Source organism: Shewanella sp. POL2, assembly GCF_000282755.1.
GTDB classification, from domain to species: domain Bacteria; phylum Pseudomonadota; class Gammaproteobacteria; order Enterobacterales; family Shewanellaceae; genus Shewanella; species Shewanella xiamenensis.
This window is the reverse complement of sequence record NZ_AKZL01000031.1, coordinates 1-56,076: the sequence shown is the minus strand read 5'-3', so window position 1 is coordinate 56,076 and position 56,076 is coordinate 1. Positions and strand designations below refer to the sequence as shown.

Annotated in this window: 47 protein-coding genes and 1 tRNA gene; 25 read left to right on the top strand and 23 right to left on the bottom strand. The window is 45.4% G+C overall.

The features are described from left to right. Window positions 1-39: 39 nt before the first annotated feature. The gene (ansA, locus tag SHEWPOL2_RS10445) at window positions 40-1,053 is read right to left on the bottom strand and encodes an asparaginase (RefSeq protein ID WP_037418865.1); all 1,014 of its coding nucleotides are present in this window, start codon (window positions 1,051-1,053) and stop codon (window positions 40-42) included. A gap of 110 nt (window positions 1,054-1,163) precedes the next feature. Beyond that, complete coding sequence (gene sppA / locus SHEWPOL2_RS10440; RefSeq protein ID WP_037418868.1) at window positions 1,164-3,008, bottom strand: signal peptide peptidase SppA; 1,845 nt, start codon at window positions 3,006-3,008, stop codon at window positions 1,164-1,166. Window positions 3,009-3,173: 165 nt separating this feature from the next. On the opposite strand from sppA, the gene SHEWPOL2_RS10435 reads away from it, so the two are divergent. Further along, on the top strand, window positions 3,174-5,192 hold the full coding sequence (locus SHEWPOL2_RS10435) for an NADPH-dependent 2,4-dienoyl-CoA reductase (protein ID WP_037428099.1): 2,019 nt from the start codon (window positions 3,174-3,176) through the stop codon (window positions 5,190-5,192). Window positions 5,193-5,587: 395 nt separating this feature from the next. On the opposite strand, the gene yfaE is transcribed toward SHEWPOL2_RS10435, so the two are convergent. The 5 genes from yfaE to ubiG form a co-directional block, all read right to left on the bottom strand. After that, complete coding sequence (gene yfaE / locus SHEWPOL2_RS10430; protein ID WP_037428098.1) at window positions 5,588-6,007, bottom strand: class I ribonucleotide reductase maintenance protein YfaE; 420 nt, start codon at window positions 6,005-6,007, stop codon at window positions 5,588-5,590. Window positions 6,008-6,040: 33 nt separating this feature from the next. Next, a complete protein-coding gene (gene nrdB / locus SHEWPOL2_RS10425; protein ID WP_037418877.1) occupies window positions 6,041-7,171 on the bottom strand; it encodes a class Ia ribonucleoside-diphosphate reductase subunit beta in 1,131 nt (376 codons plus the stop codon). Window positions 7,172-7,232: 61 nt separating this feature from the next. Further along, window positions 7,233-9,521 (bottom strand): class 1a ribonucleoside-diphosphate reductase subunit alpha, encoded by a 2,289-nt coding sequence (nrdA, locus tag SHEWPOL2_RS10420; RefSeq protein ID WP_037418879.1) that lies wholly within the window; start codon window positions 9,519-9,521, stop codon window positions 7,233-7,235. A gap of 445 nt (window positions 9,522-9,966) precedes the next feature. After that, entirely contained in the window at window positions 9,967-10,641 is a 675-nt protein-coding gene (locus SHEWPOL2_RS10415) for an HAD-IA family hydrolase (protein ID WP_037428096.1), read from the bottom strand. Between the two features lies 1 nt (window position 10,642). Beyond that, window positions 10,643-11,353, bottom strand: a complete 711-nt coding sequence (gene ubiG / locus SHEWPOL2_RS10410) for a bifunctional 2-polyprenyl-6-hydroxyphenol methylase/3-demethylubiquinol 3-O-methyltransferase UbiG (protein ID WP_037418885.1) — start codon at window positions 11,351-11,353, stop codon at window positions 10,643-10,645. 384 nt (window positions 11,354-11,737) lie between these two features. Here ubiG and gyrA point away from each other — a divergent pair, with 384 nt between their 5' ends. The 3 genes from gyrA (at window position 11,738) to SHEWPOL2_RS10395 (ending at window position 16,897) form a co-directional block, all read left to right on the top strand. Next, complete coding sequence (gene gyrA, locus SHEWPOL2_RS10405) at window positions 11,738-14,500, top strand: DNA gyrase subunit A (protein ID WP_037428108.1); 2,763 nt, start codon at window positions 11,738-11,740, stop codon at window positions 14,498-14,500. Between the two features lie 105 nt (window positions 14,501-14,605). Beyond that, window positions 14,606-15,703: a 3-phosphoserine/phosphohydroxythreonine transaminase gene (gene serC / locus SHEWPOL2_RS10400; RefSeq protein WP_037418887.1), complete on the top strand. Its 1,098-nt coding sequence runs from the start codon at window positions 14,606-14,608 to the stop codon at window positions 15,701-15,703. Window positions 15,704-15,976: 273 nt separating this feature from the next. After that, window positions 15,977-16,897 carry a LysR family transcriptional regulator gene (locus SHEWPOL2_RS10395; protein ID WP_037428095.1) on the top strand — a complete coding sequence of 307 codons (921 nt, stop codon included), beginning with the start codon at window positions 15,977-15,979 and terminating at the stop codon, window positions 16,895-16,897. Here the strand turns inward: SHEWPOL2_RS10395 and SHEWPOL2_RS10390 are convergent. The 3 genes from SHEWPOL2_RS10390 to SHEWPOL2_RS10380 all read right to left on the bottom strand — a co-directional run bounded on the left by SHEWPOL2_RS10390 (window position 16,894) and on the right by SHEWPOL2_RS10380 (window position 20,930). Further along, window positions 16,894-17,805, bottom strand: a complete 912-nt coding sequence (locus SHEWPOL2_RS10390) for a YjjW family glycine radical enzyme activase (RefSeq protein WP_050991347.1) — start codon at window positions 17,803-17,805, stop codon at window positions 16,894-16,896. The two genes, SHEWPOL2_RS10395 and SHEWPOL2_RS10390, sit on opposite strands and share 4 nt — an antisense overlap. Then, complete coding sequence (locus tag SHEWPOL2_RS10385) at window positions 17,777-19,336, bottom strand: YjjI family glycine radical enzyme (RefSeq protein WP_037428093.1); 1,560 nt, start codon at window positions 19,334-19,336, stop codon at window positions 17,777-17,779. The genes SHEWPOL2_RS10390 and SHEWPOL2_RS10385 overlap by 29 nt, the downstream gene beginning before the upstream one ends. Window positions 19,337-19,739: 403 nt before the next feature. Further along, window positions 19,740-20,930, bottom strand: a complete 1,191-nt coding sequence (locus SHEWPOL2_RS10380) for an amino acid aminotransferase (RefSeq protein ID WP_037428091.1) — start codon at window positions 20,928-20,930, stop codon at window positions 19,740-19,742. Between the two features lie 433 nt (window positions 20,931-21,363). Between SHEWPOL2_RS10380 and aroA the strand changes: the two genes are divergently transcribed. The 10 genes from aroA (at window position 21,364) to SHEWPOL2_RS10330 (ending at window position 31,421) form a co-directional block, all read left to right on the top strand. After that, complete coding sequence (gene aroA, locus SHEWPOL2_RS10375; RefSeq protein ID WP_037428090.1) at window positions 21,364-22,644, top strand: 3-phosphoshikimate 1-carboxyvinyltransferase; 1,281 nt, start codon at window positions 21,364-21,366, stop codon at window positions 22,642-22,644. A gap of 183 nt (window positions 22,645-22,827) precedes the next feature. Then, window positions 22,828-23,520, top strand: a complete 693-nt coding sequence (cmk, locus tag SHEWPOL2_RS10370; protein ID WP_037418896.1) for a (d)CMP kinase — start codon at window positions 22,828-22,830, stop codon at window positions 23,518-23,520. Between the two features lie 103 nt (window positions 23,521-23,623). Next, on the top strand, window positions 23,624-25,291 hold the full coding sequence (gene rpsA / locus SHEWPOL2_RS10365) for a 30S ribosomal protein S1 (protein WP_011072381.1): 1,668 nt from the start codon (window positions 23,624-23,626) through the stop codon (window positions 25,289-25,291). Window positions 25,292-25,363: 72 nt separating this feature from the next. Next, on the top strand, window positions 25,364-25,651 hold the full coding sequence (ihfB, locus tag SHEWPOL2_RS10360; protein ID WP_037418898.1) for an integration host factor subunit beta: 288 nt from the start codon (window positions 25,364-25,366) through the stop codon (window positions 25,649-25,651). A gap of 123 nt (window positions 25,652-25,774) precedes the next feature. Further along, window positions 25,775-26,050, top strand: coding sequence for a lipopolysaccharide assembly protein LapA domain-containing protein (locus SHEWPOL2_RS10355; RefSeq protein WP_037428089.1), 276 nt, complete (start codon window positions 25,775-25,777; stop codon window positions 26,048-26,050). A gap of 1 nt (window position 26,051) precedes the next feature. After that, window positions 26,052-27,212 carry a lipopolysaccharide assembly protein LapB gene (gene lapB / locus SHEWPOL2_RS10350; protein WP_037418905.1) on the top strand — a complete coding sequence of 387 codons (1,161 nt, stop codon included), beginning with the start codon at window positions 26,052-26,054 and terminating at the stop codon, window positions 27,210-27,212. 42 nt (window positions 27,213-27,254) lie between these two features. Next, window positions 27,255-27,950, top strand: a complete 696-nt coding sequence (gene pyrF / locus SHEWPOL2_RS10345; RefSeq protein ID WP_037428088.1) for an orotidine-5'-phosphate decarboxylase — start codon at window positions 27,255-27,257, stop codon at window positions 27,948-27,950. Window positions 27,951-28,025: 75 nt separating this feature from the next. After that, entirely contained in the window at window positions 28,026-28,853 is an 828-nt protein-coding gene (locus SHEWPOL2_RS10340) for an SDR family oxidoreductase (protein ID WP_037418911.1), read from the top strand. Window positions 28,854-28,897: 44 nt separating this feature from the next. Continuing rightward, complete coding sequence (locus tag SHEWPOL2_RS10335; RefSeq protein WP_037428086.1) at window positions 28,898-29,440, top strand: DUF2058 domain-containing protein; 543 nt, start codon at window positions 28,898-28,900, stop codon at window positions 29,438-29,440. Between the two features lie 223 nt (window positions 29,441-29,663). Next, complete coding sequence (locus SHEWPOL2_RS10330) at window positions 29,664-31,421, top strand: acyl-CoA dehydrogenase family protein (RefSeq protein ID WP_037428085.1); 1,758 nt, start codon at window positions 29,664-29,666, stop codon at window positions 31,419-31,421. 61 nt (window positions 31,422-31,482) lie between these two features. Here the strand turns inward: SHEWPOL2_RS10330 and dacB are convergent, their stop codons facing one another. Together dacB and SHEWPOL2_RS22705 are read right to left on the bottom strand one after the other, a co-directional pair. Then, window positions 31,483-33,003: a D-alanyl-D-alanine carboxypeptidase/D-alanyl-D-alanine-endopeptidase gene (gene dacB, locus SHEWPOL2_RS10325; RefSeq protein WP_037428084.1), complete on the bottom strand. Its 1,521-nt coding sequence runs from the start codon at window positions 33,001-33,003 to the stop codon at window positions 31,483-31,485. 25 nt (window positions 33,004-33,028) lie between these two features. Beyond that, on the bottom strand, window positions 33,029-33,205 hold the full coding sequence (locus tag SHEWPOL2_RS22705) for a hypothetical protein (protein WP_037418920.1): 177 nt from the start codon (window positions 33,203-33,205) through the stop codon (window positions 33,029-33,031). A 378-nt stretch (window positions 33,206-33,583) separates the two neighbouring features. Between SHEWPOL2_RS22705 and SHEWPOL2_RS10315 the strand changes: the two genes are divergently transcribed. Beyond that, the gene (locus tag SHEWPOL2_RS10315; RefSeq protein WP_011072371.1) at window positions 33,584-33,916 is read left to right on the top strand and encodes a DUF1904 domain-containing protein; all 333 of its coding nucleotides are present in this window, start codon (window positions 33,584-33,586) and stop codon (window positions 33,914-33,916) included. Window positions 33,917-33,927: 11 nt separating this feature from the next. Then, window positions 33,928-35,241 carry a CDP-diacylglycerol--serine O-phosphatidyltransferase gene (gene pssA, locus SHEWPOL2_RS10310; protein ID WP_037428083.1) on the top strand — a complete coding sequence of 438 codons (1,314 nt, stop codon included), beginning with the start codon at window positions 33,928-33,930 and terminating at the stop codon, window positions 35,239-35,241. Between the two features lie 62 nt (window positions 35,242-35,303). Here the strand turns inward: pssA and emrD are convergent, their stop codons facing one another. Beyond that, window positions 35,304-36,548, bottom strand: a complete 1,245-nt coding sequence (emrD, locus tag SHEWPOL2_RS10305) for a multidrug efflux MFS transporter EmrD (protein ID WP_086024020.1) — start codon at window positions 36,546-36,548, stop codon at window positions 35,304-35,306. Window positions 36,549-36,887: 339 nt separating this feature from the next. After that, the gene (ampC, locus tag SHEWPOL2_RS10300; RefSeq protein WP_050991349.1) at window positions 36,888-38,018 is read right to left on the bottom strand and encodes a class C beta-lactamase; all 1,131 of its coding nucleotides are present in this window, start codon (window positions 38,016-38,018) and stop codon (window positions 36,888-36,890) included. 902 nt (window positions 38,019-38,920) lie between these two features. On the opposite strand from ampC, the gene SHEWPOL2_RS10295 reads away from it, so the two are divergent. Further along, window positions 38,921-39,352 carry a ribonuclease E inhibitor RraB gene (locus SHEWPOL2_RS10295; protein WP_239642757.1) on the top strand — a complete coding sequence of 144 codons (432 nt, stop codon included), beginning with the start codon at window positions 38,921-38,923 and terminating at the stop codon, window positions 39,350-39,352. Window positions 39,353-40,096: 744 nt separating this feature from the next. Continuing rightward, window positions 40,097-40,858 (top strand): DTW domain-containing protein, encoded by a 762-nt coding sequence (locus tag SHEWPOL2_RS10290; RefSeq protein WP_037428082.1) that lies wholly within the window; start codon window positions 40,097-40,099, stop codon window positions 40,856-40,858. A gap of 63 nt (window positions 40,859-40,921) precedes the next feature. On the opposite strand, the gene SHEWPOL2_RS10285 is transcribed toward SHEWPOL2_RS10290, so the two are convergent. Further along, window positions 40,922-42,979 (bottom strand): PhoX family phosphatase, encoded by a 2,058-nt coding sequence (locus SHEWPOL2_RS10285; protein ID WP_037428081.1) that lies wholly within the window; start codon window positions 42,977-42,979, stop codon window positions 40,922-40,924. A 176-nt stretch (window positions 42,980-43,155) separates the two neighbouring features. After that, window positions 43,156-44,259, bottom strand: a complete 1,104-nt coding sequence (locus SHEWPOL2_RS10280; protein WP_050991348.1) for a tyrosine-type recombinase/integrase — start codon at window positions 44,257-44,259, stop codon at window positions 43,156-43,158. Between the two features lie 593 nt (window positions 44,260-44,852). Between SHEWPOL2_RS10280 and SHEWPOL2_RS10275 the strand changes: the two genes are divergently transcribed. The 3 genes from SHEWPOL2_RS10275 to SHEWPOL2_RS10265 all read left to right on the top strand — a co-directional run bounded on the left by SHEWPOL2_RS10275 (window position 44,853) and on the right by SHEWPOL2_RS10265 (window position 47,875). After that, window positions 44,853-45,353 carry a hypothetical protein gene (locus SHEWPOL2_RS10275; protein ID WP_037428080.1) on the top strand — a complete coding sequence of 167 codons (501 nt, stop codon included), beginning with the start codon at window positions 44,853-44,855 and terminating at the stop codon, window positions 45,351-45,353. Between the two features lie 158 nt (window positions 45,354-45,511). Then, window positions 45,512-45,832, top strand: coding sequence for a hypothetical protein (locus tag SHEWPOL2_RS10270; protein WP_037418945.1), 321 nt, complete (start codon window positions 45,512-45,514; stop codon window positions 45,830-45,832). A gap of 75 nt (window positions 45,833-45,907) precedes the next feature. Continuing rightward, a complete protein-coding gene (locus SHEWPOL2_RS10265; protein WP_037428079.1) occupies window positions 45,908-47,875 on the top strand; it encodes a RecQ family ATP-dependent DNA helicase in 1,968 nt (655 codons plus the stop codon). 42 nt (window positions 47,876-47,917) lie between these two features. On the opposite strand, the gene SHEWPOL2_RS10260 is transcribed toward SHEWPOL2_RS10265, so the two are convergent. The 6 genes from SHEWPOL2_RS10260 to punR form a co-directional block, all read right to left on the bottom strand. After that, window positions 47,918-48,256: a TusE/DsrC/DsvC family sulfur relay protein gene (locus SHEWPOL2_RS10260; protein ID WP_037418950.1), complete on the bottom strand. Its 339-nt coding sequence runs from the start codon at window positions 48,254-48,256 to the stop codon at window positions 47,918-47,920. After that, window positions 48,250-48,531: a sulfurtransferase complex subunit TusB gene (tusB, locus tag SHEWPOL2_RS10255; protein ID WP_037418953.1), complete on the bottom strand. Its 282-nt coding sequence runs from the start codon at window positions 48,529-48,531 to the stop codon at window positions 48,250-48,252. Before tusB ends, SHEWPOL2_RS10260 begins: the two co-directional genes overlap by 7 nt. Then, window positions 48,531-48,887, bottom strand: coding sequence for a sulfurtransferase complex subunit TusC (tusC, locus tag SHEWPOL2_RS10250; RefSeq protein ID WP_011622737.1), 357 nt, complete (start codon window positions 48,885-48,887; stop codon window positions 48,531-48,533). Before tusC ends, tusB begins: the two co-directional genes overlap by 1 nt. A 14-nt stretch (window positions 48,888-48,901) precedes the next feature. After that, entirely contained in the window at window positions 48,902-49,291 is a 390-nt protein-coding gene (gene tusD / locus SHEWPOL2_RS10245) for a sulfurtransferase complex subunit TusD (protein ID WP_037419061.1), read from the bottom strand. 59 nt (window positions 49,292-49,350) lie between these two features. After that, window positions 49,351-50,010 carry a Bax inhibitor-1/YccA family protein gene (locus tag SHEWPOL2_RS10240; protein WP_037428078.1) on the bottom strand — a complete coding sequence of 220 codons (660 nt, stop codon included), beginning with the start codon at window positions 50,008-50,010 and terminating at the stop codon, window positions 49,351-49,353. A 259-nt stretch (window positions 50,011-50,269) separates the two neighbouring features. Continuing rightward, window positions 50,270-51,172 (bottom strand): DNA-binding transcriptional activator PunR, encoded by a 903-nt coding sequence (gene punR, locus SHEWPOL2_RS10235; protein ID WP_037418958.1) that lies wholly within the window; start codon window positions 51,170-51,172, stop codon window positions 50,270-50,272. 115 nt (window positions 51,173-51,287) lie between these two features. Here punR and punC point away from each other — a divergent pair, with 115 nt between their 5' ends. Continuing rightward, entirely contained in the window at window positions 51,288-52,559 is a 1,272-nt protein-coding gene (gene punC / locus SHEWPOL2_RS10230) for a purine nucleoside transporter PunC (RefSeq protein WP_037418960.1), read from the top strand. A gap of 80 nt (window positions 52,560-52,639) precedes the next feature. Next, window positions 52,640-52,730: transfer RNA gene (locus SHEWPOL2_RS10225), tRNA-Ser, on the top strand. 241 nt (window positions 52,731-52,971) lie between these two features. Here SHEWPOL2_RS10225 and SHEWPOL2_RS10220 read toward each other — a convergent pair. Next, window positions 52,972-53,502, bottom strand: coding sequence for a hypothetical protein (locus SHEWPOL2_RS10220; protein WP_037428077.1), 531 nt, complete (start codon window positions 53,500-53,502; stop codon window positions 52,972-52,974). A 367-nt stretch (window positions 53,503-53,869) separates the two neighbouring features. On the opposite strand from SHEWPOL2_RS10220, the gene SHEWPOL2_RS10215 reads away from it, so the two are divergent. Both SHEWPOL2_RS10215 and araD read left to right on the top strand, forming a co-directional pair. Further along, window positions 53,870-55,543 (top strand): ribulokinase, encoded by a 1,674-nt coding sequence (locus SHEWPOL2_RS10215; protein ID WP_037428101.1) that lies wholly within the window; start codon window positions 53,870-53,872, stop codon window positions 55,541-55,543. Between the two features lies 1 nt (window position 55,544). Further along, the coding region (gene araD, locus SHEWPOL2_RS10210) for an L-ribulose-5-phosphate 4-epimerase AraD (protein WP_037428076.1) at window positions 55,545-56,076 on the top strand (532 nt) is incomplete at its 3' end.

Here is a 56,076-nt window from a genome sequence, read left to right as displayed (position 1 = left end):
CACTAATGTGGGCTTTTTTACTACGCAAAGTTGCGATCCTTAATCGGGGCTGAGCTCACCAACTAAGTTTTGCAACATAGCAGCCTTAATTTCGCTCGGCTTTAAGTTTTTCGACAGCAGATAATGTAACTTAGCCAATGCAGCCTCAATGGTCATATCTGCGCCACTGATCACGCCTGCTTTAGCGAGGGCGTTTCCCGTTGCATAACCGCCCATATTCACTTTGCCTTGGAAACACTGAGTTAGGTTCACTAACACAATTCCCCGTTCATCCGCTTGCTTTAGGGTATCAAGTAATGCCGTATCTTGCGGTGCATTCCCTACACCAAAGGTCAGTAAAATGAGCGCCTTAACGGGTTGCTGTAGAATATTCTCAAAAATCTGCGTGGAGATACCAGGGTATAGGGTGACCACACCGACAGGCTGAGGGCTGATATTAGCGACTTCTAACGGCTTATCGCTTGGCGTGGCAATTTTACCTGCGCGCAGATTAATTTTGATCCCCGCTTCAAGCAGTAAGGGGAAGTTTGGTGAGGCAAAGGCATCGAAGCCATCGGCGTGGGCTTTGGTAGAACGATTGCCACGGAACAGTTTGTTATTAAAGAATAAGCAAACCTCAGCCACTGGATAATTAGCAGCGATATACAAAGAGTTGAGCAGGTTGGTTTGGCCGTCGGAACGCAACTGCGCCAAGGGGATTTGTGAGCCGGTGACGATAACTGGCTTTGATAGGCCTTGAAGCATAAAGGATAAGGCTGATGCAGTATAGGCCATGGTATCAGTGCCGTGGAGGATCACAAAGCCATCGTACTTGTCGTAATTGGCCTTGATATCATCGGCAATCATTTGCCAGTCGGTCGGTGCCATGTTTGATGAGTCGATGAGCGGGCAGTACTCGTGGATCACAAACTCAGGCATTTCAGCATGGTAAAACTCGGGCATGGATTGGACGCATTGGGTCAAAAATCCTGCTACTGGTGCAAAGCCATTATCGGTTTTTTGCATGCCTATGGTGCCGCCCGTGTAGGCGACATAAATGGAGCGTTTAGTCATTCTTGTCGTTATCTTAGCTTCACGTGGGCTAATTATACGATTTTGCTGACATAAACCCAATAAAAAAGCCCGAGGTATCGGGCTTTTGTGTCTTTCATCTTGAGTCTGCGCTAGTTTATCGCACAGCTGTCACAATATACATACACATGATTAGGGTCATTAAAGGCCGCGATAGTCTTTAAGCTACCGGTCCATTGGCTCAGCATTTGCTCAAGCAGCGTTGAATGGCTGAGTGAAGCGGGTAAATAAGCCGACACTGAAGCAAACATTTGCTGCACAAAACGCTGCTCAGGCGTGAGTTCTTGCTCAATCACACGGGTATCGAACAGGCTTAAATCCGCCAGTTTTGCTGCTTTCGCGACAGCTTGGTCTATATCACCTAGCTCGTCAACTAAGCCTAGTTCTAGAGCTTTTTTACCACTCCACACACGGCCTTGGGCGATGTTATCCACTTGTTCTAAGGTCATTTTTCGTTCCTTAGCCACCAGTGAAATAAAGTCTAAGTAGCCACGCTCAATATGGCGCTGGATTACCGATTCAATTTGTGGCGAGAGGGTGCGCGTGACTGATAAACCCGCCCATTCAGAGGTTGATACGCCGTCGGTATGGATGCCTAAACTGGCGAGTGAATCTTCGAAGGTGGTGATCATCCCGAAGATGCCGATAGAGCCCGTCAGTGTTGTTGGTGTCGCGAAGATATAATCGGCGCTGGCCGAAATCCAATAACCGCCGGATGCCGCAAGGCTACCCATACTGACCACCACAGGTTTACCCGCCGCTTTGAGGGCGAGTAATTCTTGGCGGATTTGCTCCGAGGCAAAGGCGCTACCGCCAGGGCTGTCAACTCGTAACACCAGCGCTTTAATATGTTTATCAAATCGCGCCTTACGAATGAGTTCAGCCGTGCTATCGCCACCAATCTGCCCGGCGGGTTGGCTGCCATTTAAAATAGTGCCGCTGGCAACGATAATACCAACACTGTCTTGCTCAACAAAGCTTGGCAGAGGTGTCACTAGGGTTAAATAGTCGTAAAAGCTGACCTGCTTAAAGCTGTCACCCGACTTTTCTTTACCCACGGTCTCAAGCATAACTTTGCGGAAATCTTCATCGGTCGCTAGGGTATCGACCCATTTCATATTGAGGGCCATAGTCGCAGAATCGCCCTCAGCCTTATCGAGTTGTGCAAGGTAGTTTGCCGAGTCCAAAACCAAGGCTTTGGTATCAATTTGGCGATTTGTTGCCACCGTTTGAGTGTAACTTTGCCAAACATCAGCAAGTAGGACGCTGCTGGCCTCTCTGGCCGCATCTGACATATCGTCACGCATATAAGGTTCTACTGCGGATTTAAACGTCCCAACACGGAAGATATGTGCTTTTATCTTGAGTTTTTCGAGGGCGGATTTGAAGTATTGGTTATACATACTTAATCCCTCAAGTGAGACGCTACCTTGAGGATTGAGGTAAATAGTATCGGCAAAACTGGCAAGAAAATATTGGTTTTGTTCGTAATAGTTACCAATCGCTACGACCTTTTTGCCGCTTTCTTTAAAACGATTTAAGGCGTCGCCAATGGATTGTAATTTGCTGATCCCCGCACGTTTTAGCTCTGCCAAGTCTAAGACTATAGTGCTTATCCTGTTATCGTGCGCCGCGTTATCAATCACATAGATAATATCCGCCAGTAGGATTTCGCCATCGCTGCTGCCGTTATTACCTTGCTTGAGTGCGGCTTCAAGCGGGTCGACCTGTTGTTTTTGATCAACAATCGATCCCGCAAGATTAAGTACCAGTGCCGAATTATCTTCGACCTGAATATCTTCACTACTGCCAATGACAATCAGAATCATGGCGAGGAGGCCAAAAAAGATCAGGTTGAGTATGAATTTACGGATCCCGTTAAGGGCGTTCCAAATGAATAAGCATATTCTCTTGAAAAACGATGGGTTAGCGGACATTAGCCACTCCTTTGCATATCGAATGTGCCAATGCTAACTGAAAATCTCTTCACTGGCTAAACACAATTGTAAAGGTTTTTAACTTTTAACCCGTTAGCAACAGTTGAGCTTACATTTGACTCAAGGTATGCTCATTTAAATCACTTGTTTAAAAAGGATGTTTGAATGTCGTTTCCCCATTTATTAGAACCCTTAGATCTGGGATTTACCCAGCTAAAAAACCGTGTGCTAATGGGCTCCATGCACACGGGGTTAGAAGAAGAAAAGGGCGGATTTGAGAAACTGGCAGCGTTTTATAAAGAGCGTGCGTTGGGCGGTGTAGGATTGATCGTCACTGGCGGAATTTCACCAAACCTACGTGGCCGCTTAACTCCCCATGCTTGTCAGTTGAGTTTCCCCTGGCAAGTGGGCAAGCACCGCATTGTGACTCAAGCGGTGCATGAAGCCGGAGGTAAAATCTGTATGCAAATCCTGCATGCTGGCCGCTATGGTTATCATCCTTTTTCGCAGGCACCGAGTAAAATCAAATCGCCGATTACTCCCTTTACGCCTTCGGCCATGTCGAGCCGTCAAGTACGTGCCACCATTAAGGATTACGCCAGTTCTGCCGCCTTAGCGAAAAGAGCAGGGTATGATGGCGTTGAAGTGATGGGCTCTGAGGGGTATTTGATCAACCAATTTATCAGTTCCCGGACCAATACGCGCACCGATGAATGGGGCGGCAGTTTTGAAAAACGCGCGCAATTTCCGCTAGAGATTGTGAATGCCATTCGTGCCAAAGTGGGCAAAGACTTCATCATTATTTTCCGTTTATCTATGCTCGACTTAGTCGATAACGGCTCCACTTGGGACGAAGTTGTGCAACTGGCCAAATGGCTTGAACATGCGGGAGTGTCTATTATCAATACTGGGATTGGCTGGCATGAGGCCCGTGTGCCAACCATTGCGACTAGCGTGCCCCGCGGCGCCTTTGCTTGGGTGACCGAAAAACTTAAGAAGTCGGTTTCAGTGCCCTTGATTGCCACAAACCGTATTAATACGCCTGAGATTGGCGAGCAAATCATCGCCTCTGGTCAAGCGGACATGGTATCTATGGCGAGGCCGTTCCTAGCTGATCCTGAGTTTGTGAATAAAGCGGCGGCCAATACGCCAGAGCTGATTAATACCTGTATTGGTTGTAATCAGGCCTGTTTAGATCATACCTTCTCTCTGAAACGTGCCACCTGCTTGGTCAATCCTCGTGCCTGTTATGAGACCGAAATTAACTTTTTACCTACCAATAAAAAGAAGCGAATTGCAGTGATGGGCGCGGGTCCCGCAGGCATGGCATTTTCGGTGTATGCAGCGATGCGTGGTAATGAAGTCGTGCTTTTTGAGGCGAAATCCGAGGTGGGAGGTCAGTTTAATCTGGCACGTAAAATCCCAGGAAAAGAAGAGTTTAACGAGACGATTCGCTATTTCCTTAATCAAATCAAACTGCATAAAATCGATTTGCGCTTAAATACTCGCTTGGATGCTAAGGTACTGGAAACCGAAACGTTTGATGAAATCGTCATTGCTTCCGGCGTGGTCCCGCGCGAGTTGAGCTTGCCAGGATTTGATAGCCCCAAAGTGGTGGATTATCAACAGGTGCTGACGGGCCAAGCTACGATTGGCAACAAAGTGGCCCTGATTGGTGCTGGCGGTATTGGCTTTGATATGGCGCATTACCTCTGCGAATCTGAGTCTAGCACCCTCAATCCTGAAAAATGGTTAAAGCAGTGGGGTATAGACAAGCAATATCAGCATGCGGGTGGATTAGCCGAGCCTGAAGTGGATAATAGCGATCACAGACAAGTTTATTTGCTGCAACGTAAGACCTCTAAGATGGGCCAAGGTTTAGGTAAAACCACCGGTTGGATCCACCGTTTAGTGTTAAAACAGCACAATGTGAAAATGAAAACCGGCGTCAACTATGAAAAGTTTGATGACGCTGGCCTACATATTCGGGTTGGTGAGCAAACTGAAGTGCTAGCCGTGGATAATGTGATCCTCTGCGCCGGACAAGAATCAAACCGCACCTTAGTCGATGAGATGAAAGCAACGGGTATTCCGGTGCATTTGATTGGCGGTGTCGATGTTGCCGCTGAGCTGGATGCAAAACGGGCCATTCGTCAAGGCGCCGAGCTTGCTATGCGGCTGTAGTTTTTAAGCGGTTTCACCAATAAAAAGCCTGAGTCTGACTCAGGCTTTTTTGTTGATTGATATGAAGATAAGCGCTTATCTATATGAGTGGGCCATTTGCTTAGTTGGGTAAATGCCCATAACTGACGACTCGAGTGACTTGCCTCTGGCCATTGGTGTGTTGCCAGACCATTAAAAATTTGGCTTTGCCGTTAAACTGCCAGTTTCTTGGCTGCAAAATTTATGTACACCCTCTGTTATCGCGCCAAAGTCCTTGATGGGATAGGGGCTTGAAAGCTTTCTTAGACGCGAGTGAGCGTGAGTATTGACCGCAGGCAAAGTTTTTGGTGTTGTTGATCATCGACTCGCGAACCCAAGTCACACCCGAAAATGCCTAAGAGTTTAAGACAACTATTTTAGTCTTCAACCACTTCTTGCTGTGGCACGGCTTTGAGGTTGGCGGTTTTACGTGTAGATGTAGACTGAGCGCGGGTGTGGCAAGAATAGGTCACCACGGCAGCGCCTTCGGGCGATAAGTCGAGTTCTAAATCTTCGCTGGGTATACAGCAGCAGGGCAGACATTCGTCGGCATTGAGATCGGCTAGAGGCTCGGTTAAATAGCTGACACGACCACTAAGCACTTTTGTTTTACAGGCACCACAAAAGCCACTACGACATTCAGAGAAAATTCTGACTTTTTTGGCTTCAAGAGCTTGCAGTAAAGAGCCGTGCTGCGGGGTAAATAGCAGCACAGGTTGCCCTTGCAGGCGCACAATGGGCGCCTTGGCAAAGGGATTATTCAATGGATGGCTCTTTAGCTGGTTCGACTTAGTCATTTCGTAATCTAGTCATTTCACAATCAAAAGTGATTAGAGATCGAAATCAAGAAATTCATCACTGTCGACGGCTGCATCAATTTGGCCGACCAGATAGGATGACACTTCCACTTCTTGGGGAGCCACTTGTACCGCGTCACTCTCTAGCCAGTTTTTCATCCATGGCAGTGGGTTAGTTTGTTCTGCATAAGGTAGCGGCAGGTTAACTGACTTCATCCGTTGGTTGGTAATGTACTCAACATATTGGCAGAGGATCTGCTCGTTTAGACCGATCATTGAGCCGTCTTTGAACAAGTATTTCGCCCATTCTTTTTCTTGTTCGGCGGCTTTTAGGAACAGGTTATAGGCTTCCTGTTGGCATTCTGCGGCAATCTCGGCCATCTCAGGATCGTCTTTGCCGCCCTGCATAATGGTTAAGATATGCTGAGTGCTGTTTAAGTGCAGCGCCTCGTCACGGGCGATAAGACGAATAATTTTCGCGTTACCTTCCATAAGTTTACGCTCAGCGAAGGCAAATGAGCAGGCAAAGCTCACGTAGAAGCGAATGGCTTCGAGCGCGTTAACTGACATCATGCACAGGTATAGCGCTTTTTTCAGGGTGCGGGTATTTACCTCTAAAGGCTCACCATCAATCACATGGGTGCCTTCACCGAGTAAATGATATGTCTGGGTTAATTTGATGAGGTGATCGTAGAACTCTGCAATGTCTGTGGCACGGCGCAGGATCTCATGGTTTACCACGATATCGTCAAAAATTACCGAAGGATCGTTGACGATATTGCGAATAATATGAGTGTATGAGCGCGAGTGAATGGTCTCGGAGAATGACCAGGTTTCAATCCAGGTTTCTAACTCAGGCAGTGACACCAGTGGCAAAAAAGCTACGTTAGGCGAGCGACCTTGAATTGAATCGAGCAGCGTTTGGTATTTCAGGTTCGAAATAAAAATATGCTTTTCATGATCGGGTAGTGAGTTGTAGTCGATTTTATCGCGGCTCACATCGACTTCCTCTGGGCGCCAGAAGAAAGACAGCTGCTTTTCAATTAGTTTTTCAAACACTTCATATTTTTGTTGGTCATAACGTGCGACGTTTACCGATTGTCCGAAGAACATGGGTTCACGGGTGGCATCGTTGGGTGTTTGGCAAAAAGTAGAGTAGGTCATGGTACGAGTATTCCAATAAGTCGGGATCCCATTGGGATCCCGCAACCGTTAACATTGAAGATTAGATTTTGCAAGCGCCGCCAGCACAGCCGTCATCTTCTTTCTCTATGTTGGTAATGTCATCGTGTTGATCCGATGCACCATCGCGAGTGTTATGGTAGTACAGTGTTTTTACACCTAACTTGTAGGCATTGAGTAAGTCTTTTAGCAGGGTCTGCATTGGGACTTTACGGCCCTCAAAACGCGCTGGATCATAGTTTGTGTTGGCCGAAATCGCTTGGTCAACGAACTTTTGCATGATACCCACAAGCTGTAAGTAACCTTCGTTGCTTGGCATTTGCCATAACAGCTCGTAGTTGTATTTCAGCTCATCAAAATCGGGTACCACTTGCTTTAACTGGCCATCTTTACTGGCTTTGACACTGATCAAGCCGCGTGGCGGTTCGATACCGTTGGTGGCGTTTGAGATCTGTGATGAAGTCTCAGACGGCATCAGTGCAGACAATGTCGAGTTACGTAAACCGTATTCTTTAATGTCGTTACGCAGCGCTTCCCAGTCTAAATGCAATGGCTCACTGCAAATCTTATCTAGGTCACGTTTGTAGGTATCGATAGGTAAAATACCTTGAGCGTAAGTGGTCTCATTAAATAATGGGCACGCACCTTTTTCTTTCGCCAGATTCATTGACGCTTTGAGCAGATAAAACTGAATCGCTTCAAAGGTCTTGTGAGTCAGATTGTTCGCGCTACCATCGGAGTACTTCATACCATTCTTCGCTAAATAGTTAGCGAAGTTGATAACACCAATCCCTAAGGTACGACGGTTCATCGACGAAATCTGCGCCGCTTTGATTGGATAATCTTGGTAATCCAGCAGGTTATCTAAGGCTCGCACGGCTAAATCAGCTAATGGCTCCAGTTCCGCTAAATCGGTAATTGTCCCCAGGTTTAATGCCGACAGTGTACAAAGGGCGATTTCGCCGTTTGGATCGTCAATGTTATTCAATGGCTTAGTCGGCAGAGCGATTTCAAGGCAGAGGTTAGACTGTCTGATCGGTGCAACTTTTGAGTCAAATGGACTGTGGGTGTTACAGTGATCCACGTTTTGAATGTAGATACGGCCCGTTGAAGCACGTTCTTGCATCATCAGTGAGAACAGATCCACCGCTTTTAATGTCTTTTTGCGAATGCTGCTGTCTTGCTCATATTGCAGATATAAACGCTCAAATTCGGCTTGATCTTCAAAGAAGGCATCGTAAAGACCGGGTACGTCCGATGGGCTGAACAGGCTGATATTTTCGCCTTTGATCAGACGTTGATACATGAGTTTATTCAGTTGCACGCCGTAGTCTAAATGACGGATACGGTTATCTTCAACGCCACGGTTATTTTTCAGTACTAGCAGCGATTCAACTTCTAAGTGCCAAATAGGATAGAAGAGGGTAGCTGCACCGCCGCGCACGCCGCCTTGCGAGCACGATTTCACCGCAGTTTGGAAATACTTGTAGAAAGGTAAGCAACCCGTGTGGAAGGCTTCGCCACCACGGATTGGGCTTCCTAATGCACGGATACGACCAGCGTTGATACCGATACCAGCGCGTTGGCTCACGTATTTTACGATAGATGATGCTGTCGCGTTGATTGAATCCAAGCTATCGCCACATTCAATCAGTACGCATGAGCTAAACTGACGAGTCGGCGTACGCACTCCCGCCATGATAGGCGTTGGCAGTGAAATCTTAAAAGTCGATACTGCGTCGTAAAAATCTTTGACGTATTGCAGACGCGTTGCCTTTGGATAGCGGGCAAACAAACAGGCCGCCACCAGAATATAGAGGAACTGGGCGCTCTCATAAATCTCGTGGGTGACGCGGTTTTGAACCAGATACTTACCTTCAAGCTGTTTTACGGCTGCGTAGGAGAAGTTCATATCGCGCCAATGGTCGATATAAGTATCCATAATATCGAGTTCTTCGCGGGTGTAATCCTGCAGAATATGCATATCATACTTACCCAACTCTACCAGCTTAGTGACATGGTCATATAACTTGGGTGGCTCGAACTGACCAAAAGCCTTCTTACGCAAATGGAATACGGCTAAACGCGCAGCCAGAAACTGATAATCGGGTGACTCAGGGGAAATTAAATCCGCCGCAGATTTGATGATCGTTTCGTGGATAGCTTCGGTTGGGATCCCATCGAAAAACTGTAAATGCGTGCGAAGTTCAACTTCAGAAACAGAAACGTTTTTTAACCCCTTGGCTGCCCAAGTAATTACGCGGTGTATTTTGTCGAGATCAATTGTCTCACGTGCACCACAGCGTTTTGTAACTGTCATATTGCTATTCATTGAAGAGAGGCCTTGGTTCTGATATCTGTTCAGGTGAACTAAGTCACCGTACGTTTCCTTGTAAAACAATCAACCTGAAAACCCTTAATACTGTTGACTATGGTGAAAATAGTCGATTTAGCGGGGAACTTCTAGTGTGTCTGATTGCTACCTATACACAAGATATGGTGTTTTAAATAATCTGAGATACAAGATAGTGAGGTTTGCTATTATTTGCAAGTCTCAATTTAGGGGGTATCTTGTGGATATCTTGAGGATAAAAAAATGCGTTAGTAATGACTAACCCTGTAGCTCAAATTGAGATTAGCGTGCGTTTGATATGGCGAATTTTTATTCCGATCCCGCAGTGTGATCGATCGCTAAAATAAGCAGCGATCACGATCGCGGGGATTGACCCATAGCGTTAATTCTATTAATAGCTATCAGCAAGAATCCTGATTCGTGCTTATTTTGTTAACGCTTGGCTTAGTGCCGAATATAAATTCGAAGGCGTCGTAAACTGTGCATAGGCAGGCCATGCATCGGGTGTATCGTCTTCGCCCAAATATCCCCACAGCGCTACACCGCCGAGCATGCCCGCCGCTTGGGCTGCGAGTAAATCCCGCTCGGCATCGCCTAAATAAAGGATTTGCTGTGGCTTGCACTGCAACTGCTGCGCGCCTAATAACATAGGTGCGGTATGGGGCTTAGGGTAACGGGTCGAATCGCCGCTGATCATCACTGGCATACGCGAGCTGAGCTTAAGTTTATGTAACAGGGGACGAGTAAAGCGGGCAGGTTTATTGGTGATGACTCCAAATGGCACGCGGCATAACTCGAGCCAGTCAAGCAGAGGGGAAATACCTTCAAACAATTGGCAATGGTCGCCATTGATCCTTTGATAGTGGGCAAGGAGTCCTTGCTGGACTTGGGTGCGTAGCACTTCATCTGCGCCTGGAATGGCCGCATCGACTAAGGCAAAGCTGCCATGGGAGGCGGCGCTACGCATGTCTGCAAAGGGTTTTGCTGCAATACCGACATCAGACAAACTGAGGTTAAGGGCCTGAACCAGATCCGGCGCGGTATCGGCAAGGGTACCATCAAGGTCGAATAAGACCCCTTTAACCTCAGCTAAACTCATCTTAATCTGCCTTTTGCGTTGCTATCATATAGTTTACATCGACCTTAGATGTGTACTTAAAAATCCCTGTTAACGGGTTATAAGTGATCCCAAGGGCGTCTTTGCAGATGAGGTCGGTGTTATCGACTAACTCAATCAATTCGGAAGGTTTAATAAACTTATTATGATCATGAGTGCCGATGGGCAGCATTTTCAGTAAATATTCGGCGCCAATAATGGTTTCAACAAAGGATTTAACATTGCGATTAATTGTAGAGAAAAACACAAAACCACCAGGTTTTACCATATCGCAGCAGGCTTGGATCACTGATTGGGGATTGGGTACGTGTTCGAGCATCTCCATGCAGGTCACCACATCATAGTATTCGCGGTGATCTTCCCTATGAGCCTCGGCGGTGTTTTTCACGTAATTGATGCTCACACCGGTTTCCAGCGCATGCAAGCGTGCAACTTCTAACGGTTCTTCACCCATATCAAGACCATCAACCACTGCACCGATGCGCGCCATACTTTCGGATAAAATGCCACCGCCGCAACCGACGTCGAGCACTTTTTTACCAAAAATCCCACCAGCAGTCTGATCGATATAGTTTAAGCGAAGGGGATTTAATAGATGCAGCGGTTTAAACTCGCCATTGAGATCCCACCAGGTTTCGGCCATACGTTCAAACTTTGCGATTTCCTGTGGGTCTACGTTGGTATTCTGTTGCATGCGATTACCTAAAGCGGCTGAATAGTGCGGCTATTATAACGACAATGGTGGATAAACACAGTATTGGCTGATTCTAAGTCTTTGTGGTTGAGTGAAATTTCAGCAATTATCATTAATTCTTGAACACTTTGTGAAGCGGAGCGGTTTTTCTGCTCGGATATTAATCAAGTCTTGGACTCAATTTCGCCATTAACAACCGATTTTATCGGGTTTAAAAGTGCAAATTGACAGTGTTTTCATCTATTAAGCCACATCCTTCTCAATTCGCGCAGGATAGGTCTGGCGACATTAAATAACTGTGTTAGAATGCCAAATCACGTTTTTGGGCCGCTCAATGATACGGATTATGCGTTGTCGGCTAATTTTCAGGGGAACGAGCAGTTTATGACTGATCTGGCATCATCTATTTCGCCAATTAATATCGAAGACGAACTAAAGAATTCGTACCTTGATTACGCCATGAGCGTCATCGTAGGACGTGCATTACCAGACGTGCGTGATGGCCTTAAGCCTGTACATCGCCGCGTGCTGTTTGCCATGAGTGAATTGAAGAACGATTGGAACAAGCCGTACAAAAAGTCTGCCCGTGTGGTCGGTGACGTGATCGGTAAATATCACCCCCATGGTGACTCGGCGGTATACGACACTATCGTGCGTATGGCTCAGCCTTTCTCACTGCGTTACACCTTAGTCGACGGTCAAGGAAACTTCGGTTCGGTTGACGGTGACTCTGCCGCGGCAATGCGTTATACCGAAATCCGCATGGATAAGTTAGCGCACCAGCTCCTCGCCGATCTTGAAAAAGAAACCGTTGACTATGTGCCAAACTACGACGGCACAGAACAAATTCCTGCGGTATTACCGACACGCGTACCTAACCTGTTGATTAACGGTTCATCGGGTATTGCGGTGGGTATGGCGACGAACATCCCGCCACACAACTTAACGGAAGTGGTTAAAGGCTGTTTAGCGCTTATCGCCGATCCTGCGCTGTCGATTGAACAGCTCATGGAATATATTCCTGGCCCTGATTTCCCAACGGCGGCGATCATCAATGGTCGTAAGGGCATTATCGATGCGTACAAGACGGGGCGCGGCCGCGCCGTTATGCGCGCGCTGGCTGAAGTCGAAACCGAAGATAACGGCCGTGAACGTATTATCGTCACCGAAATTCCTTATCAGGTGAACAAGGCGAAACTCATCGAGAAAATCGCTGAGCTAGTTAAAGATAAGAAGATTGAAGGCATTAGCGGTCTGCGCGATGAGTCTGACAAAGACGGTATGCGCATCGTTATCGAAATCAAGCGTGGCGAAGTGGGCGAAGTTGTTCTGAACAACCTCTATGCCCAGACACAAATGCAATGTTCTTTTGGTATCAACATGGTGGCTTTGACCAATGGTCAGCCTAAGTTGTTCAACTTAAAAGAAATGCTCGAATGCTTTATCCTGCACCGCCGTGAAGTGGTGACTCGCCGTACCGTATTCGAACTGCGTAAAGCGCGCGAACGCGCCCATATTCTTGAGGCATTAGCGGTCGCGCTGGCCAACATCGACCCGATTATTGCGCTGATCAAAGCTTCGCCAACGCCAGCAGACGCTAAAGTCAAACTGGTTGAGCAGGGCTGGGCGCTCGGTCATGTACAGGGCATGCTTGAAAAAGCGGGTGATGATGCGGCGCGTCCTGAATGGTTAGAGCCAGAATTCGGTATCCGTGACGGCTTATATTATCTGACTGAGCAACAGGCTCAGGCGATTCTAGAGCTGCGTTTACACCGTTTAACCGGTCTTGAGCACGATAAGATCATCGCTGAATACGAAGAGCTGCTCGAGTTCATCGCAGGTCTGCTGTTTATTTTGCGCAGCCCTGAGCGTTTGATGGAAGTGATCAAAGAAGAGCTGGAAGAAATTCTTGCTGAATATGGCGATGCGCGCCGCACGGTGATCAACGCCAACGAAATTGATATGAGTCTTGAAGACTTAATCAACGAAGAAGACGTGGTTGTGACCCTGTCGCACTTAGGTTACGCCAAATACCAACCGCTGAGCGATTACCAAGCCCAGCGCCGTGGTGGTAAGGGTAAAGCCGCAACTAAGGTGAAAGACGAAGATTTCGTTGAAAAACTGCTGGTTGCGAACACCCATGATACGATTCTGTGCTTCTCAGATTTTGGTAAGATGTACTGGCTCAAGGTCTATCAGTTACCGCTGGCGAGCCGGACATCGCGCGGTCGTCCGATTGTTAACTTGCTGCCACTGGCCGATGGCGAACGCATTACGGCGATTCTGCCGGTGCGTGAATACGCCGAAGATAAGTACATTATCATGGCGACCTCTAACGGTACCGTGAAGAAGACTGCGCTGACAGCTTACAGCAACCCACGTGCTAACGGCATTATCGCTGTTAACCTCAAAGACGGTGACCAACTGATCGGTGTCGATATCACCAATGGTGATGATGAGATCATGTTGTTCTCGAACGAAGGTAAAGTGGTTCGCTTTAAAGAAGGCGAAGAAGTTGCTGTCCTCGATGAAAACGGCAACCCAGTGCTGGATGAAGAAGGCAATCCACAAATCAACTTCAAGGGCGTGCGTCCAATGGGCCGCGGTGCGACCGGTGTTCGCGGTATCAAGCTTGAAGAAGGCCAAAAAGTGGTGTCTCTCATCGTACCTAAGGGCGATGGCGCTATCCTAACCGTGACTGAAAACGGCTATGGTAAACGTACTGAACTGTCTGAATACCCATCTAAGAGCCGCGCGACCAAAGGTGTGGTATCGATCAAGGTGAGTGAGCGTAACGGTGCAGTTGTTGGCGCGGTACAAGTTGGCGGCAATGATGAAATCATGCTGATCAGCGACAAAGGTACCTTAGTGCGTACGCCGGCGAACGGTGTGTCTATCATCGGCCGTAACACCCAAGGTGTGACCATTATCCGCACCGCAAGTGATGAGAAAGTGGTTGGTCTGCAACGTATCGATGAGATCCAAGGCGACGAAGATGAAGTCGAGCTGGATGAAAACGGTATGCCAATCGTCCCAGTTGTCGCTGAAGGTGACTCTGTTCAACAAGAGCCTTTAGAGGAAGAGGATGAACTGGAAGAAGAATTAGACGAAGACGAAGAGCTTGACGACGAGCAAGACGAAGACTAATTCGAAAGCATAAAAACGAGCGTCCAATTGGACGCTCGTTTTTTTCATGGCAACGTTTTATTTTATGAATTCTAATATCATGGTTTGTAAATAAGGAGAGTGGCAGTGAGCGCGATTTATAATTTCTGTGCAGGTCCTGCGATGTTACCCGCAGCGGTAATGAAAAAAGCACAACAGGAATTACTCGATTGGAATGGGCTAGGTGTCTCCGTGATGGAAGTCAGCCACAGAGGTAAGGAATTTATCGCGCTGACCAAGCAAGCTGAGGCGGATTTACGCGAGCTGATGCACATTCCACAAAACTATCATGTGCTGTTTATGCACGGCGGTGGTCGCGGTCAGTTCTCTGCCGTTGTGAATAATTTTTTAGGCAACCAAGGCCGAGCCCTGTATTTAGTCAGTGGTCAATGGTCTTCTGCGGCATTAGCCGAAGCACAAAAGCTGGCGGGCGACGCGCAAATTGATAGCCTTAACATTGTTGAAAAACATAATGGACTCAATGCAGTAGTGCTGCCTGATCTGCATAAGATTGATGCCGATTACCGTTATGTGCATTACTGCCCAAATGAGACAGTTGATGGTATCGAAATTTTTGATGAGTTAGACAGTCCATGGCCAATTGTTGCCGATTTATCTTCAACCATTATGTCGCGTGAAATCGATGTCAGCCGTTACGGCTTAATTTATGCTGGCGCGCAAAAGAACATTGGTCCTTCGGGCTTATCTATTGTGATCGTGCGTGATGATATGTTGAAACTGCCGAGTTTAACCCAATCATCCATTATGGATTATCGTTTAGCGGTGGAGCATGACTCTATGTTCAATACGCCACCAACATTTGCCTGGTACTTAGCGGCCGAAGTGTTTGCTTGGCTTAAATCGATTGGTGGAGTGGCGAGTATCGCAAAAATCAATCAGCAAAAAGCGCAAATGCTATATGCCTGTATCGATGCCAATCCTTTCTATAAAAATGGTGTCGTCGCGGCGAACCGCTCACAAATGAACGTGACTTTCCAACTGGCGGATGAATCCCTTGATGGCGCCTTCTTAAAAGAGGCCGAAGCGGCGGGCTTAGTGGCTTTAAAAGGACACCGAATTGTCGGTGGTATGCGTGCAAGCCTATACAATGCAATGCCACTGGAAGGTGTTGCCGCGCTGGTGACATTTATGAACGAGTTTGCAGCTAAACATCACAAGATGTAGTCCGCACTCACCCTATAGCGCATAAGTTTTAAGCTGTTATACGCAAAAAGCGAATGCACATATGCATTCGCTTTTTTGTTGGCAGGATTTGGTTAGATGCAACCCAGATAAGCTTGCGGCAATGGCACTTGTACCGAGCAAGCCTGTGAGCCGGCACGCATAACAGACCAATATACTTAGCTATCTATTGGGTAAGTTTTATCTTATTGTTTATCATCATTAAAAGTTGATATTTTGTTTTTTACCATAAGATAAATTACCAGGAAACCACTGATGGATTTAGCCAAGCTTTCGCGTATTAGTATGAAGCACTTAATCACTTTACACGTGATGCTCGATACTCTGAGCGTTACCGCCAGCGCTGAGCGCTTATGCTTAAGCCCTTCATCTGTCAGTAAAACCTTAAGTCAACTTCGAGACAGTTTGAATGATGAACTGTTTTACCGTAATGGTAATTCACTGGTTGCAACACCTTTAGCCAAACGATTAGGCCCAAGCGTGCAACAAATGATCAATGATATGAATCAGATCATGAGTCAAGATGCGTTTACCCCAATAAACTATGAGGGCCGTTTTTCGCTTGCAATGCGTGAAAGCACCTTTGAACTGCTGGCCGCCAAACTTAGCGCCCATATTTTGAGTTTGGCGCCCCATATTCATCTCGATATTTACAGCAAAGACAATATCGGTTTTGATGGACTCATTAATGGCTCGTTAGATTTTGTATTGTTACCCCATGATTTGAGTCAGCCTAATCCTTCGCAAGATGATCTAGTGTGGGAAACCTTATTCAGCGATGAAATGATTTGCCTAATGAACTCATCACATCCCTTGGCCAAACAATCGCATATCAGCTTTGATGATTATCTCAGCTTCAGCCATATAGGCATCACAGATACAGATCTGAGTACGCCCTATTTTGATATTTTACTCGCTCAGCAATCTCAAAAACGTGCCGTCCCCATTTCGGTGCCAGACTTTGGCAGTGCGGCGTTAATGTGTCACCACAGTGAACTGCTGTTTACCTGCTCGCGCCGCTGGGCATCTATCGCGAGCCAAGCCAAAGGCTTAACCGTGAAACCGTTACCCATCGAATATGGAAAAGTGGCTTATAGCCTCGTATGGCATAAACAAAGTATGAAGGATCCCGCACTACGTTGGTTGTACGAGCAGATCCTGCTTTGTAGCCGTTAAAGGTAGATGGACGGTAACACGATATTTGTTAAACCTCGCTGGGCAAGGGAGGCTGCTAAGGCTTCCATATCGGTTTGTGTGCAACTTGGCCAAGTTAACGCCTCATCAACCACGCCATGGTGGTGAAAGGCGTTTAATTTCAACCGCGTATCGGCGCCGAGTGTCAGTAAATAGCTAGATAGCGCGTCTATCTCCTGTTCAAAATCCGTAATACCTGGAATATGCAGCAACCTTACTTCATACAGTTTTTGCTGCTGCGCCAAAAGTTGAATGGATTTGAACACCGCATGGTTATCTCGCCCGGTAATGTATCTATGGGTATCTCGTTGCCATGCTTTAAGATCCACCATAGCGCCGTCTAAAAAGGGCAGCAGTTTATGCCAACCAGTGAGGCTCAAACTGCCATTGGTATCAAGCATACAGGTTAACTGTGATAACGACGTTGAGGCCTTAATCGCTTTAAATAATTCAATAATAAATGGCAGTTGTAGACTTGCTTCGCCGCCGCTCACCGTAATGCCATTAATAAAGTGACGCTGATGGTGAAGAATCGCCAAGATTTCTTCAACAGTGTATCGGGTGACTTTGGGATTGGCTTGTTTTGGACACACAGCAAGACAAGTATCGCACTGGCTACAACGGTCTTTATCCCAATGGATCTGATGCTTATTGTTAGCGTTTATCAATGTCAGCGCCTTGTCAGGGCAGGTGGCAATGCAATCACCACAGCCATCGCATAAGCCGATGGTATGTGGGTTATGGCAGTTCTTACATTGATAGTTGCAGCCCTGCAGGAATAACACGAGCCTGCTGCCAGGCCCGTCGACGCAGGAAAACGGCAATAGTTGGCTGACAATTGCCTGTTTATTTATGACCGGTTTAGTTAACAACACAGGGGGAGTGCTCATGGGCAATAACGCGTGCTTGGCGTTGCAATATGCCGGTATTTTGTGCTGCTTCAGCCCCTAAACCCGTGGTATTAAGGCGCGAACCGCATTGTTTAAATGCTTCAATATCAGAGCGTTTTACCATATAGCCAGTGACACGCATTAAATCGTTAGAGGCCACATTGGCGGTAAACTCCCTAAAACCTAGCTCAAGCGCCGCTTTACACAGTTGGAACATCGCTTGAGGATTCGATTTGACAGTTTCATCGATAGTCAAAATATCGCTAATCCCCGCCGTATAATACTGGTGATGCTGCGCGAGGGCTTGAATATGAGCGATGGGATTGGGTTCCGTGCCATAGGGAATACGAACGCCTGGCGTCACGTCTTTATCGAGGCTAATACCGCCCTGTGAATGCAGCAGCGCTCGTCCATGGTAGCCATAGGTGACGGGCGTGGATTTTACTATGGTATCGAGGGCGGCAGAAATGCGGTAGCCAAGTTGGTTTGCATCCATGCTATGGCCATAACCTGTGGGTTTGTTTGATTGAGATGATTTGTCTGTCTCACTTGTCATCTGAGCTTGCAGAATATTCACCGCTTCAGCCATACCGTAAATACCAAACATGGGGGCAAAGCGCGATTCATCAATCAATTGTTCTTTAACTAAAAAGCTATCAAAGAAGTGCGACTCTTGATGTAAAAATGCTGAGCGCGCCTCGATAAGTTCGAAGGTGAGTGAGCAGTAATAGGGCAAGACACGCTCAAAAAAGTCATTGATTGATGTGGCCTTTAATGCCACTTCTTTCAGATTGAGTCTAACCAAGGTATTAGCACCGCCTGCTAATGGTAAGGCATTGTAGCAACTCACAATACCAAAGCCGCGCTTGTCAAATGCACTGGCATGCAGAGGATAGTTGGCGATATGCGGTTTACTGCACTGACAAATATTGGTGGCCGCAATTTGCAATAATTCATCCGGCGTGACGGCGGGGTCATACATAAAGGTCAAATTGGGGGCAACTTGTTTGAGCTCGGCATCAATGCGCAGTAGGGTACGGCAAACAATATTGTCTGTCGGGCCAATATTGACGTGCATAAAGGCGTCGGGCAGGGTTCTGTCAAGCATTATCCAGAACAGCTTTAGTTTACGATAAAGGACATCTGCATCCATTCCTTCCACGAAAGGCATCAAAGTATCGTCCAACTGACCCAAATACACGGGGATATTGGTCACCGATGGCACATGGTGATACAGAATCGTTAAGGCATTGAGAGCTTCATCTAAATCCTGTGCAGGTGAAAGTTCTAAATATTCAGAGCCTTGCTGAAGATAACGGGCATAATCTGGCAATACATAGCGCGGTTTAAACGGTGTATGGCCTTCAAACATATCGCAGATAACGCCGTCATTCATCGCCGCGTTTACCTCAGTCGATATCGGCATGTAGGGCAAACTTGCCTCAGCCTCCAACGCTAAATAGTTAGATTTTTGCTTAGGTGAAAGCTGCGACTTAGTGACAATTTGCATTAATTTATCTTGTAATAACATGGCGGAATATCCACAAGCTTAATAATGACGATTAATTTACTCAGTGGCTCTGGCTTTAAAAAGTGAAAATTACCGTAGCTCCGATTGATAAAATGGAAATCCGCCGACCGAGATCACAACGTGCGGTTTATTGTGATAAGACCGTGGAGTCAACGTCATTCAAATAGGGTTTTACGATTGAAAATAAATGCTTAAAGGGTGACGATGGCGTGGCTTATGAGGTTTTTTGGGGAGAAACGAAAAGGAAGACTCGTCAATCCAAACTAAATAGAACTTGAGTGTAATATTGACAAGCGGTAGATAAACTCTGCTGCATCCTAGATAGAGAATACAGCAGAGTAAGTAGGTGGTTAAAAAGTACTAAATCGCTTGTATTTAAAGCACTTGTATTTAAAGCGTGTATTTAAAGCACTTTGGCAATCGACTTAGCTAAGTAATCCACATTGTCTTCGCTAATGCCTGCTATGCTAATGCGGCTTGACCCTACCATATAAATGCTAAATTCTTTCTGTAGACGCGCCACTTGCTCAGGATTAACTCCAAGGAAGGAGAACATGCCTTTTTGGCGAGCGATAAAGCTAAAATCGCGCTCAACACCATTGGCTTTGAGTTTTTCAACTAAAATCGCGCGGTTACCGTTGATACGGTCGCGCATCACTTTGAGCTCATCAAGCCATTCTTGGGTTAATTCTTTTGATCCTAAAATCGTCTCAACAATCGCCGCGCCGTGGGCTGGCGGCATGGAGTAGAGGCAGCGAACCACATAAAGCAGTACAGATTGCGCGATATTGGCGGTATTGGCATCTTTGGCAATCACAGAGCAGGAACCAATACGCTCACGGTACAGACCGAAGTTTTTCGAGCATGAGCTGCACAGGATCATATTATCGACCGCGGCAGCCATTTTACGCACGCCGTAGGCATCAATATCAACACCATCACCAAAACCTTGGTAAGCCATGTCGATAAGCGGGGTAAAACCTTGCTCTTTGGTGAGGGCAACCACTTTGTCCCATTGCTCAGTGGTTAAATCCATCCCACTTGGGTTATGGCAACAAGCGTGAAATAACACCACGTCATCAGGACTCACTTGCGATAATGCAGCAAGCATCTCATCAAATTTCAATGATTTACTATCGTAGTCATAATAGGGATAAGTTTTTACTGTGATCCCAGCAGCTTCGAATAAACCGGTATGGTTAGCCCATGTAGGATCGCTTACCCACAATACCGGATTAGGATTGCAGCGCTTAATAAAGTCACCCGCAACACGCAGGGCGCCTGTACCGCCGGGTGTGGAAACTGTACGAATACGGTTAGCGATAATCGCGCTATGATCACTGCCAAAGGCTAATTGTGTCATCAGGGTATTAAACAGAGGCGAGCCGGTTGGACCGATATAGACCTTTGTCGTCTCCGTTTCTAAACGAAATTTCTCGGCTTTTTTTACACAATTGAGAATGGGGGTGTTTCCCGCGGGGTCTTTATAAACACCGACACCTAAGTCTACTTTCTGTGGATGTGTGTCTTCGCGGTACTGGGTCAACAAGCCGAGGATCGGATCCGCAGGCATTGCGATGAGTGAGTTAAACATAGCTCCATCTACCTTTCTAGTTATTAAGCGACAGCATGAATCACATAGGATGTGCGTGATTTATCGATTGAAACCTAGGATAACGTGAATAGATGAAAACTTTAAAGTAAAAATGGTGTTTAGAGACCAATTAGTCTGGCAAAAAAGCCTGCCGAAAAAGCGTTTAGATCACAATTTCACCCATTATATTTAGTATTTTTGTTATTTTTAGGCTGACTTGAGTAAATTTCCGGTTTCAAAAGCCATTTTTTAGTAAAAAACGGTTGAATCCTGCGTCACTATCGGTAATTTTATAACGACGAAGCACCAACAAGGTCCCCAATCTCCTTTTATTAGTAACGTAAACTTGACGTCCTGTAGCGTGAAGTTGCCATTAGCCTATTCAGTTCGCGTGATGACATCAATCACGCCCAAAGAGAAAGAAGATTTATTCATGAAGCAATTACGTCTTGAACCTGTTGTGCAAGTCCGCGGTGAGATCAATATTCCCGGCTCAAAAAGTATTTCTAACCGCGCTTTATTATTGGCGACCTTAGCCAAAGGTACCACCACGCTCACCAATCTGCTCGACTCCGATGATATTCGCCACATGTTGGCGTCTTTAAAGCAGTTAGGGGTTGAATACCGTTTATCGCAAAACAACACTGTCTGTGAACTCATAGGGTTAGGTGGGACGATTTCGGCAGACAGCGCGCAAACGCTGTTTTTAGGTAATGCGGGCACGGCAATGCGGCCATTGTGTGCTGCGCTGACCTTGGGGCGAGGCGAATTTACCTTAACCGGCGAGCTGCGCATGGAAGAGCGTCCTATCGGTGACTTAGTCGATGCCTTAAGGCAACTTGGTGCCAATGTTGTGTATTTAAAAAATGACGGTTTCCCGCCTCTAACCATTAATGCGACAGGTCTTAATGGTGGTGATGTGGAAATTGCCGGCGATCTGTCTAGCCAATTCTTAACGGCGTTGTTAATGGTTGCGCCCCTTGCGAAGGGTAGCGTGAATATTCATGTTAAGGGAGAACTGGTTTCTAAGCCTTATATCGACATCACCTTAGCGCTGATGGCGCAGTTTGGGGTTAATGTTATCAATCATGATTACGCACGCTTTGAGATCCCCGTCGGGCAGCAGTATGTGTCACCGGGTAAAGTGTTAGTAGAAGGGGATGCCTCTTCCGCATCTTACTTTTTAGCGGCGGGTGCCATCAAAGGCGGTGAGGTGAAAGTCACTGGTGTTGGCCGTTTAAGCATTCAAGGCGATGTGAAATTTGCCGATGTGCTGGAAAAAATGGGCGCTGATATTGAGTGGGGCGATGATTATATTATTGCCCGTGGCGCGCCGTTAACTGCGGTTGATTTAGACATGAATCATATTCCCGATGCGGCGATGACCATTGCTACCGCAGCATTGTTTGCTAAGGGCACGACCACCATTCGCAATATCTATAACTGGCGCATTAAAGAGACCGACCGATTAGCTGCGATGGCCACAGAGCTGCGTAAAGTGGGAGCGTTAGTGGAAGAGGGGCATGATTATATTCAAATCACGCCGCCAGCAGTACTGAATACCGCAGAGATTGACACTTATAACGATCACCGCATGGCCATGTGCTTCTCCATGCTGGCCTTTGCCGATTGCGGGATCACTATTAATGATCCTGACTGCACCTCGAAAACCTTCCCTGACTATTTTGCTCAATTTGCCAGTCTGAAGGCCTAACGTTTTCAGCTAACAGATTGACTTCTGACCATATCAAACAAAAGAAGCCGCATTTGAGCGGCTTCTAAACTTCATAAAAAATCCACGGATTTTATTTGTATATTATTGTACAATGCGGCGCGCTCATTTTCGGGGCTCTACTTATGAACTCACGGATGATGATTATTTTTTGCGGAGGAATGTATGTCTGAACGGGCTCCTGTAGTCACAATCGACGGCCCAAGTGGTGCTGGTAAAGGGACAATTAGCCAATTATTGGCTAAGCATCTAGGTTGGCAACTGCTTGATAGTGGTGCAATTTATCGAGTACTTGCACTAGCTGCCATTCATCACGACGTAGAATTGGAAAATGAAGAGTCCATCACCTTGCTAGCTTCACACCTCGATGTGAAATTTTTAACGGGCAATGAGAAAGACCCCGTTCAAGTGATCTTAGAAGGTGAAGACGTCACCACAGCGATACGTACCCAAGAATGTTCAAATGCTGCCTCTAAAGTGGCGGCGTTTCCCCGTGTTAGGGAAGCCTTATTGCGTCGCCAACGAGCCTTTAGAACGGCACCGGGATTGATCGCCGATGGCCGCGATATGGGGACGGTAGTTTTCCCAACAGCATCGGCTAAATTATATTTAACGGCATCTGCACAAGAGCGGGCTCAAAGACGCTATAATCAGTTGCAGGACAAGGGCTTCGATGTTAATATCGAGCGCCTTTTAGCTGAAATTATCGAACGTGATGACCGCGATATGAATCGTCCTGTGGCACCATTGGTCCCAGCCGAGGATGCGCTCGTTATCGATACAAGCGATAAAGGTATTGATGAAGTACTGGAGCTTGCGCTCAACTTTATCAAGCAAAAATTATCCAGCACTAACTAAAATTATTGCTCGGGTAGGTATTCGTATTAAGGATGATACGGATAATTTGACTGACTCCACGTCTAGGATTGACTGTGGTTTATTACATTAAAGTAACTTAAACATGACTGAATCTTTTGCTGATCTATTTGAACAATCCCTTCAAACTCTGGAATTCCGTCCAGGCTCTATCGTTCGTGGTACTGTAGTTGCTATCGAAAACGGTATGGTTCTGGTTGATGCAGGTCTGAAGTCTGAAAGCCCAATCCCAGCTGAACAATTCAAAAACGCTCAAGGTGTTTTAGAAATCGCTGTTGGTGATGAAGTTGACGTAGCTCTTGACTCTGTTGAAGACGGCTTCGGTGAGACTCAACTGTCTCGCGAAAAAGCGAAACGTCACGAAGCTTGGATCGTTCTGGAAAAAGCTTACGAAGATGCTGAAACTGTAATCGGTATCATCAATGGTAAAGTGAAAGGCGGTTTCACTGTTGAATTAAACGGTATCCGTGCCTTCTTACCAGGTTCTCTAGTTGACGTGCGCCCAGTTCGCGACACCGCTCACTTAGAGTACAAAGAATTAGAATTCAAAGTTATCAAACTAGACCAGAAGCGTAACAACGTTGTTGTTTCTCGTCGTGCAGTTATCGAATCAGAAAGCAGCGCTGAGCGTGATGCACTGTTAGAAAACCTGCAAGAAGGTCAAGCAGTTAAAGGTATCGTTAAGAACCTGACTGACTACGGTGCATTCGTAGATTTAGGTGGCGTTGACGGTCTGTTACATATCACTGATATGGCATGGAAACGCGTTAAGCACCCATCTGAAATCGTCAACGTTGGTGACGAAATCAACGTTAAAGTACTGAAGTACGATCGTGAGCGCACTCGTGTGTCTCTAGGTCTGAAACAACTTGGCGAAGATCCATGGTTAGAAATCAGCAAGCGCTACCCAGAAAACACTAAGTTAACTGGTCGCGTAACTAACCTGACTGACTATGGTTGTTTCGTTGAAATCGAAGAAGGCGTTGAAGGTTTAGTTCACGTTTCTGAAATGGATTGGACTAACAAGAACATTCACCCATCTAAAGTGGTTAACTTAGGTGATGAAGTTGAAGTTCTGGTTCTGGACATCGATGAAGAGCGTCGTCGTATTTCTCTAGGTCTGAAGCAATGTAAGACCAACCCATGGGATGACTTCGCAACTCGTTACAACAAAGGCGACAAGGTTTCTGGTAAGATCAAGTCAATCACTGACTTCGGTATCTTCATCGGTCTTGACGGCGGTATCGATGGTTTAGTTCACTTGTCTGACATTTCTTGGAACGGCACTGGCGAAGACGCAGTATCTGAGTACAAGAAAGGCGACGAAATCCACGCAGTGGTTCTGTCTGTTGACCCAGAGCGTGAGCGTATCAGCTTAGGTGTTAAACAAACTGAAGACGACCCATTCAACGCTTACTTAGCTGACAAGAAGAAAGGTACTATCGTACACGGTACTGTTTCTGCTGTTGATGCTAAAGGTGTGACTGTTGAACTGGCTGACACTGTTGAAGGTTACATCCGTGTAGCTGACATCAGCCGTGAGCGCATCGAAGATGCATCTACTGTTTACTCAGTAGGTGACGCAATCGAAGCTAAGTTCATGGGTGTTGACCGTAAGAACCGTTCTATCAGCCTGTCAATCAAAGCGAAAGACGAAGCTGAAGAAAAAGAAGTAATGGCGACCTTGAATAAACAAGAAGACGCTGTTATTAGTAATGCAATGGCTGAAGCGTTTAAAGCAGCTCGCAAATAATCGCCTGTTGTATGGGGAGATTTTCTCCCCATTAGGTGACTGTGTTTGGCTTGATAATAGGGGATAGCTAGGATGACAAAATCCGAACTGATCGAAAAACTCGCCACCAGGCAGTCGCAGCTGTCGGCGAAAGAGGTAGAAGGCGCAATCAAAGAGATGTTGGAGCAAATGGCATCAACATTAGAAAGCGGTGATCGTATTGAGATCCGTGGCTTTGGTAGTTTCTCGCTTCATTATCGTGCGCCGCGTACTGGCCGCAATCCAAAGACGGGTTCATCCGTCGAATTGGAAGGCAAATACGTCCCGCACTTTAAGCCAGGCAAAGAACTGCGCGAACGCGTTGACGCTGTCAATGTTTAATTGACCGCATTGCAAAAAGCCTCCGCAAGGGGGCTTTTTTATATCTAATGTAAGGCAAAGCTGGTCAGCTCAGTAAATTTCTTGGATAATCAGAAAATTGAAAGGCGTTTAAGGGAGTGCGACGTGAAATCTTTTGTAGCGACAGTCCTAGTGGCACTGTTATTTATAGTGGCTTTGATTTTTGGCGCACGTAATGAACAAGTCGTGACAATCAGCTACTTTGTGGCACAAGGGGAGTACCGTTTACCCGTTGTGTTAGCGATTGTTTTCTTTGCAGGCTTTATGCTTAGTTGGCTGGTAGCGAGCTATTATATTGTGAAACTTAAATTGGCTTTAGCGGCAACGAAAAAGAAATTAACGGTTCAAACTGCTAAAAACCCTCAAGGTGTAGACGCCTAATATGCTTGAGATCCTCTTCCTGTTGCTTCCTATTGCTGCCGGTTACGGTTGGTATATGGGGCGGCGGAGCATAAGGCAAAATCAGAGCAATCAGCGTAAACAATTAAGTCGTGATTACTTCACCGGCTTAAATTACTTATTGTCTAACGAGTCGGACAAAGCGGTCGACTTGTTCATCAGTATGCTTGATGTAGACGATGAAACCATCGACACCCATCTTTCCCTCGGTTCCTTATTCCGTAAGCGTGGTGAGGTTGACCGCTCGATTCGTATCCATCAAAACTTAATTGCCCGTCCTACGCTCACCAATGAGCAGCGCGATATCGCCATGATGGAGCTGGGCAAAGACTATCTTGCCGCGGGATTTTACGACCGCGCCGAGGAAATTTTTCTGAATTTGGTGAGTCAAGATGACCACAGTGAAGAGTCTGAAACTCAGCTGATTGCGATTTACCAAGTGATAAAGGAATGGCAAAAAGCCATCGATATCACCAAACGTTTAAGCCGTAAACGTCAACTCGTACTCAAACCGATAACAGCGCATTTTTATTGCCAACTTGCCGATGAAACCAGTGATGATGCTGAGAAGGTCAAGCTACTGCAACAAGCCTTAAAACAAGATCCCAAATGTGGCCGAGCCTTATTGACTCTTGCCAAGAAATTTCTCGATGCGAAGGATTACAGTCAGTGTAAATCCATGCTGATAGCATTAAAAAAGGCCGATATTGAGCTTTTTGCTGATGCACTGCCGACGGCTAAAGAAGTATATCGCGATACTCAAGATAAAGAGGGCTATCAAGAGTTATTAGCTGGCGCTATGGCTGAAGGTGCTGGCGCATCCGTAGTGGTGGCGCTTGCCCAACATATGATAAGCCTTGATGAGATTAAAGCTGCTGAAAACATGGTGCTCGATGCGCTTTATCGCCATCCGACCATGAAGGGTTTTCAGCACTTAATGCAAATGCATCTACGCCAAGCAGAAGAAGGGCAAGCTAAACAAAGTTTGACAATGCTTGAGCAACTTGTTGAACAACAAATTAAATTCCGGCCAAGCTACCGCTGTAAAGAATGTGGTTTCCCATCCCATACACTATATTGGCATTGTCCTTCTTGCAAAAAGTGGGGCACCATTAAACGGATCAGAGGCTTGGACGGTGAATAACTTTTTAAAATATCTAGTTAGTGTAACCCTGTTGGAGAGATGATGACGACTAAACCTATCCTCGTAGCGCTTGATTACGATAATAAAAACCACGCTTTACAATTGATAGATCAACTCGATCCCAACATGTGCCGCCTTAAAGTTGGCAAAGAAATGTTTACCCTGTTCGGCCCGCAGTTAGTTAAAGATATCCATGACCGTGGCTTCGATCTTTTCCTCGACTTAAAATTTCACGATATCCCTAATACGGTTGCGAAAGCGGTTGCTGCTGCAGCGGAACTTGGTGTGTGGATGACGAATGTCCATGCCAGTGGCGGCTTAGCGATGATGGAAGCGGCGAGAAAGGCTTTGCTGCCTTACGGTAACGAGGCGCCAATGCTGATTGCTGTGACGGTATTAACCTCTATGAGCGATGACGATCTGAAGCTCATCGGCATTGATGTGCCAGCATTTGAGCATGTTCAGCGTTTAGCTAAATTGACTAAACAGGCCGGACTTGATGGTGTTGTCTGTTCAGCCCAAGAAGCGAGTGTGCTTAAATCTTTATTAGGCCAAGACTTTAAACTTATTACACCTGGTATTCGTCCTGTGGGTAGTGAGGTTGGCGACCAACACCGTGTGATGACGCCGCCTGAGGCGCTTGCTGCCGGTTCTGATTATTTAGTGATTGGTCGTCCGATCACTAAGGCGACAGATCCTCTGGCTGCGCTGCAGGCGATTCACCAATCTTTGCTTTAGTATACTGAACAGTACACTATTTAGCTGTTAAGGTTCGTATTCGCGACAAACTTTAACCGTTCACGGAGAACGTCCATGCTCAATACTACGATGTTTAATTATCAGGGTAAGAATGTTGTCGTTGTCGGTGGTACCAGTGGTATAAACCTCGCAATTGCCATTGCGTTTGCACATGCGGGAGCTAATGTGGCGGTGGCGAGTCGAAGCAAAGATAAAGTCGATGCTGCGGTATTACAGCTCAAACAGGCGAATCCAGATGGGATCCATCTTGGGGTGAGTTTTGATGTCAGGGATTTAGCCGCAGTAGAACTGGGCTTTGAAACCATCGCCTCAGAATTTGGTTTTATTGATGTATTGGTGAGCGGCGCTGCGGGCAATTTCCCTGCAACTGCCGCTAAGCTTTCGGCGAATGGTTTTAAAGCCGTAATGGATATTGATTTATTGGGCAGTTTCCAAGTACTGAAAACAGCTTATCCTTTACTGCGTCGCCCACAGGGGAATATTATTCAAATTTCTGCGCCACAGGCATCGATTGCGATGCCAATGCAGGCCCATGTTTGTGCGGCAAAAGCGGGGGTTGACATGCTGACGCGAACCTTAGCTATTGAATGGGGCTGTGAAGGCATTCGAATTAACTCCATTATTCCAGGCCCGATTACAGGCACCGAAGGCTTTAATCGTTTAGCGCCGAGCGCTGCACTACAGCAACAAGTGGCACAATCGGTACCGTTAAAACGTAATGGGGAAGGGCAAGATATTGCCAACGCAGCGTTATTTTTAGGCTCTGAGCTGGCATCCTATATCACGGGTGTTGTCCTTCCCGTCGATGGAGGTTGGTCACTGGGCGGTGCCAGTATCGCGATGACTGCCTTAGGTGAATTAGCGGCAAAGGGCAGTAACTAAATAGTTATAACTCATTTATTTAATAGAAAATCGGGTGAAAATCCATGGCGAATGCATTACAAGAGCAGCTACTGAAAGCTGGACTTGCCAGTAAACAAAAAGTGCGTGATGTAAAAACGCAAAAGCGTCGCGATAAAAAGGCGCGGGTTGACGATGGCTCAAGCGCGTTAAAACTTGAGATTGCCGAGCAAAAACGCTTACAAGCTGAAAAAGACAAAGCCCTCAATGAACAACGCTTTGCAGAGGCAACGGCCCGAGGACAAGTGCGAGGATTAGTGAGTGAATTCACGCAGTTTGCTATCAAGATCCCAAGTCATGCCGAGATCAAATTCAACTATACGCTCGACAATAAAATTTACTCTGTCTATATCGATGAGAAAATTCAATCCGAATTGCTTAAAGGCCAATTAGGGATTGTTCGATACGAAGATAAGAGCTACCTCGTCCCCCACAAGCTTGCCGAACGTGTGAATCTATTGGTGCCACAATGGTGCGGCTATTTGTGGCAACAGGATGCGGGTAAGGCCGTAGAAGTCGAAGATGACCCTTATGCTGATTATGCGATCCCTGACGATTTAATGTGGTAATCAATACGTTAATCGTGAGCTAAGCCGACGACAACCAAGTTTACTTCTCGCTACACTATAACCCTTAAGGTCACTTAAGGGTTTTTTATTGCCCGTTCTTCACTCTGTTATGTTGCGTAGATTAGTGCTTAGCATCAAAGTGAATTTGTAATGAGATTGTTTTCTGTATAGAACTGGTATAAATTAAAACAACTGTTTAAATCCTACGTTTAAGAGTCTCCCAATGAATCCTTACCAAGCCCCGTTAGCAGATATGCGTTTCTTACTGGAACAGGTTTTTGATGCCCCAAATACGTGGTCACAATTACCTGAGATTGCAGAAATGGTTGATATGGATACGGCCAATGCAATCCTTGAAGAAGCGGCAAAAATCAGTGCTGAATTAATCCATCCGCTAAACCGTGCTGGTGATGAGCAAGGCGTTTTACACCAAGATAATGGTGTGATTACCCCTGAGGGGTATAAAGCCGTATATAAGCAATATTCTGAAGGTGGTTGGGTAGGCCTATGTGGTGAGCCTGAGTTTGGTGGTATGGGCATGCCCAAAATGCTTGGTGTATTAGTGGATGAAATGGCCTACAGTGCCTGCAACGCGTTTACACTTTATGGCTCATTAACCGCGGGAGCTGCTTTGTGTATCAATGCCCACGGTAGCGAAGCATTAAAACAAGCTTATTTACCCAAGTTATATTCTGGTGAATGGGCTGGAGCGATGGATATGACAGAGCCACAAGCTGGCTCTGATCTGCGTAATATTCGCACTCGCGCAATTCCATTGGAGGATGGCAGTTATGCGATCAGTGGCAGCAAAATTTTTATTACTGGTGGCGATCACGATCTAACTGAAAACGTCATTCACTTAGTGCTGGCAAAATTACCAGAAAGCAAAGGTATTTCACTGTTCCTCGTACCCAAAATCACGGTTAATGATGATGGCAGCTTAGGTGAGGCTAATGGTGTTAGCGTGGGGTCAATCGAGCACAAAATGGGCCTTAAAGGCTCAGCAACCTGCGTGATGAATTTTGATGAAGCAAAGGGTTATCTGATTGGCCAGCCTAATCGTGGCTTGGTTTGTATGTTCACCATGATGAACTACGAACGTTTAGCTATTGGTATTCAAGGGCTTGGCAGCGCACAAGCCGCATATCAGATGGCCGCCGATTATGCTAAAGAGCGCAATCAAGGCGTTGCAGCCGGTGGCTCACCCACGGGGAGCGATTCTGATCCTATTATCGTCCATGGCGATGTGCGCCGTATGCTACTGACAATCCGCGCGATGACAGAAGCGGGACGTGCCTTATCCATATTTACCGGCAAACAGCTCGATTTGGCGAAATATGCTCAAGATGAGGTTAAAGCTAAAGCTGCCCGTTACGTGGGGTTATTAACACCCGTTGCTAAAGCGTTTTTAACTGACCGTGGTTTAGACGCGACTATCATGGCGCAGCAAGTCTTTGGTGGACATGGTTATATTCGTGAAACAGGCATTGAGCAATTGGTACGTGATACCCGCATTGCGCAAATCTATGAAGGCACAAATGGTATTCAAGCCATTGACTTCCTTGGTCGAAAAGTCACTGGCGACAACTTAGCGACGCTAAAAGAGTTTGTGGCCGAATTAAAAGCACAAATGCGTGAATTTACACAGGTCGACGGTGTAAAAGTTGCCGCCGTTTGTGCTCGTTTAGATGCTTTAGTCCATGTGGCCGAATCGATCAATGAGCAAAAACTGACTCAACCTGCGTTAATCAATGCTTGTGCAGTCGACTTTTTAGATGCCTTTGGTTACAGCTTATATGGTTTTTATTGGCTAGCCATGTTGGATAAGGTCCCTAGTGCAGAGGATAAAAACTTTGCCGAGCAAAAAGCTTACCTCGCTAAATTCTATTTTGATAAGTTATTGCCTAAGGCCGATTATCATTTAGCGCAAGTGCGTGCGGGTGATGCCAGTACTATGGCAATGCCAGCAGAATTATTCTAAGTTTGGATTGGTGAGATAAATGATGTAAAAAGCACTGATTTATCAGTGCTTTTTAGTTTTGTCAGTCAATTAATTTAACCGTGTTGAGTTCTTTAGTCGATGTTTGGTTTGTTTGTGCCTGTTGCTCAACCGTAGTTATGAGACGAGTCAAAAAGTCAGCGCTAAACGCAGGCGTGCGTTGTTTTTTCGTTTCAGGACTAATGCCATTCTCAAGAACCACAAATAAGATATCCCGCTGTGGTATTCGAATAAAACCAGCTAAATTGGCAACCCCTTGCATTGAACCTGTCTTGGCAAAAACACGGTTTTTGAGCGGTGGTTGAGTGTAACCTTGTCGATATTTTAGCGTACCGCTGACTCCCGCCTCGGGCAAACTGTCAATCAGACTGTGAAAGCGGGCATCTTGATAAATTAGTGTAAGCACATTGGCTAATTGCCTTGCGCTCAATAAGTTATAACGAGAAAGCCCTGAACCATCGACGATATTGGCGTGGGTTAAATCTACTCCCAAATCGCTAAGGATATGGCGCATGGCCGCCGCACCATTGGTAAAATTTCCTTGGGTTTTGTAATAGCGTTGTCCGACTAACTTAAACAGGCTGTCGGCGATCAGATTATCCGACTTAAGCAACATAGTCTTTAACAACTCCGGCAAAGGCGCACTACTGTGACTGGCGATAAGTTTTGCCTTTGAAGGTATTGCGTTGCCAATTTTAACTTTACCCGAGAGCGACATTTCCCCCTTGAGTGTGGCCGTTAACGTATCCATGGCGAATTTTTCAGGATCGGTTATTGCGATAGCGAGGGGAATAGCCTCACTGCCAGGATAACATCCCCGAAGGTGATATTGATTTTGCCCAAGTCGCACTAAATCGAGCTGACAAAAATCATGGCTAGCTTTGGGAGAGAATATCGCGTCACTGCTGACCTTTACCCCAAAACTAGATACCCTTAATTTGACCTCAGAGGAATGCTTGCTCGAGCTTGGAACGAATTGCCCATAAACACAGTTTTGATTGATGATGTAACTCGACACCGGCGCCGCAAAACAAATGCCGAGGTCGTCCCACACCCAGCCAGGAGCTTGTAATTGCTCTTGTTTATCACCAATAAGATAAAGATGCCCGTCAATACTGTTGATACCCTGTTTTTGTAGGTGGGCAAACAAGGCCTTAAGATCGTCTTGAGTGAGGGTAGGATCGCCACTAAAGCGCAGATAGACACTTCCCGCAATATGGCCTTGGCGAATGGGGGCATCGCTCCACAGCTCCGTCACATAACGAAAATCGGCCCCAAGGTTGGCCAATGCTGTGACGGCAGTAAGGACCTTTTGTGTGCTGGCGGGGATAAACAAGGTATCAGCTTGCTGGCTATAAAGCTGTTTACTGTTCGCCATATCCAGTGCCAGCAGCGCAATTTGCGAGTGACGTGGTGCAATATCATTAATTTGTTGACTCAAGATCGCATGTTGAATATCTGCAGTCGTAGCCCACAGCTGATGTGGTAATAGGGCTGTTGCGACTACCGTTAGCAATATGCCTGCCGAACGCTGTAAATTGAATAATGGGGAGAACGTTTCCATGTCTGTTGTATGTTTACTCTCTTAATTAGCGGTCATGACTGCCATCATCTTTTTCCATCAGACGATACAACCTTAGGGTAACAAATAAAACCAAGCCAATAAAAAGTGGCAAAATGAGTAATCCAAGTTGCGCTTTAAAATGAAAAATGCCCCACGCTAAAGCTAAAGTCAGTGCGAGGGTTAACAGGATTTTTTTATTCATAGCGTTTTACAGTGTTGACTGGTGACGTTTTAGTTTACGCTAAAACACGTAAAACGGGCACGCTTGCATTAGGAACAACCCATATTTTGTGATTAAACTACCATTTTGGGCACCCTATGTAGATAAGCAAAATGAGCAACCGATAAAGAGTGCAAGCGTATTTGGTTAGTCATTGAAGTCGGCATGTCTGCTCGTATATATTTAGGCTGAACCGACGTAATTTTACACTTATTATTGCCAATGACTTGTTTCAGCTCAAATTACCAGCAAAATAGGCGTTACGCCGCGCTCTTTTCATCGAAAAGTCTTGCCGAGTTGCAGTGAAGTCGGTAATTTCTACCCCTTACGATTTTAGGATCTTAGGTAACCACTAAAACCATGCCTCATATTAGTATGCGCGGCTTACCCCAGGCAGTCGTTGCAGAGCTTAGCCAAACATTACTGCAGTCTTTGGCGGCTATATGTAAAGGTAAAGCAGAGAGTTTTACATTAGATTGGATCCCCAGCATCAGTTACCGTAATGGTAGAATTGATCAGCGTTTTGTCCAAATCGAATTGCTTTGGTTTCCGGTAGACCCTGATATTCATCTTAAAGTAGAACAAACAATCAGGCTGGCAGTGACAGAAGCCTACCCAGAATTAACACAGATTGCTGTGATGTTTTTGTCACTGACCCCAAGCGCTTCCTATCGGGGTGGTCAGCATGTTTAAAGGAGGATGCCTTGCTAGATAAGCTTGGTGGAATAGCCGTTCAACCCGAGGCTTTAACGTGGTTGCTTACGCCATGCCGATTTAAGGCAGAGTTACTTACTCGCATCGAAAATGCCAAGAACAGCATCTACATCGCTGCACTCTATTTAGAAGATGATGAAGCAGGGCGGGAGATTTTACAGGCCTTGATGACGGCGAAGGCTAAAAATCCTGCGTTGGATATCAAAATTTTGGTCGATTTTCACCGTGCTAGACGTGGCTTGATTGGCCATAAGGGTGATAGCGGTAATTATTTGATGTACCGCAAAGTGATGGCTGAAGCTGAATATCCTATCGAGATTATGGGCGTACCAGTCAAATCCCGTGAATTTATGGGTGTATTACACCTTAAAGGCTTTGTAATTGATGATGCGGTGATTTATAGCGGCGCAAGTCTTAATAATATCTATCTACAGCAAAACGATAAATACCGTTTCGACCGCTACCATGTGATTGAGTCAGCAGAGCTGGCACGCAGCATGCGCGCAATGATCCAACGTTATATCATTGCCGATCCAGCAGTGACATCGCTTACTCAAGATGCGCAGCAGGAAGTGTTACCGCCTAAAACCGATGTGCGCAGCTTTAAATTACGTTTGTCACAGGCACAGTACGAGTTTAACGCAACTCGGACAGGTAATCGGGTAACACCATTACTGGGCTTAGGCCGTAAACATAATTTATTGAATAAAGCGGTTATTGCGATGGTTGAGGAGTCAAAAGATAGACTCTTTATCTGCACACCTTACTTTAACCCTCCTTATATATTAGTCCGTGCCTTAGCTAAACATCTGCGCAACGGCAAACGGATTGATATTGTCGTCGGCGATAAAACGGCGAATGACTTTTATATTCCACCTGAGCAAGATTTTTCCACCATCGGTGCCTTGCCGTATTTATATGAACAGTCGCTGCGTAAATTTGCCAAACGTCAGCAGTGGGCGATTGATAATGGCCAGCTCAATATTCACCTGTGGAAGCATGGGATCAACAGTTACCACCTCAAAGGTATCAGTGCCGATGGGCGTAAGCATTTGATCACAGGCTCAAATCTAAACCCTAGAGCATGGGCGTTGGATTTAGAGAATGGGCTCTTGATCCACGATGAAACAGGTAGCTGGAAGGCGCAATTTGAGGCCGAGCAAGCGCATATTCTTGAGCATACACAGAGGTTATATCACTATAGCCAAGTGGATACTTTGCAAAGCTATCCCGATCCGGTGAAGAAGATTATGAATCGTATTAGAAGATTAAAAGCAGACTTTTTACTAAGACGGATCCTGTAATCGATAAGCATCAGAAAAACAAAAGCCCACGTAAGTGGGCTTTGTTATTTTGATAGAGAACCTCAGGTTTTTTGCGGCAATAGTGTTTGATGGGTATCGTTTTGATCTCGGGCATAATGCAAGGCCACAATCACTAAAAGCACCATCAGCGCGCTCAGTAAACCGATACTTAACTGGCCTCCCATAGGTACGAGCGACATAGTTAATGCCGCCAGCCCTGCGCCAAAGTTTTGTAAACCACCGAGCAAAGCCCCCGCAATGCCCGCTTGACGCGGAAAAGGTTCTAACGCAGCCGAGGTTAATGTCGGAAATAACATGCCGGCGCCGCTGAAAAATAAAATTGAGCCTATCAACAAACTCCAGCCTACAACCAGTTGAAACAACCCAGGGATCAACATAAACAATGCGCCAGCACCGAGCAAGGCAACACCTTGAAATACAGTGCGTTGTGCTTGTTTTTGTCTTCCTGCTACCAGTGCACCGAGTAAATAACCGGGGATAGGCGCCACAAAATAACAGCTCACCATAAAAGATGAGAGTTGCAAATATTGGCCATAGAGCACGCCCGCAATGGCTTCAAAGGCGGCAATCCCCGCAAAGGTGGCGATTAATGAAAATAGATATGCCCTAAAACTGCGGTGGCGTAGCACATGGCGATAGGAGGCTAACACTGGTTGTTGTTCTCGTTTGTCTTTTGGTAAAGACTCTTTAAAACCAAAACAAAGCAGTAACCAAACAAAGACGCCAAACCCAAATAACACCCAGTAAACGGCTTGCCAACCTAAGTAGGCTGAAGCAAGGCTCCCTAAGAAGGGCGCCACCAAGGGTAAAAACACCACCGCCATGGACACATAGCTATTAAATTTAACTAAGTTATCGCCAAAGTAATGATCCCTAGGAATACTGCGGCACAGCGCGCCGGCACTGGCTGTGCCTAGGCCTTGAAGCAGACTCGCGCAAATTAACTGATTAAAGCTTGTGGCTTGTGTGGCAATTAACGCGCCGATCATAAAAATCCCAATACCAACCAACAGTGGGAGTTTTCGCCCATAGCGGTCAGATAATGGGCCATAGATAAATTGACATAAACCGTAGGCGAGCAGATAACAGGCCATGACTGCTTGTAGCTTGCTTGCATCGACGGCTAAACCTTGGGCAATCAGCGGGAGTGCTGGCACAAAAATCGTTTGGGCCATCTGTCCACAGGCCACCATAAAGACCAGCATAAAGAGCAATCGAGTGGTACTTCCTGCTGATGAAGCCGACGCTTTTAATGAGATTAAAGACGGTTTTTCGCCTGACATCATAATTCCGTAAAAAAGCACAGTTGAACAATGGCGCGCATCTTACGCCCAAAATTGAGTAGTTCAATGGCTAATAGTCTTGATTTTCAGGAATATTTTTTCATCCAACCCATAAGTTTTTCTATGCTTTTATGGCTGTAAAACTAAGCTTACACTTGGTTTTTATCTTGTTAATCAGGTTTTGTAATTGATAAAGGGTGGATTCTTAAGTCAACAATATAATGCGTTTGTTAACATGGGTTTTGATCAATAACGAGATATTCGTAAAAGAGAAATTGAATGGAGAGAAAACCTCTCCATCTTGGCAAGCGCGGTATTGGGCTGAAATATGATGACGCGTTATTAATTTTGCAGCGTTTCTAAGCCTGTTAATATCTGGTAACCCGCGGTTACCCGTGGCGGCACGGGATAATTTTTATTACTCAATAACACCAATGCCAGCTTTTTAGCTGGAATATATGCCACATACGCAGCAAAACCACCCGTTGAGCCAGTCTTATTTATCCAGACATTTTGCTGTGGCGCTTGAGGTGGTGTAATGGCTTTCACTGGCATGCTGCCAAACACTACATCTTGAGTATGTCCAGTGAGGAGCTTATCAAGGGCAATCGGATACGGATATTGCTCCCAAATCATCGCTTGAGTCATCATGCCGACATCAAAATAGCCTGTATGGGTGGCATCAATGGCACGTTGCAACCTTGCAGGCACCGCATGCTGCTGCATATTGGTTTCAACAAAACGGAGCAGATCTACAACCGTCGTTTTTATTCCGTAGGCCTCATCGGCTAACACACCGGGATTGAGGCGTACTGGCTGATCTTGCTTATTGTAGCCTTGGGCGTAGTCAGTCATTTTATTTGTTGGAACCATAAAATAGCTGTTTGTCATGCCAAGTTGTCGAAAGAGAGTTTGCTCTACGGCCTCAGGAAAACCTTGACCAAGCTGCTTTGCCGCGATCACACCGAGAAGACCAATGCTGGGATTGGCATAATTGCGGTGAGTACCTGCGGCATAAGCTGGTTGCCAGGCTTTTAAATAGCTTATTAACTCAGCATTATTGGTTATATTATCAGGGACCTGCATGGGCAGATTTCCCGCTGTATGGGTGGCTAAATGAATGAGATTGATCTGGTCAAAATGGCTACCGGTTAATTCAGGCAGATATTGGCTTACCTTATCTGTTAGCGTCAGTTTACCCTCAAGTTGAGCGTATGTTGCGAGGGTCGCGGTAAAGGTTTTACTGATAGAACCAATCTCAAATAGGGTATTTTCATTCACCTTTTCCCCTGTCTTTTTTGAACTGACACCATAAGAAAAGAAATACTGTTGTCCATTGATACTTATCCCGATCACCACCCCAGGGATCCCATATTCGTTCATTAAAGGATTAACAGTAGAATCGATAAGGGCTTCTATAGCCTGGGCATTCGGAGGGAAGCTGACGCCCCGTTGTGGTGCGGCATTTACCATTAATGGTGTCACTGCTAGCAATATTCCGCCAAAAATGATCGAGCCTACGTTGTGTGAACTTAATGGTGTAGATAACAAAGCGAAGCGGGTGAGCTTTACCGCTTGCAAGATAGACGTGGGCATATAATTCCTTGCATTTTTGTTGGGGCCTGCAAATGGCACTGATTCAACATAGATTGATGGATGAAAGATTTAGCACGATTTAAATCAGATTGGCTACAAATTTAGCCTAAGCGGTTTTGATCTTCGGCGATCGTTTAGGAAAGCGTAACCAATTATAGTTGGCCTATGTGTTTTCTTGTTATGACTTAGGAGTGTTTGATTGTATTTTATGCAACTTATCACGATGGTAATAATCGCTAAGTACCACATAAACTTCGGCAAAGATTAATGCTTTTGATAAGGTTAATTGGTGTAGGATCGTAATATAGAATCATATTGAGCATCGAAATATCATACTAAAATTGCAGCGTTCTTTTCGGTACGCAGCCTTTTCTACAATGTTTATGCCCCAAAGCTTGCTACGGCTAGAAGGCTAGCTCTTGCTTAGTCTGATAGTTTGAGATACATAAAGTAATGAATACCAAAAAGTATGACCTGCCCATGAGAGATTTTAAAAATCGTTACAGTGAATCAGACTTGCCTAGTCTGGTTCATGAGCATTCCCCCCATTACGTGCCTTCGCCCATTAGCTTGTCTTATTGAAAAATAATATTTAAAATCAAATAATTACTAGAGATATGGATTAGTTAATTGGTTTTGAAAACGTGCATTCGCGTTTTCCCAGATGGTATATTTAATCGGAAGCTGATAAGTTCATTACAATACAGATAGTTAACTGTGTTGGTCCAACAACGTTAACCATTATCGCGCATTCGCACAGATAAAATGTTAGAAGAAAAATGAATATTAGAACATTCCTACTAGGTTTGATAATTGCCAATTCATATGCATATGGGGCAGATATGAGAGATATCCCTAGGAAAAAAATAACACTTGATTCCTTAAACGAAATGTTCCAGAACATAAAAAATGAAACATCATGGAATATATCTGGCCCCATGCTCTGGGGGTATTTCTTTACACATCACGAGCCACAGAAATTAGAGCAAGCAGCCGAAGAATTAATAAAACAAGGATATAAATACGTAGATATATACTTGTCTGATAAAGATGATCCTAATGAGCCAGATATCTATTGGTTACATGTAGAAAAGGTTGAAATTCATTCACCTAAGACACTAGATAAAAGAAACGATGAACTATACATCTTTGCAAATAAGTATGCTTTGGATAGCTACGATGGAATGGATGTTGGACCTATGAAGCAATAGTGCATCTAATATAAGTTGCCCAACCGTCTGCTATAGCTAACTTGGCCTCGTTGCGGCTCTTACTATTTTGCAAAAGATAAATCCATAGATATTTTAATCCGAATTTAACGAGTTAGAGTTATTGAGATAACTCATTTATATCCCAAAGTGAGCTCATGAATCACTCTACACCAGACTGATTCACGCGAGCCGCTAAAATCCCTACCATGCCCCTGTTATCCGTATTCAGACTGGAGATATTGAGTGTTGGTTGGTTTGTTGCCAAACGAAGCATTGCTATTAGAAGAGCTAATCCAAATCAGGCTAAGAAGGGGGAATAATCTAGCAAGCTTTTGTCCCAAAGCGTGTTTCGTATTTCTTTAAAACTTACAGATTACGCTAATGCTAAAAAGGCTAGCCATGGTGATTAGCGAGACGGCCGTCCGCCCCATGGACGGGGCGGTCGAGCATCCACGGATGGACTTGCTGCGTGTCGGTGAGTGAACACCATGGCAAGCCTATATTAGTGGATATCAGCCAACGAATCTAATCAGGTTGCCATAAGTTTGATAATGCTATGACTCACCTTTAGTGCATTAAATCTAACGCGCTTTAATGTCCTAAAGCGAGTTGCCTGAGTATGAGACTTTATTACTCTTCCACAATTGCACCTTTATCGGCCAAAGGATACACTGCGCCTCCGCGAAATAATGGCGTACCTTGTGTACAGCCTTTTAAAACGAGTTTGATTGAGAATTGGTTGCTATGGCTCTTGCCCCACACGCTGTACATCGCTTATATGAATATCGCAAATCCATTTCAACTAAGCCTTTTGGCGCTCGCGGCAAAAAACTCATCCGTTGTCCTTTGTGTTTATTAGGTGCGCAATTTTGTACTTGTTCGCTGCGCAGGCAGTTAACCACTCAGGCTAGCTTTCTGCTGATCATGTATAACGACGAGGTCATCAAGCCAACCAATAGTGGCCGCTTAATTGCGGATCTGATCCCGGATACCTATGCGTTTCTGTGGTCGCGCACCGAGCCAGCAGCTGAGATGCTAGCACTGTTAAGCAACGAGCATTATCAGCCGTTTTTAGTGTTTCCAGCCCAATATGCTAACCCAGGCCAAACCGTATTAAGCCAAGTCCCCATGGCTACGCTGGCGAACGGTAAACGCCCTTTATTGATTATGCTCGATGGCAGTTGGCGAGAAGCCATTAAAATGTTTCGTAAAAGCGCTTATCTGCAAGATTTACCTATCTTGTCTTTTGATCCTAATACGTTAGCGACTTACGCACTACGTAAGGGCAGTCACGATTTTCAATTGGGGACGGCAGAAGTTGCTTCACTGGCATTGGCTGCGATGGGTGAAGCGGCAAATGGTAAAGCATTAACCGCATGGTTCGATCTGTTTGTCGAGTCATCATTACTTGGGCGCAACCGTCGCTGCCGTGAAGATATTCTACCGATCAGCGAGTTTACCGATGCCTTTGAAGCGGCTTATCGCGCTGCGACGTTGGAGTTGTGATTTACAGAAAATCCCCTCGAGTGAGGGGATTGATGTGCTTTATCTGATGCTTTAGTCGATAAATTAAACGGCGACTTCTTTGCCATCGAGTTTACGGATCACCACAGTGGCCGCGCGAGGGCGAAGCACGACACCTGTTGGCGTGACTTCAGCAGCGTTGTTTGAATAAGGCCAGTTTCCCGGATGCTGGATGTTGGCAAATACCGAGGTATAATCAGGGCTTATAGCAAAACCTGTGACTTCACAATCGTTGGGACCTACAAAAAAGCGTTTTAACTCCATTTGGTTATTGCTCGTTAAACTCGCTTGCTTATTGGCACTATCAAGCAGCGTCGAAGGGACAATCGCCAGCATTTGATCGTTCGTTTCTTCGGCGACTTCTTTAGCACCATTATCAGTTTGTACCCATAAGATCCCGCGTTTATCAAAGGCTAGGCCGTCTGGGCTGGCAAACTGGTTTAGATCCGTTAAGCCAGATAAATTAGTCTCGGCATTACCATCACTTGGTGAGCCAAAGACAAAAATATCCCAGGTAAATTCAGTCTCTTTCTCAGCTTCATCCCAACGAATAATATGTCCAAAGTTATTTTTCAATCTTGGATTTGCGGGGTTTGCTTCGGTACGTTTCGAGTTATTTGTCAGTGTTAAATAGGCTGAACCTGTGAAAGGATCGACTGCGCACCACTCTGGACGATCCATCGGTGTCGCGCCCAGTAAGTCTGCTGCTCCAGCGGTATTGAGAATAATCTCAGCCAGACTTGCAAAGGTGTCACCTAAGGTTTTGCCATCAGTCGTTTGGCTAGCTAAGGTCAACGGTAGCCAAGCACCAACGCCATTTTCATTAAACTTAGCCGCATATAATGTGCCTTCGTTCATATATTTATCGCCAACTTCAAGGCGATTGCTGCTGTTGGCATCTTGTGGGTCCCAAGGTGCTGCCGACACGAATTTATAGAGGTACTCAAAACGCGCATCATGACCAGAATAAAATACCACGGGTTTACCTTCGCTCAACTTACCAAAAGTACAACCTTCGTGACGAAAACGCCCTAAGGCAGTGCGCTTAATTGCGCGGGATGTGGGATTGTATGGATCTATTTCGACGATATAGCCATGGCCATTGGCTTCATTGCGATAATCGTCCTGCGCGCTCGTTCCCTTTGGGGTCACATCAAAGCGGCTAAATTCATCAAGGCGTTCTTCATCTTGGCCGGCAAGATCATCCCAGCCATAACGACTGGAGGTTTTACTGATCCCAATGCGAATTTGATCTGGAGTGAGGGAGCCTCGGTTAACAAAATATTCAGGCCAATTTTCCTCACATGTGAGGTAAGTTCCCCAAGGGGTATATCCATTACCACAGTTATTTAAAGTACCACGAGCTTGGCTACCATCGGGGGAGTATCGGGTTTCAAGCAGTGAAGAATAAGCTAGAGGGCCGGCGATATCCATCACTGTCGCGCCGGTAAAACGGCGATTATGGCGATCGTTGTAAATTACTTCCCATTGATTATTCGTCAATTTGATTCTAACCACTGACACTCCATGGGCATTAATTTCCTTGCGAACTTCATCGACAATGGTTCGTAATCCCGTTGTTGCATCGACCGTTGGACCATTGGGATGTAGGGCTATTTCATCAATATATTCATGGTTAATACACAATAAACCATCATCACCAGCGTCATTCAGTGGGAAAAAATGCATTCCGTCATGGTGCATACCGACAGCATTGGCTTGGTCATCTGCGGTATTACTGCCATCCGCTTTCCAAGGTGCAGCTTTAGAATTTAATGGTGTCCCCCAAGGTGCAAGGACTTGGGCGGTATACCCCTCAGGTACGACTACAGCATCTAAACGTGCGCCTTTGACTGAGGTAAAGTTAAGCTTAGCGCTACTTTTGCTAGGTGGTAATGGTGGCACGGGATCAACTGGGGTGGGGGAGGAGGAATTGTCAGAACCACATCCCACTAAACCCATGCCAGTAAAAGCGGTCATGGCCCCTAGACCTAATCCACTTTTGACAAAATTACGACGAGATAAATGTTTATCCAACACTTGGTTAAAAGGTTCGTTATTACTTTTATTATAGCGTGTAGGATCAAAGGTAGCCTTGCTCATATTTTACTCCAGCTAGTACGGATAATTAATTTCGTGACTTAGCCTAAAGTACTTATATGACACCAAAACGGCATTTATATTACAGGAATACTGCAATGACTAACCATAAACATTTGCAAGACTTAACTTAAAAATATCTCAAATACAGTATTGTGAATTATGGACTAATAAAATGGTTAATCTTCTTTCGGTTTTAGATAATGGCGCAATGAACGCGGATCCGTATGACCAGTTCGTGCCATGATATATAGTGTATCCTTATTGTTTTCATGTAGTTGTGTTACGCATCCGCTGCGTAAACTATGTGCGCCGTAGTATTGAGCGGGTAATCCTGCTTTTACGCAATATTGTTTGATAATTCGATAAATATCGTCTCCATTTAAGAATCCACTATTTCGGTTAAATGTGGTATTGGACTTGTTATTATCTTTCACTTGATAAGGTCTTAAGGTTTTTCCATCACGAGAGATAGAGCGAAATAAATGCCCATCACTAATCTGACTTTCATTTAACCATGCTTTTACTGCATGATAAGCGGCGAAAGGTTCAGAATCAGGTAAATTTTTCCATTCTCTTAATCCTTGCTGATTACTTTTAGAAAATGGCAGGCGTACTTTTAATTTATCCCGCATAAAACTTAAATATTGCACCTTCAAATTCGCTAACTCAGAACGGCGAAATCCTCCTTGTAAACCGAGTTGAATAATAGCCTTATCCCTTGAACGCAGCAGAGGATGAGGTTGTTGCTCAACCGCTTGGAGCAGTAACTCTACTTCATCGTACATTATCGGTTGTTGATCATAATCTTGCACTCGGCGATTGTGATTACGACTCAAACCGCGCATGACTCGGAGCACCAGCGGGTGCTCAGTGGGTGACGGAAAACCCGCTTGTATGTGATAGTAACGAATCGCGGCTAACCGTGTGGTTAAGGTTTGCTTAGAAAGCTGCATCCCTGTGTCGGCCATTAGCAATTCTTTTTGATGACCAATAAAAGAAATAACGCTTCTGGGATCAGTCGGTAATGATTGTAATCTGTGTTCTAAGCAATATTGTGCAAATAGACTGAAGCTCGTTTGGTATACACGGCGAGTATTGCTGGATATTTCAAATTCAGTTTCGGCTGCTGCATTATAAAAGTCATTATGCACAGATTGGGGAAGTGCACTTTCTTCAAAAAATGCATTATCAGCTTGTGTAAGTTTTTTTGTTAAATGAGTATTTACCCCTACGGGTTGCTGATTAACATCTATTGGATAAAATCGATTCGTTTTTGACATTAGAGCGATTTTCACTGCCGATAAAACTGGCGCAATTATACGTAAATCTTTGCTATTACTACCAGTGATAATCGTCATTATCACTGGTAGTCGAGTTATATGAGGTTAAAATGCACAAATAGGTTATAAATAAAACAGTTTAGAGAGGGCTAGGGCAAAATAGAGTGAAATTTATTTTTATATGAAAATTCAACCATCATTTACTGTGATTCACATTATTGCTTAAATATTATTCCATAAATGGTGTTGAACTTAGTGTTGGCGATAAAACACTCTACTTGATATTTAATGCTTGCCATAAAGTAGTAAGGATTAATTAAAATATTTAAATATGGTTACACCATTTTATTGATGATTAATGTTGACTAAATTTAAGACAGAATGATTGTTTGTGCTGAGCTGGTTAAAATTTAGTCTTTTAAAAACATAACATTAGCCATGATTACCAAGATGAACCTCCGCCTTAACCGTACAGCTTTTAAGCGAGAAGAAGGTTATAGCAAAAACGATCGATAAAATGGTGTAACCATTCTTTTATTTTATGGTGTTTATCGATATCATGGGCTTATCCGTTAACAACAGGTTTTGCATAAATGACGACAGCCTATTTTTGGGAATATCATCAAGAAGCACCAACCTCGGGGCGAAAATTACGGTTATTGGATAAAGCAGAATTAGTATTTGCCTTACCGTTAATTTATCGTATGGTTCATCCAGATGTGGTAGGGGAAAAGGCAGGATGGTTTAACTTATTGATGCATTCACCTACAAGTTATACTGAGTTAATCGCTAACATAAATATACTGGTTCAATTACGTAAGAAAAATCAAACCGTAGATGTTCAATTACAGCAAGTGAATCGAATGCTGAATCAATATTTTAGTGATTTAGGATGGCGCATGGTTCGCAAAGAACTTTCCCAGATAAAAAAGCGTCAGAAAAAGTCCCACATCGAAGTTAGCAAGGATATTATCTTACGCTTAAAGCGTTATATGGAACTTGAGCGTTTAGATAGTTTTGATCAAGCACTTGATACGTTATTATCAGAACATGCCGCTACTGTTTCTGCCGCAAATGAAGAAGAAACCTTTTAAATAATGTTCATATCAACCAACGGCTATGTTTACCATCTTCAATACGTGACTTTTTGGTTTAGTGACGTAAACTAAACTGAAGTTAACGATGACGCTGGCGTTAATCGCACAACGTTGGACAATGCTTCTAGCAGAAGTGTGTGACATAGGGAAATAATATGCCAAAAAAGCTATCAGTACTTTGCCGAGTTGAACCTGGTTGTCTCGGGCCAGATGGCCGCGAACATATTGAAGCTTTTTGTACCTTAGCACAGCAGGCCATGAAGCATTTTGCTGTTGATTTAGTGACGTGGACCTTAGTGCCTCGTTACGATAAAACCATGCCAGAAATGGAATACACGGTTGATCATAAAAATTTGTCACGTTCTCAAGTTTCCCAATACTTCAATACATTAGGTCAAGATCTCGATACATTTGAAGAGGTCTTTAACGATAAGCTCACCGCATTTATCAATTTATATTTAGCCAGAAAGTCATAGCGACAAGGTCTAATCGTTCTCAGCATTTCTTCAGTCGCAGACCCTGTCTATATGATAGGGTACAAGGATTTTTCAATGTCTTATTCAGCACCTCAGCCAGATGATGTACCAACTTTGATACCACTATTACAGCAACAATTTGGCTTTGCAGGATTTAGACTGGGTCAAGGTGAGGTTATCTCTCAGCTATTAGCTGGCCAGTCGAGCCTGGCGATTTTTCCTACTGGCTCAGGAAAATCGCTCTGCTATCAATTTACCGCGCTACAACTTCCACATTTAACCTTAGTGGTTTCGCCATTGTTGGCTTTGATTAAAGATCAATTAAGTTTTTTACAACAGAAGGGCATTAAAGCGGCGAGTATTGATTCGACCTTAACACCAGAAATGACTCAACTGGTGATGCGTGAGGCTCGCTCAGGCGAGTTAAAATTGCTAATGGTTTCGGTGGAGCGATTTAAAAATGAGCGATTTAGGCAATTTATTCAATCAATTCCGATCTCTATGCTAGTTGTTGATGAAGCGCACTGTATCTCAGAATGGGGACATAATTTTCGCCCCGATTATTTAAAACTCCCCGATTATCGCCGCGAATTAGCGATTCCATTGGTGCTGTTACTCACGGCCACTGCAACACGTAAAGTAAAGCTAGATATGGCGGCGCGTTTTGATATTAAGCCACAACACATTGTTCAAACAGGCTTTTATCGTGCTAATCTCGACTTGACAGTATTACCTGTAGCAAGTCAGCACAAGCTGGCGGCACTACAACAGCAGTTACAACATGTTATCGGTGCAGGAATTGTCTATGTGACTTTGCAGCATACGGCAGAGGAGGTGGCCGCTGAACTTTGCCGTATGGGATTTGAAGCAAGCGCCTATCATGCTGGGTTTGAGGATGAGAAACGCCAGCAAATTCAGCAGGACTTTATGCAGGGCAATATCAACATCGTTGTTGCGACCATCGCCTTTGGAATGGGGATTGATAAAAGCAATATTCGTTTTGTGATCCACTATGACTTACCAAAATCTATTGAAAATTACTGCCAAGAAATTGGCCGCGCAGGGCGTGATGGACAACTTTCCCATTGCGTCACTTTAGCCAATTTGGATGGGATCAACACTGTCGAAAACTTTGTTTATGGCGATACGCCTGAACTGGCAAGTATTAAGGCTGTAATTAATAACATTCGCGAAGAAACCCACAATGGACGTTGGGAACTGCAACTTCATCAACTGTCAACTGTGAGTAATATTAGACAACTCCCTCTGAAAACGTTACTCGTGCAGCTTGAAATGCAAGGCATCATCAAACCACTTTATGCCTATTACGCCGATATTCGTTACCGTTTTATTGTGCCGCAAGAGCAATTTTTGCATCAGTTTTCACCCGAACGGCAGGCATTTTTAACCGATATTTTCGCCCACACTCAAATGAAGCGCATTTGGGGCAGTTTGGATTTTTCTTCACTGTATCAGGCTACGGGGGCTGAACGGACTCGAGTAATGGCTGCGTTAGAATATCTTGCGAGTCAGCAACTCATTGAATTAGAAGCAAAGCAAGTCACCGATGTCTATCAAGTCGATGAACAAGGCTTAGTAGAGGAAAACAGAGCAGAGCAGCTCTATCAATACTTTGCTGATAAAGAAGTAAAAGAAATTGCTCGCATTGCACAGTTAGTACGATTTTTTGAGCTAACGACTTGCTTAAATTACAATTTAGCTCGCTATTTTGACGATAATGCAGCACCCCAATCCTGTGGTCATTGCAGTGTTTGTCGTGGCCAAGTGGCTAAATTGACCTATTCTGAAGAGCCAATATGGCCTGATGATACGCAAATTTGTGCCGATTTAAATGAGTTAAAACTCGCAGCAGAAGCCAAAGGCTTAGCACCTTTGTCCTTAGATACCCAATGCCAGTTTTTAGCAGGCCTGACTCAACCTATCTTGACTCGTTTGCAATCTCGCAAACTCCAAGGCTTCGGACGTTTGGAAAAATGTAGATACGCCGATATCAAGCAAAGGCTACAAAAAGCGGGTACTTAAGGGGTAATGATTGAAGGCATATATGCTATATGCCTTTCGTCATCAGATGCATTTAGCGGGTTTAGGTAACCCTGCTATTTTGGTTGCTTGTTTTGCCGGGCCAACTGGAAACAGCGTATAGAGGTATTTGGAATTGCCTTTATCTGGGCCTAAGGTTTGGCCAATGGCTTTAACTAACACCCTAATCGCAGGGCTGGTTTTATATTCCAGATAAAAATCCCGAACAAAATTGACCACTTCCCAGTGAGCACTGGTCAGTTCAATTTGTTCTTCATGAGCGAGCAGCGGCGCCATATCCGGGTGCCAGTCGGCGATATTCTTCAAATAGCCTTGATGGTCGCGTTCAATTTCGACGCCGTTAAAAATAAGCGGATTTACCACGTGATCACCTTATCGTGCTGTAGAGCTTGAGTGACAAACTCGTTGTAATCAATTTGACTAATGTTATTAAGACGTTCCGTTAAGCCGCGGGCGATGACATCGTCTTTCAGCACCATCACCTTAAAGGGTGATAGCGCCATGGCCCATTGGCGCAGTAATAATGCATTTACGCCATCACTCGAGAGTAAAATCGCATCCTCTTTGCAAGCATAACGCAGGCAAAGTTTGAGGGCATTGTCTCGGCTGGGCGAGGTTTGAATATGATGTAAAATCATTAGAATACTAAGACCTCATCGACAGCTTTTAAGTGAGCTGAAATCGCTTCATCGTTTAAGATAGTCACCGGAATCGACAGCAAACCATGGCTTAAGCCGTAGTCACCTAAAGACTGTTTGCAGGCAAACACCGATTCGATGTCGTACAGCGGGAGCGCTTTTAACGCCGCGAGGTAATCTTTACCACCGATAAGTTCGGGTTGTTGGTCTTTAAGCAGATGAAGCACGCCTTCATCGACAAACACTAAACTCACTTCTTGCTCAAAACTGGCGCTTAACAGGGCAAAGTCTAAGGCCTCGCGGCCTTTAGTGGTGCCATGGGGCGCGCTTCGGAACAATATACAGATTTTTTTCATAGCATTTCCGAAGCTTAAAAGCAGATCAAACGATCGGCTGATTCAATTCCCGTGACCAGTTCACCCAGTCCGCCCATAATAAAAGAATGTTCAACATTCCAGTGGCTTAGCCCGTTTTCCTGCGCCTCTTGCTGCGAGACGATGCCGCGCCGTAATGCCGCAGAAACACAGTTCACTAACGAGACTTGATGCTCGGCAGCCAGTTGTTTCCAGCCTTTAACCACATCATATTCATCGGATGCGGGTAAGTTAAAGTCCGTGGAGTTATACACGCCATCCTGATAGAAAAACACGCAGACAATCTCATGTCCGCTTTGCAGGGAGGCTTGGGTGAAACGTAGGGCATTCACACTTGCCGACGTGCCATAGGCAGGCCCGTTTACTTGGATAATAAATTTGCTCATCATAAAAAAAATGGCCCTAAAAGTAGGGCCATTTTAGCGTAAGTTTCCCGAAAAGGGGATTAATCATCGTTACCAATGCCAAGCAAATGCAAAATGGCAATAAACAGGTTTAAAAAGTCCAGATACAAGGAGATAGTGGCGCGGATATAGTTAGTCTCGCCACCATTTACGATACGGCTAGTATCGAACAGGATAAAGCCGGTCATTAACAGCGCAAGACCTGCGTTAATCGCCATAAAGGCCACACTATTACCCACGAAAATGTTAATCAGCGCAGCGGCGATCACCACAATCAATCCTGCGAACAAGAACCCACGTAGGAAAGAGAAATCTTTCTTCGTCGTTACCGCGTAGGCAGAGAGCGCAATAAAGATAACTGATGTTAAACCAAGAGCTTGCATGATAAGCTCAGAGCCATTCGTCATACCAGCATAGTGGTTAAGCATGTAACCTAATGAGGCGCCTTCCATACCAGTAAAGGCAAAAACCCAGAAGATGCCTGCCGCTGAATCGGCTTTTCGTAAGGTTACAAATAGCAGTACTAAACCGCCGATAGATAAACCGAGTGACATCAGTGAGCTGATGTTGAGCGCCATCGCTAAGCCTGCACACAATGCAGAAAAGGCGAGGGTCATGGCCAGTAACAGATAAGTGTTTTTAAGAAGTTTATTCACTTCTAAGGTGGATGCACTCGTTGAGTACAGGGTTTGCTGAGTCATATCTTTCTCCATTAGCTTTTGAATCCAAACTGATCATTTTGATTTTTAACGGGCACGAGAGTTCCCATTAATCTCGCAAATCCAGTAATCCTGTTTGCATAGTAACTAAAACAGCGCTTGGCTTAAAGGATTCACGCCACAAATAACAAGTTGTAAAGGCTGATTTTTCTGTGTTGTCTGATGATTCAGCCGTATTTCGTTACAACAGTGCAACACAAAGACTTTAAAACAAGCTTAATCCTGTGATCATACGGCAATATTACGCCAGCCATTCACGGTGTAATTTATCGGTATCGCCTAAATAATCCAGCACCCAGGCCAGGGCGGGCGACATCTTATCGGCGTTCCAAGCTAAGCAACATGGGCTGGTTAATTTCGGATTTTCAAGCTGTTTTTCGACCAAGGCGCCAGCTTTGATAAAGACGCTGGCCAAATGAACTGGCATATAGCCAATGCCGAGGCCCTCTCTAAAACAGTTAATCGCGCGGATCCAATCCGGCACCACGAGTCTGCGCTGATTCTCCAATAACCAGGTCATGCGTTTCGGAATTTCCCGCGAAGTATCTTCCAAACAGATGGAGGGGAAGGGGCGCAATTCATCGTCGGTTAAAGGTCGGTCAATATTGGCTAAGGGATGGTTTTTACTCACCAAAAACGCCCATTGAATATCGCCCATGTCTTTATATTGGTATACGCCACCTACGGGAATGGCGGTGGTTGCACCAATGGCGATATCACTTCGACCGGTCGCAAGCGCCTCCCACACCCCGTTAAAGACCTCTATGCGGATGATAAGCTCAATATCGTGGAAATGACGGTAAAAGTCGGCGATTAATACGCTAATTCTGTCGGCGCGGACTATGTTATCTAAGGCGATAGACAGTGTGGGTTGCCAACCATTTGCCACACGTTGAGTGCCACGTTTCATCTCATCCATTTGAGTCAGCAAGTTTCTGGCTTGCTTGACAAAATGCTCTCCCGCAGGGGTTAAGGTCACGCTGCGGTGGTGGCGCTCAAATAACACAACACCGAGTTCTTCTTCGATTTGCTTAACGGCATAACTGACCGCTGAAGGGACCTTGTGCAGTCGATTGGCTGCCGCTGTAAAACTCCCCACCCGGGCCACGATATCAATGAGTTCTAACGCTTGTTCCGAGAGCATAGCTGACATCCATTGTGATGAAAATAATTGATAGCATCTGTCAAAAATAAACGTTTCCAATCAAATTAACAAGTATTTAGACTGCACGCCTTAAGTCTTTTGACATGATTATTTTATGAAAACATCTAGTAATATCTTTGTAAATATGAAGTTTTTTATATTCTTATTCTATTTGGCCTTGTTAAGCATGTTAGGCTTTATTGCCACAGACATGTATTTACCTGCTTTCAAAGCAATTGAAAGTTCGTTCAATTCTTCACCTTCACAAGTGGCGATGTCGCTCACCTGTTTCTTGGCTGGTTTAGCCTTAGGGCAGCTGATTTATGGCCCTTTGGTCAGTAAACTCGGCAAACGTTATGCCCTGATCCTCGGCCTTGGCATTTTTGCCGCGTCCAGTGTTGCAATTGCCAATAGCGACTCGATACTGATGTTGAACATCGCTCGATTCTTCCAAGCCATTGGCGCCTGTAGTGCTGGCGTTATTTGGCAAGCGATTGTGGTCGAACAGTATGATGCCGAAAAAGCTCAGGGGATCTTCAGCAATATTATGCCGTTAGTAGCATTGTCACCCGCATTAGCCCCAATCCTTGGCGCTTATATTCTGAACGATTTTGGATGGCGTGCAATCTTTATCTCATTGTGTGTGATTGCCTTTTTATTGGTGCTGATGACCTTATACTTCGTGCCGAGCCATGCAGCGCATCAGGATGCTAAGCCAAGCGCAGTTTCCTACAAGCAGATTTTGAAAAATACCCGTTATTTAGGTAACGTAGTGATTTTTGGTGCGTGTTCAGGTGCGTTCTTTGCCTACTTGACGGTATGGCCGATTGTGATGGAGCAGCATGGCTATCAAGCAACCGAAATTGGCCTTAGCTTTATTCCGCAAACCATCATGTTTATTGTGGGCGGATACGCGAGTAAGTTATTGATAAAACGTATTGGTGCCGACCGTACACTCAACGTATTACTGGCCATGTTTGGACTCTGTGTTATCTCAATTGTATTTTTCACCTTATTAATGAAGATGGAAACTATTTTCCCACTGCTGATTTCGTTCTCGATACTTGCAGCGGCGAACGGGGCGATTTATCCCATCGTCGTGAACAGCGCCTTGCAACAATTTACCCAAAATGCAGCTAAAGCGGCAGGATTACAGAACTTTTTGCAAATCACTATCGCATTTGGCGCCTCAAGCTTAGTCGCGCTCTGGGCAAGCTCAGGAGAAGTTGCCATAGGTTGGGCCATTTTGAGCTGTTCATTAGTGGTGATATTGGGTTACCTGTTAAAAACCGAACAAACATGGGCCGATTTTGCCAAACACTTTACTGCGCCGGATCCAGCTCGCCTTGGGATCAATGTGGATAAGAAGCAAAATCAAGCAGATTGAATGTAATACGAGCAGTTAGCGCAAAATTATCAGTTAGTGCTTTACAGTCAGTAAACTAACTTATATTATGCGCATCGTTCGGAGGGGTGGCAGAGTGGTTTAATGCACCGGTCTTGAAAACCGGCGTGGGTTTATAGCCCACCCAGGGTTCAAATCCCTGCTCCTCCGCCATTTTCTACGGAAAAGCCATCAGCAATGATGGCTTTTTTGTTTTTGGAATTTCGAAAGTTGAACCCTAGGGTTCCTAATTCTAAGCGCAGCTCCTCCGCGAGATCCCACGGAAAATCCATCAACAATGATGGATTTTTTTATTTATGGAATTTGACGCGGCCTTTTTCTTTCGCAATAGATTTAATTTCCCATTAGCTAGGATTTTCAAATAGCAAAGCAGCTTAGGTTAAGTAAGGCTAGGCTAAGTGAGTTTATGCCTGATAAGACTTAGCGCAAAAGCTTCATAGGCAGGAACCGTTTCATTCCCCACCCATGTACTGTAGATGCAGGCGGGTTCGCTCAATATGAGTCCAAGAGCATCAACATAGTCGGCGCCGTTGACCACCAAGAACTGCTTTTTATAGGGCAACAACACCATCTGCGGTGATTGCTTTAAAAAAGCCTGCGCCTCATCAAAACCGCTGAACCAGTGATTGAGCAAGGTATCGCAGCGCCTGCTATGGAATAGGGTACCTAAGTCTTCACCGATGTGTGCTTGCCCCGATAACACTCTTTGACAGTGATTAAAATCAGTAAAACCGAGCTCACGAGCCAATAGGCTTTGGCAATGCTTAAGCTGAATATCCTGCTGCGTAAAACCTTGCTTATTCATCAAGGGGGCGAATCTATCTAGCGCCATTGCATCACCAGCGTGGCAGGCTTTAAGGCGCTTTTTAGCGTGGATTTTGACTTCGGTTAAGGCGCGTGGTGCTGGGGTAATTTGTTGTATCACAAACAATTCTCCTAAGTTTTATTGGCATCTCCGCTAAGCCAAACCTAATCAATTGTTGTGTCATACATGTGATGCGTACATCGAGATATGAGTCAGAGTGATGTCATCTTCTGCGGATAGGTGTCTCTGCAACCTGGCGCCATTATTCGACTTCTAACCGTTTGAGTCAAGCTAAGCGCAGCTTAGTTTTCCACACTCTTCCTCGCCTAATCGTTACATGCTCAGCCTTAATGTTAAAAATTTTATCACCCAACAACTAAAATCATATTGTATTACTATTATCTCGTAGTAATATTGTAGTATGAAATGATATTCACTCTACCTGCGTAAACCGAATAGGGCGCAGACAAAATGAATGGGGATGCAAATGTCGAATGTTTTAGGGGCTTACGCGTTAGGGCTTGATTACGGCTCTGATTCAGTACGCGCGTTATTGGTGGATACCCAAACGGGCGCAGAAGTAGCAACCAATGTGGTGTACTACCCACGTTGGAAGAAGGGGCTGTTTTGCGAGCCCGCGAAGAATCAATTTAGACAACATCCCCTCGATTACATCGAAAGCCTTATCGAGGTAGTGCAAGGATTATGGGCAAAAGCCCCCAGTGGCGCCGCGCAAAGAGTCTGCGGGTTGAGTGTTGATACCACAGGTTCAACTCCCATTGCCGTCGACGAAGCTGGCGTTGCCTTAGCCTTAAAACCAGAGTTTGCGAATAACCCCAATGCCATGTTTTTGCTTTGGAAAGATCACAGCGCGATCCTCGAAGCTCAGCAAATTACCGCCGCAGCAAACAATGCAAGCGAAAATTACTTGAAATATGAAGGAGGGATTTATTCCTCTGAATGGTTTTGGGCCAAAGCGCTATTCGTACTGCGCCACGACACAGAAGTCAGACAAGCCGCCTATAGCTGGGTCGAGCACTGTGATTGGATCACCGCATTAATGACGGGCACCACACATCCAAAAGTCTTTAAAGCAGGGCGCTGCGCCGCTGGTCACAAAGTGATGTGGCATGAGTCATGGAATGGTTATCCACCGAATGACTTTTTCGTTGGCATCGACCCTTTACTCGATGGTTTAAGAGACAAATTACCCCTTGAAACCTGCACATCCGACAAGGTTTGTGGTCAGTTAACCCCTCAGTGGGCACAGCATTTAGGGCTATCGACCGAGGTTATCGTGTCTTTTGGCTCATTTGACTGCCACGCAGGCGCCGTTGGTGCCAATGTTAAGCCCGGCGTCTTAACCAAGGTGATGGGCACCTCTACCTGCGATATCACGGTCGCCAGTTATGAAGATATTGGTGAGCGTTGTATCAAAGGGATTTGCGGTCAGGTCGATGGTTCCGTATTGCCCGGCATGATTGGCCTTGAAGCGGGTCAGTCCGCCTTTGGCGATCTCTACGCTTGGTTTAGGGAACTCACCGCATGGCCGATGCAACAGCTCGACACTTCAGCACTGTTTGATGACGACACCAGAACCAAACTTATTCAGCAACTCGAGGCCGAAACCTTAACCGTGCTGGGCAATGCGGCCGCGAAAATCCCCGTTGGGGAGACGGGTATTGTCGCGCTGGATTGGATTAACGGACGCCGCACGCCCGATGCAGACCAATCTGTTGCCATGGCTATCATAGGCTTAACCATGGGCAGCCAAGCACCGCAAGTCTTCAAAGCCTTAGTGGAAGCCAGCGCCTATGGCGCACGGGCCATTATCGAGCGCTTCAAACAAGAAGGCGTTTGCATTGACCATGTGGTCACTATAGGTGGGATCTCGAAAAAATCCGACTTCATTATGCAAACCTGCGCCGATGTGTGGAATTGCAATATCGACGTACTCGAGAGCGAACAAAGCTGTGCCCTCGGCGCCGCCATTTATGCCGCAACCGCAGCCGGGGTTTATCCCGATGTGTTGAGTGCCCAAGCCGCAATGGCCTCAAGCGTTGCGAAAACCTATCAACCGAATCCTGAAAACGCACAGAAATATCAAGCGCTTTATCAAGCGTACTTAGCCCTTGGCCACTATGTTGATGGAGCAAAATAAGATGTCTTTTTTAGAGCTAAAACGCGAAGTCTACGAAGCCAACATGGAGCTTGAGAAACGCAAACTGGTGACTTACACCTTTGGCAACGTTTCACAAATTGACCGTCAACTGGGCGTGATTGGTATCAAGCCCAGCGGCGTGCCCTATGAAGATTTGAAGGTTGAAGACATTGTGATTGTTGACCTTGAGAATCAAATCGTCGAAGGGCGCATGCGTCCTTCATCCGATACCAAGACGCACACCTATTTGTATCGTCAGTGGCAGAGTATTGGTGGCATTACCCATACCCATTCAACCTATGCCACCGCGTGGGCGCAGGCACAGATAGCGATTCCCTGTTTAGGGACGACCCAGGCCGACTATGTGTACGGTGAAATCCCATGCACAGCTGTGATGCGCAATGATCAGATAAGCCGCGACTACGAAGAAGAAACCGGCGTGCAGATCCTCGATTGTTTTGCCGACCGAGATCCCAACGAGTCGCCCATGGTGATAGTGGCAGGGCATGCTCCGTTCACTTGGGGCGCGAATG

Coding starts and splice junctions, on each gene's coding strand:
- ansA (WP_037418865.1), bottom strand. CDS start 1,053: ATGACTAAACGCTCCATTTATGTCGCCTACACGGGCGGCACCATAGGC.
- sppA (WP_037418868.1), bottom strand. CDS start 3,008: ATGTCCGCTAACCCATCGTTTTTCAAGAGAATATGCTTATTCATTTGG.
- SHEWPOL2_RS10435 (WP_037428099.1), top strand. CDS start 3,174: ATGTCGTTTCCCCATTTATTAGAACCCTTAGATCTGGGATTTACCCAG.
- yfaE (WP_037428098.1), bottom strand. CDS start 6,007: ATGACTAAGTCGAACCAGCTAAAGAGCCATCCATTGAATAATCCCTTT.
- nrdB (WP_037418877.1), bottom strand. CDS start 7,171: ATGACCTACTCTACTTTTTGCCAAACACCCAACGATGCCACCCGTGAA.
- nrdA (WP_037418879.1), bottom strand. CDS start 9,521: ATGAATAGCAATATGACAGTTACAAAACGCTGTGGTGCACGTGAGACA.
- SHEWPOL2_RS10415 (WP_037428096.1), bottom strand. CDS start 10,641: ATGAGTTTAGCTGAGGTTAAAGGGGTCTTATTCGACCTTGATGGTACC.
- ubiG (WP_037418885.1), bottom strand. CDS start 11,353: ATGCAACAGAATACCAACGTAGACCCACAGGAAATCGCAAAGTTTGAA.
- gyrA (WP_037428108.1), top strand. CDS start 11,738: ATGACTGATCTGGCATCATCTATTTCGCCAATTAATATCGAAGACGAA.
- SHEWPOL2_RS10395 (WP_037428095.1), top strand. CDS start 15,977: ATGGATTTAGCCAAGCTTTCGCGTATTAGTATGAAGCACTTAATCACT.
- SHEWPOL2_RS10390 (WP_050991347.1), bottom strand. CDS start 17,805: ATGAGCACTCCCCCTGTGTTGTTAACTAAACCGGTCATAAATAAACAG.
- SHEWPOL2_RS10385 (WP_037428093.1), bottom strand. CDS start 19,336: ATGTTATTACAAGATAAATTAATGCAAATTGTCACTAAGTCGCAGCTT.
- SHEWPOL2_RS10380 (WP_037428091.1), bottom strand. CDS start 20,930: ATGTTTAACTCACTCATCGCAATGCCTGCGGATCCGATCCTCGGCTTG.
- aroA (WP_037428090.1), top strand. CDS start 21,364: ATGAAGCAATTACGTCTTGAACCTGTTGTGCAAGTCCGCGGTGAGATC.
- cmk (WP_037418896.1), top strand. CDS start 22,828: ATGTCTGAACGGGCTCCTGTAGTCACAATCGACGGCCCAAGTGGTGCT.
- rpsA (WP_011072381.1), top strand. CDS start 23,624: ATGACTGAATCTTTTGCTGATCTATTTGAACAATCCCTTCAAACTCTG.
- ihfB (WP_037418898.1), top strand. CDS start 25,364: ATGACAAAATCCGAACTGATCGAAAAACTCGCCACCAGGCAGTCGCAG.
- lapB (WP_037418905.1), top strand. CDS start 26,052: ATGCTTGAGATCCTCTTCCTGTTGCTTCCTATTGCTGCCGGTTACGGT.
- pyrF (WP_037428088.1), top strand. CDS start 27,255: ATGACGACTAAACCTATCCTCGTAGCGCTTGATTACGATAATAAAAAC.
- SHEWPOL2_RS10340 (WP_037418911.1), top strand. CDS start 28,026: ATGCTCAATACTACGATGTTTAATTATCAGGGTAAGAATGTTGTCGTT.
- SHEWPOL2_RS10335 (WP_037428086.1), top strand. CDS start 28,898: ATGGCGAATGCATTACAAGAGCAGCTACTGAAAGCTGGACTTGCCAGT.
- SHEWPOL2_RS10330 (WP_037428085.1), top strand. CDS start 29,664: ATGAATCCTTACCAAGCCCCGTTAGCAGATATGCGTTTCTTACTGGAA.
- dacB (WP_037428084.1), bottom strand. CDS start 33,003: ATGGAAACGTTCTCCCCATTATTCAATTTACAGCGTTCGGCAGGCATA.
- SHEWPOL2_RS22705 (WP_037418920.1), bottom strand. CDS start 33,205: ATGAATAAAAAAATCCTGTTAACCCTCGCACTGACTTTAGCTTTAGCG.
- SHEWPOL2_RS10315 (WP_011072371.1), top strand. CDS start 33,584: ATGCCTCATATTAGTATGCGCGGCTTACCCCAGGCAGTCGTTGCAGAG.
- emrD (WP_086024020.1), bottom strand. CDS start 36,548: ATGATGTCAGGCGAAAAACCGTCTTTAATCTCATTAAAAGCGTCGGCT.
- ampC (WP_050991349.1), bottom strand. CDS start 38,018: ATGGTAAATGCCGCACCACAACGGGGCGTCAGCTTCCCTCCGAATGCC.
- SHEWPOL2_RS10295 (WP_239642757.1), top strand. CDS start 38,921: ATGAATATTAGAACATTCCTACTAGGTTTGATAATTGCCAATTCATAT.
- SHEWPOL2_RS10290 (WP_037428082.1), top strand. CDS start 40,097: ATGGCTCTTGCCCCACACGCTGTACATCGCTTATATGAATATCGCAAA.
- SHEWPOL2_RS10285 (WP_037428081.1), bottom strand. CDS start 42,979: ATGAGCAAGGCTACCTTTGATCCTACACGCTATAATAAAAGTAATAAC.
- SHEWPOL2_RS10280 (WP_050991348.1), bottom strand. CDS start 44,259: ATGTCAAAAACGAATCGATTTTATCCAATAGATGTTAATCAGCAACCC.
- SHEWPOL2_RS10275 (WP_037428080.1), top strand. CDS start 44,853: ATGACGACAGCCTATTTTTGGGAATATCATCAAGAAGCACCAACCTCG.
- SHEWPOL2_RS10270 (WP_037418945.1), top strand. CDS start 45,512: ATGCCAAAAAAGCTATCAGTACTTTGCCGAGTTGAACCTGGTTGTCTC.
- SHEWPOL2_RS10265 (WP_037428079.1), top strand. CDS start 45,908: ATGTCTTATTCAGCACCTCAGCCAGATGATGTACCAACTTTGATACCA.
- tusB (WP_037418953.1), bottom strand. CDS start 48,531: ATGATTTTACATCATATTCAAACCTCGCCCAGCCGAGACAATGCCCTC.
- tusC (WP_011622737.1), bottom strand. CDS start 48,887: ATGAAAAAAATCTGTATATTGTTCCGAAGCGCGCCCCATGGCACCACT.
- tusD (WP_037419061.1), bottom strand. CDS start 49,291: ATGAGCAAATTTATTATCCAAGTAAACGGGCCTGCCTATGGCACGTCG.
- SHEWPOL2_RS10240 (WP_037428078.1), bottom strand. CDS start 50,010: ATGACTCAGCAAACCCTGTACTCAACGAGTGCATCCACCTTAGAAGTG.
- punR (WP_037418958.1), bottom strand. CDS start 51,172: ATGCTCTCGGAACAAGCGTTAGAACTCATTGATATCGTGGCCCGGGTG.
- punC (WP_037418960.1), top strand. CDS start 51,288: ATGAAAACATCTAGTAATATCTTTGTAAATATGAAGTTTTTTATATTC.
- SHEWPOL2_RS10215 (WP_037428101.1), top strand. CDS start 53,870: ATGTCGAATGTTTTAGGGGCTTACGCGTTAGGGCTTGATTACGGCTCT.